This is a genomic window from Bradyrhizobium sp. USDA 336, from assembly GCF_044908355.1.
In the GTDB taxonomy this organism is placed as follows: domain Bacteria; phylum Pseudomonadota; class Alphaproteobacteria; order Rhizobiales; family Xanthobacteraceae; genus Bradyrhizobium; species Bradyrhizobium yuanmingense.
In genome coordinates this window covers 225,837-281,022 of sequence record NZ_JBIYDC010000002.1, presented here as the reverse complement: position 1 = coordinate 281,022, position 55,186 = coordinate 225,837, and the positions used below count along the sequence as shown (strand labels likewise).

General features: G+C 63.5%; 59 protein-coding genes and 1 pseudogene (1 of these 60 running past the window's edge). 24 read left to right on the top strand and 36 right to left on the bottom strand.

The window, feature by feature from the left end; all coding sequences use genetic code 11:
- The 3 genes from ABIA45_RS02115 to ABIA45_RS02105 form a co-directional block, all read right to left on the bottom strand.
- Positions 1-106, bottom strand: partial view of a TRAP transporter substrate-binding protein gene (locus ABIA45_RS02115; RefSeq protein ID WP_036043896.1) — the 5' portion only. Its footprint begins 866 nt before the window's first position; 106 of the gene's 972 nt are visible here — the first part of the coding sequence; it begins with the start codon at positions 104-106; its stop codon lies off the left edge, out of view.
- Between the two features lie 319 nt (positions 107-425).
- Positions 426-1,154, bottom strand: coding sequence for a Crp/Fnr family transcriptional regulator (locus tag ABIA45_RS02110; protein WP_271537244.1), 729 nt, complete (start codon positions 1,152-1,154; stop codon positions 426-428).
- Between the two features lie 531 nt (positions 1,155-1,685).
- Positions 1,686-2,399 (bottom strand): helix-turn-helix domain-containing protein, encoded by a 714-nt coding sequence (locus ABIA45_RS02105; protein ID WP_404650975.1) that lies wholly within the window; start codon positions 2,397-2,399, stop codon positions 1,686-1,688.
- Positions 2,400-2,550: 151 nt separating this feature from the next.
- Between ABIA45_RS02105 and ABIA45_RS02100 the strand changes: the two genes are divergently transcribed.
- Positions 2,551-2,868, top strand: coding sequence for a cytochrome c (locus tag ABIA45_RS02100; protein ID WP_271537239.1), 318 nt, complete (start codon positions 2,551-2,553; stop codon positions 2,866-2,868).
- Between the two features lie 7 nt (positions 2,869-2,875).
- On the opposite strand, the gene ABIA45_RS02095 is transcribed toward ABIA45_RS02100, so the two are convergent.
- From ABIA45_RS02095 to ABIA45_RS02085, 3 genes are read right to left on the bottom strand one after another with little or no spacing between them, the layout of a single operon-like run.
- A complete protein-coding gene (locus ABIA45_RS02095; protein WP_404650974.1) occupies positions 2,876-3,979 on the bottom strand; it encodes an ABC-type transport auxiliary lipoprotein family protein in 1,104 nt (367 codons plus the stop codon).
- 3 nt (positions 3,980-3,982) lie between these two features.
- Complete coding sequence (locus tag ABIA45_RS02090) at positions 3,983-4,750, bottom strand: ABC transporter ATP-binding protein (protein WP_271537235.1); 768 nt, start codon at positions 4,748-4,750, stop codon at positions 3,983-3,985.
- Positions 4,751-4,752: 2 nt separating this feature from the next.
- Positions 4,753-5,889, bottom strand: a complete 1,137-nt coding sequence (locus ABIA45_RS02085; RefSeq protein WP_404650973.1) for an ABC transporter permease — start codon at positions 5,887-5,889, stop codon at positions 4,753-4,755.
- Between the two features lie 169 nt (positions 5,890-6,058).
- Between ABIA45_RS02085 and ABIA45_RS02080 the strand changes: the two genes are divergently transcribed.
- Positions 6,059-6,334, top strand: a complete 276-nt coding sequence (locus ABIA45_RS02080; RefSeq protein WP_275500590.1) for a hypothetical protein — start codon at positions 6,059-6,061, stop codon at positions 6,332-6,334.
- A complete protein-coding gene (locus ABIA45_RS02075) occupies positions 6,335-6,823 on the top strand; it encodes a phage holin family protein (RefSeq protein ID WP_404650972.1) in 489 nt (162 codons plus the stop codon).
- A gap of 549 nt (positions 6,824-7,372) precedes the next feature.
- Here ABIA45_RS02075 and ABIA45_RS02070 read toward each other — a convergent pair.
- Complete coding sequence (locus ABIA45_RS02070; protein WP_404650971.1) at positions 7,373-10,066, bottom strand: GNAT family N-acetyltransferase; 2,694 nt, start codon at positions 10,064-10,066, stop codon at positions 7,373-7,375.
- A 449-nt stretch (positions 10,067-10,515) separates the two neighbouring features.
- On the opposite strand from ABIA45_RS02070, the gene ABIA45_RS02065 reads away from it, so the two are divergent.
- Complete coding sequence (locus ABIA45_RS02065) at positions 10,516-12,054, top strand: AAA family ATPase (RefSeq protein ID WP_404655603.1); 1,539 nt, start codon at positions 10,516-10,518, stop codon at positions 12,052-12,054.
- Positions 12,054-13,040, top strand: coding sequence for a CHAD domain-containing protein (locus tag ABIA45_RS02060; RefSeq protein ID WP_404650970.1), 987 nt, complete (start codon positions 12,054-12,056; stop codon positions 13,038-13,040). Before ABIA45_RS02065 ends, ABIA45_RS02060 begins: the two co-directional genes overlap by 1 nt.
- Here ABIA45_RS02060 and ABIA45_RS02055 read toward each other — a convergent pair.
- Positions 13,037-14,863: a PHA/PHB synthase family protein gene (locus ABIA45_RS02055; protein WP_404650969.1), complete on the bottom strand. Its 1,827-nt coding sequence runs from the start codon at positions 14,861-14,863 to the stop codon at positions 13,037-13,039. The genes ABIA45_RS02060 and ABIA45_RS02055 overlap by 4 nt on opposite strands.
- Before the next feature lie 220 nt (positions 14,864-15,083).
- On the opposite strand from ABIA45_RS02055, the gene ABIA45_RS02050 reads away from it, so the two are divergent.
- The gene (locus ABIA45_RS02050; RefSeq protein WP_404650968.1) at positions 15,084-15,812 is read left to right on the top strand and encodes a CBS domain-containing protein; all 729 of its coding nucleotides are present in this window, start codon (positions 15,084-15,086) and stop codon (positions 15,810-15,812) included.
- A 12-nt stretch (positions 15,813-15,824) separates the two neighbouring features.
- On the opposite strand, the gene ABIA45_RS02045 is transcribed toward ABIA45_RS02050, so the two are convergent.
- The 3 genes from ABIA45_RS02045 to ABIA45_RS02035 all read right to left on the bottom strand — a co-directional run bounded on the left by ABIA45_RS02045 (position 15,825) and on the right by ABIA45_RS02035 (position 18,659).
- A complete protein-coding gene (locus tag ABIA45_RS02045) occupies positions 15,825-16,283 on the bottom strand; it encodes a RidA family protein (RefSeq protein ID WP_404655602.1) in 459 nt (152 codons plus the stop codon).
- Positions 16,284-16,304: 21 nt separating this feature from the next.
- Positions 16,305-17,996 carry a benzoate-CoA ligase family protein gene (locus tag ABIA45_RS02040; RefSeq protein WP_404650967.1) on the bottom strand — a complete coding sequence of 564 codons (1,692 nt, stop codon included), beginning with the start codon at positions 17,994-17,996 and terminating at the stop codon, positions 16,305-16,307.
- A gap of 144 nt (positions 17,997-18,140) precedes the next feature.
- Positions 18,141-18,659 (bottom strand): MarR family winged helix-turn-helix transcriptional regulator, encoded by a 519-nt coding sequence (locus tag ABIA45_RS02035; RefSeq protein ID WP_271537214.1) that lies wholly within the window; start codon positions 18,657-18,659, stop codon positions 18,141-18,143.
- A 251-nt stretch (positions 18,660-18,910) separates the two neighbouring features.
- On the opposite strand from ABIA45_RS02035, the gene ABIA45_RS02030 reads away from it, so the two are divergent.
- Both ABIA45_RS02030 and ABIA45_RS02025 read left to right on the top strand, forming a co-directional pair.
- Positions 18,911-20,086, top strand: a complete 1,176-nt coding sequence (locus ABIA45_RS02030; RefSeq protein WP_404650966.1) for an ABC transporter substrate-binding protein — start codon at positions 18,911-18,913, stop codon at positions 20,084-20,086.
- A 30-nt stretch (positions 20,087-20,116) separates the two neighbouring features.
- A complete protein-coding gene (locus ABIA45_RS02025) occupies positions 20,117-20,572 on the top strand; it encodes a cupin domain-containing protein (protein ID WP_157285597.1) in 456 nt (151 codons plus the stop codon).
- A 9-nt stretch (positions 20,573-20,581) separates the two neighbouring features.
- Here ABIA45_RS02025 and ABIA45_RS02020 read toward each other — a convergent pair whose 3' ends face one another.
- The 3 genes from ABIA45_RS02020 to ABIA45_RS02010 form a co-directional block, all read right to left on the bottom strand.
- On the bottom strand, positions 20,582-21,832 hold the full coding sequence (locus ABIA45_RS02020; RefSeq protein ID WP_404539451.1) for a flavin-dependent oxidoreductase: 1,251 nt from the start codon (positions 21,830-21,832) through the stop codon (positions 20,582-20,584).
- 305 nt (positions 21,833-22,137) lie between these two features.
- Positions 22,138-22,974 (bottom strand): enoyl-CoA hydratase family protein, encoded by an 837-nt coding sequence (locus tag ABIA45_RS02015; RefSeq protein WP_404650965.1) that lies wholly within the window; start codon positions 22,972-22,974, stop codon positions 22,138-22,140.
- Positions 22,975-23,015: 41 nt separating this feature from the next.
- A complete protein-coding gene (locus ABIA45_RS02010; RefSeq protein WP_271537206.1) occupies positions 23,016-23,777 on the bottom strand; it encodes an SDR family NAD(P)-dependent oxidoreductase in 762 nt (253 codons plus the stop codon).
- 211 nt (positions 23,778-23,988) lie between these two features.
- Here ABIA45_RS02010 and ABIA45_RS02005 point away from each other — a divergent pair, with 211 nt between their 5' ends.
- Genes ABIA45_RS02005 through ABIA45_RS01985 form a run of 5 tightly spaced genes read left to right on the top strand, consistent with a single transcriptional unit; the run spans position 23,989 to position 29,722 of the window.
- Positions 23,989-24,786: an alpha/beta fold hydrolase gene (locus tag ABIA45_RS02005; protein WP_271537204.1), complete on the top strand. Its 798-nt coding sequence runs from the start codon at positions 23,989-23,991 to the stop codon at positions 24,784-24,786.
- 12 nt (positions 24,787-24,798) lie between these two features.
- A complete protein-coding gene (locus tag ABIA45_RS02000) occupies positions 24,799-26,088 on the top strand; it encodes an acyl-CoA dehydrogenase family protein (protein WP_404650964.1) in 1,290 nt (429 codons plus the stop codon).
- A 2-nt stretch (positions 26,089-26,090) separates the two neighbouring features.
- The gene (locus ABIA45_RS01995) at positions 26,091-27,626 is read left to right on the top strand and encodes a class I adenylate-forming enzyme family protein (protein WP_404650963.1); all 1,536 of its coding nucleotides are present in this window, start codon (positions 26,091-26,093) and stop codon (positions 27,624-27,626) included.
- Positions 27,623-28,711: an NAD/NADP octopine/nopaline dehydrogenase family protein gene (locus tag ABIA45_RS01990; protein WP_404650962.1), complete on the top strand. Its 1,089-nt coding sequence runs from the start codon at positions 27,623-27,625 to the stop codon at positions 28,709-28,711. The genes ABIA45_RS01995 and ABIA45_RS01990 overlap by 4 nt, the downstream gene beginning before the upstream one ends.
- 3 nt (positions 28,712-28,714) lie before the next feature.
- Positions 28,715-29,722 (top strand): 3-hydroxybutyryl-CoA dehydrogenase, encoded by a 1,008-nt coding sequence (locus ABIA45_RS01985; RefSeq protein WP_404650961.1) that lies wholly within the window; start codon positions 28,715-28,717, stop codon positions 29,720-29,722.
- Here the strand turns inward: ABIA45_RS01985 and ABIA45_RS01980 are convergent.
- The 6 genes from ABIA45_RS01980 to ABIA45_RS01955 form a co-directional block, all read right to left on the bottom strand.
- Positions 29,704-30,750, bottom strand: a complete 1,047-nt coding sequence (locus ABIA45_RS01980; RefSeq protein WP_404539433.1) for a peptidase M29 — start codon at positions 30,748-30,750, stop codon at positions 29,704-29,706. The genes ABIA45_RS01985 and ABIA45_RS01980 overlap by 19 nt on opposite strands.
- Positions 30,751-30,782: 32 nt before the next feature.
- Complete coding sequence (locus ABIA45_RS01975) at positions 30,783-31,550, bottom strand: ABC transporter permease (protein WP_404539430.1); 768 nt, start codon at positions 31,548-31,550, stop codon at positions 30,783-30,785.
- Positions 31,547-32,332 (bottom strand): ABC transporter permease, encoded by a 786-nt coding sequence (locus ABIA45_RS01970; protein ID WP_404650960.1) that lies wholly within the window; start codon positions 32,330-32,332, stop codon positions 31,547-31,549. The genes ABIA45_RS01975 and ABIA45_RS01970 overlap by 4 nt, the downstream gene beginning before the upstream one ends.
- The gene (locus ABIA45_RS01965; protein WP_404650959.1) at positions 32,329-33,174 is read right to left on the bottom strand and encodes an ABC transporter ATP-binding protein; all 846 of its coding nucleotides are present in this window, start codon (positions 33,172-33,174) and stop codon (positions 32,329-32,331) included. Before ABIA45_RS01965 ends, ABIA45_RS01970 begins: the two co-directional genes overlap by 4 nt.
- Before the next feature lie 94 nt (positions 33,175-33,268).
- A complete protein-coding gene (ilvD, locus tag ABIA45_RS01960) occupies positions 33,269-34,963 on the bottom strand; it encodes a dihydroxy-acid dehydratase (protein WP_271537472.1) in 1,695 nt (564 codons plus the stop codon).
- Between the two features lie 73 nt (positions 34,964-35,036).
- On the bottom strand, positions 35,037-36,020 hold the full coding sequence (locus ABIA45_RS01955) for an ABC transporter substrate-binding protein (protein WP_057028661.1): 984 nt from the start codon (positions 36,018-36,020) through the stop codon (positions 35,037-35,039).
- Between the two features lie 160 nt (positions 36,021-36,180).
- Between ABIA45_RS01955 and ABIA45_RS01950 the strand changes: the two genes are divergently transcribed.
- A complete protein-coding gene (locus ABIA45_RS01950) occupies positions 36,181-37,089 on the top strand; it encodes an NAD(P)-dependent oxidoreductase (protein WP_157285611.1) in 909 nt (302 codons plus the stop codon).
- 8 nt (positions 37,090-37,097) lie between these two features.
- Here the strand turns inward: ABIA45_RS01950 and ABIA45_RS01945 are convergent, their stop codons facing one another.
- The 7 genes and pseudogenes from ABIA45_RS01945 to ABIA45_RS01915 all read right to left on the bottom strand — a co-directional run bounded on the left by ABIA45_RS01945 (position 37,098) and on the right by ABIA45_RS01915 (position 42,760).
- The gene (locus ABIA45_RS01945) at positions 37,098-37,661 is read right to left on the bottom strand and encodes a flavin reductase family protein (protein WP_404650958.1); all 564 of its coding nucleotides are present in this window, start codon (positions 37,659-37,661) and stop codon (positions 37,098-37,100) included.
- 9 nt (positions 37,662-37,670) lie between these two features.
- Positions 37,671-38,876 carry an acyl-CoA dehydrogenase family protein gene (locus tag ABIA45_RS01940; protein WP_271537181.1) on the bottom strand — a complete coding sequence of 402 codons (1,206 nt, stop codon included), beginning with the start codon at positions 38,874-38,876 and terminating at the stop codon, positions 37,671-37,673.
- Positions 38,877-38,965: 89 nt separating this feature from the next.
- Positions 38,966-40,234 (bottom strand): CaiB/BaiF CoA transferase family protein, encoded by a 1,269-nt coding sequence (locus ABIA45_RS01935; protein WP_404650957.1) that lies wholly within the window; start codon positions 40,232-40,234, stop codon positions 38,966-38,968.
- Positions 40,235-40,447: 213 nt separating this feature from the next.
- Positions 40,448-40,876, bottom strand: coding sequence for a GNAT family N-acetyltransferase (locus ABIA45_RS01930; RefSeq protein ID WP_404546162.1), 429 nt, complete (start codon positions 40,874-40,876; stop codon positions 40,448-40,450).
- 64 nt (positions 40,877-40,940) lie between these two features.
- Positions 40,941-41,240 carry a hypothetical protein gene (locus ABIA45_RS01925; RefSeq protein WP_404655600.1) on the bottom strand — a complete coding sequence of 100 codons (300 nt, stop codon included), beginning with the start codon at positions 41,238-41,240 and terminating at the stop codon, positions 40,941-40,943.
- A 423-nt stretch (positions 41,241-41,663) separates the two neighbouring features.
- Positions 41,664-42,263 (bottom strand): annotated as a pseudogene (locus tag ABIA45_RS01920) (PBSX family phage terminase large subunit); the annotation flags it as partial.
- Between the two features lie 110 nt (positions 42,264-42,373).
- Positions 42,374-42,760 carry a hypothetical protein gene (locus ABIA45_RS01915; RefSeq protein WP_404650956.1) on the bottom strand — a complete coding sequence of 129 codons (387 nt, stop codon included), beginning with the start codon at positions 42,758-42,760 and terminating at the stop codon, positions 42,374-42,376.
- A 551-nt stretch (positions 42,761-43,311) separates the two neighbouring features.
- Here ABIA45_RS01915 and ABIA45_RS01910 point away from each other — a divergent pair.
- Both ABIA45_RS01910 and ABIA45_RS01905 read left to right on the top strand, forming a co-directional pair.
- A complete protein-coding gene (locus tag ABIA45_RS01910; protein WP_404650955.1) occupies positions 43,312-43,521 on the top strand; it encodes a hypothetical protein in 210 nt (69 codons plus the stop codon).
- A gap of 192 nt (positions 43,522-43,713) precedes the next feature.
- Entirely contained in the window at positions 43,714-45,237 is a 1,524-nt protein-coding gene (locus ABIA45_RS01905; protein ID WP_404650954.1) for an FAD-dependent monooxygenase, read from the top strand.
- A 137-nt stretch (positions 45,238-45,374) separates the two neighbouring features.
- Here ABIA45_RS01905 and ABIA45_RS01900 read toward each other — a convergent pair whose 3' ends face one another.
- The 3 genes from ABIA45_RS01900 to ABIA45_RS01890 form a co-directional block, all read right to left on the bottom strand.
- Positions 45,375-47,075, bottom strand: a complete 1,701-nt coding sequence (locus ABIA45_RS01900; protein WP_404650953.1) for an AHH domain-containing protein — start codon at positions 47,073-47,075, stop codon at positions 45,375-45,377.
- 316 nt (positions 47,076-47,391) lie between these two features.
- Positions 47,392-47,979 (bottom strand): imm11 family protein, encoded by a 588-nt coding sequence (locus ABIA45_RS01895; RefSeq protein ID WP_404650952.1) that lies wholly within the window; start codon positions 47,977-47,979, stop codon positions 47,392-47,394.
- A gap of 351 nt (positions 47,980-48,330) precedes the next feature.
- Entirely contained in the window at positions 48,331-49,068 is a 738-nt protein-coding gene (locus tag ABIA45_RS01890) for a DUF4261 domain-containing protein (RefSeq protein ID WP_275511451.1), read from the bottom strand.
- Between the two features lie 275 nt (positions 49,069-49,343).
- Here ABIA45_RS01890 and ABIA45_RS01885 point away from each other — a divergent pair, with 275 nt between their 5' ends.
- Positions 49,344-49,547, top strand: coding sequence for a hypothetical protein (locus ABIA45_RS01885; protein WP_275511452.1), 204 nt, complete (start codon positions 49,344-49,346; stop codon positions 49,545-49,547).
- On the opposite strand, the gene ABIA45_RS01880 is transcribed toward ABIA45_RS01885, so the two are convergent.
- On the bottom strand, positions 49,525-49,698 hold the full coding sequence (locus tag ABIA45_RS01880; RefSeq protein WP_275511453.1) for a hypothetical protein: 174 nt from the start codon (positions 49,696-49,698) through the stop codon (positions 49,525-49,527). The genes ABIA45_RS01885 and ABIA45_RS01880 overlap by 23 nt on opposite strands.
- 329 nt (positions 49,699-50,027) lie before the next feature.
- Between ABIA45_RS01880 and ABIA45_RS01875 the strand changes: the two genes are divergently transcribed.
- Both ABIA45_RS01875 and ABIA45_RS01870 read left to right on the top strand, forming a co-directional pair.
- Entirely contained in the window at positions 50,028-50,228 is a 201-nt protein-coding gene (locus ABIA45_RS01875) for a hypothetical protein (RefSeq protein WP_109142994.1), read from the top strand.
- Complete coding sequence (locus tag ABIA45_RS01870; protein ID WP_157283845.1) at positions 50,225-50,449, top strand: hypothetical protein; 225 nt, start codon at positions 50,225-50,227, stop codon at positions 50,447-50,449. Before ABIA45_RS01875 ends, ABIA45_RS01870 begins: the two co-directional genes overlap by 4 nt.
- Here ABIA45_RS01870 and ABIA45_RS01865 read toward each other — a convergent pair.
- The 3 genes from ABIA45_RS01865 to ABIA45_RS01855 form a co-directional block, all read right to left on the bottom strand.
- Positions 50,443-50,712, bottom strand: a complete 270-nt coding sequence (locus ABIA45_RS01865) for a DUF6894 family protein (RefSeq protein ID WP_225185418.1) — start codon at positions 50,710-50,712, stop codon at positions 50,443-50,445. The two genes, ABIA45_RS01870 and ABIA45_RS01865, sit on opposite strands and share 7 nt — an antisense overlap.
- A gap of 116 nt (positions 50,713-50,828) precedes the next feature.
- A complete protein-coding gene (locus ABIA45_RS01860) occupies positions 50,829-51,077 on the bottom strand; it encodes a hypothetical protein (RefSeq protein WP_404650951.1) in 249 nt (82 codons plus the stop codon).
- Positions 51,078-51,386: 309 nt separating this feature from the next.
- On the bottom strand, positions 51,387-51,578 hold the full coding sequence (locus ABIA45_RS01855) for a CsbD family protein (protein WP_404650950.1): 192 nt from the start codon (positions 51,576-51,578) through the stop codon (positions 51,387-51,389).
- A 357-nt stretch (positions 51,579-51,935) separates the two neighbouring features.
- Between ABIA45_RS01855 and ABIA45_RS01850 the strand changes: the two genes are divergently transcribed.
- A complete protein-coding gene (locus tag ABIA45_RS01850) occupies positions 51,936-52,280 on the top strand; it encodes a response regulator (protein WP_271544267.1) in 345 nt (114 codons plus the stop codon).
- 311 nt (positions 52,281-52,591) lie between these two features.
- Here the strand turns inward: ABIA45_RS01850 and ABIA45_RS01845 are convergent, their stop codons facing one another.
- Both ABIA45_RS01845 and ABIA45_RS01840 read right to left on the bottom strand, forming a co-directional pair.
- A complete protein-coding gene (locus ABIA45_RS01845) occupies positions 52,592-52,783 on the bottom strand; it encodes a Myb-like DNA-binding domain-containing protein (protein WP_271544265.1) in 192 nt (63 codons plus the stop codon).
- Between the two features lie 199 nt (positions 52,784-52,982).
- Complete coding sequence (locus ABIA45_RS01840) at positions 52,983-53,210, bottom strand: hypothetical protein (RefSeq protein ID WP_404650949.1); 228 nt, start codon at positions 53,208-53,210, stop codon at positions 52,983-52,985.
- Between the two features lie 129 nt (positions 53,211-53,339).
- On the opposite strand from ABIA45_RS01840, the gene ABIA45_RS01835 reads away from it, so the two are divergent.
- The 4 genes from ABIA45_RS01835 (at position 53,340) to ABIA45_RS01820 (ending at position 55,083) form a co-directional block, all read left to right on the top strand.
- Positions 53,340-53,534: a hypothetical protein gene (locus tag ABIA45_RS01835; RefSeq protein ID WP_404650948.1), complete on the top strand. Its 195-nt coding sequence runs from the start codon at positions 53,340-53,342 to the stop codon at positions 53,532-53,534.
- 150 nt (positions 53,535-53,684) lie between these two features.
- Positions 53,685-54,005, top strand: coding sequence for a hypothetical protein (locus ABIA45_RS01830; protein WP_225175191.1), 321 nt, complete (start codon positions 53,685-53,687; stop codon positions 54,003-54,005).
- Between the two features lie 37 nt (positions 54,006-54,042).
- Positions 54,043-54,675 carry a hypothetical protein gene (locus tag ABIA45_RS01825; RefSeq protein ID WP_271544258.1) on the top strand — a complete coding sequence of 211 codons (633 nt, stop codon included), beginning with the start codon at positions 54,043-54,045 and terminating at the stop codon, positions 54,673-54,675.
- A 222-nt stretch (positions 54,676-54,897) separates the two neighbouring features.
- Positions 54,898-55,083: a hypothetical protein gene (locus ABIA45_RS01820; protein WP_057028642.1), complete on the top strand. Its 186-nt coding sequence runs from the start codon at positions 54,898-54,900 to the stop codon at positions 55,081-55,083.
- Positions 55,084-55,186: the final 103 nt, after the last annotated feature.

Here is a 55,186-nt window from a genome sequence, read left to right as displayed (position 1 = left end):
GATAATCGGCGGGGTGAACGTCAGCCGAGCGGAAATCGCGTGCAGTGGCCAGGGGTGCTGAGACCGCCAGTGCAACGGCTGTGATGATACCGGTGAGCGTCTTCATGTGGGCTTCCTCCTGGGTTGATTGGATTGATTATATCGTTGTCGGACCGGCTGCAGGCCGCCTTGGGTCGCTCCGCTTCAGGTGTGAAGTCAAGCGCCAATGTCGTCCCTAGGGCGGGCGGCATTCTCTGTCCAAGCCTAATCCGGCATCGATCGATGCAAGACTTGCATCGATCGATTTCTGGCGCAATTCGCACTATGGTGGGTATGGCGGGCTGGCTCGACGTCGCTGGCCCGTGATGTGACGCCTCCAAAGATCGAGCGGGCCTCCGCGGGCTGGACCTGCGCGGTCGCCCTCATCGACGATTAGGCCGACGGCGTCACTCGCCGCCGAGGCCGCTCTCGGCGAGCTCGCGCAGCGCGTCCGTATCGAGCACGACGATGGCGCCGTGCTCGAGGCGGACCCAGTTGCGGCCGGCCCAGGCGCGCAATTGCTTGTTGATGCTCTCGCGCGTCATCCCGACCATCTCGCTGATCTCCTGCTGCGTGATGGCGAGCGTGCCGCTGCCGGAAGCCAGCTTGCGCTCTTCGGTGAGACCGAGCAGCGCACTGGCAAGCCGGCCCGGCAAATTCTGCAGGATCACCTGCTCGACCTGCTGACTGGTCCAGCGCAGGCGCGCGCACAGCAGCTCGATGAACTTCATCGCCAGCGCCGGCTGGCTCTTCACGAACGGCAGGAAGTCCCGGCGATCGATGACGTAGAGCTCGCAATTGGTGTTGGCGGTCGCATCCGCCGACCTGGGCGCGCCGTCGAGCACGGCGATCTCGCCGAAGATTTCTCCCGGGCCGATGAGATTGAGAATGGCGTTCCGCCCATCAGGCGATGAGGAGGAAATCTTGACTGTTCCCGCGATCACCGCGAAGAGATTGTTGCCGGGATCGCCCTTGGCCGCGATCGTCGCCCCACGCTTGACGGTGGTGTGCTTGGCGTAGCGGCAGAGTTGATCGAGCGCTTCCGGCTCCAGATCCGCGAAGATCGGGTGCTTGCGCAGGACCGATAGTTTGTTGCCCGCCGGTTGTCGGGGATCGCCGGTCTTGTCCTGAGGCACGCCGCGGGGCTCCTAAGACTACGAGGCACTGGGTTCCTGCGTAGTCAACGTTACCAGGCATTTCAACCGGAAAGCACGCGCGCGATTTGAGGCAAATGCCACGAAAAGGCCGGTAACGGGGAAGTCAGCAGCCAAAAGCTGCGGCGATGCGTCTTCTTCGACGCAGAGTTGCGGATTACGCAAACCGCGATTGCGTCGAGACGCTGCCGAGGGCCAGCGCCCGCCTGGGCGAACATCGACCCTGGCGCGCCGGACTCGGACCTAAACCTGGACTTGGACTTGGACTTGAACCTGGACCTGCAGAAGGCTTCAATGCCTGGAATCCGGATCGAGCCGGGCCGCCCTGGTTTGCCGGTCAGCCCAGGCCAGAACTGCGGCGAACACGACAAAGATCGCGACGACGACAACGATCACCAGCAACGCGTCAGCAGGGCATCATCCCCTCCCGGATTTCTCTCCGGCGTTATTTTGCGGGGCATGGCCGCCGTCATTGATCGGGATCAAATTGCCGAGAGAGTCCCGGAGATGAGGTCAGGCTGCGGCCATAGCCGCGACACGGGCCGGATCGAGCAGGCTGATGCCGCCGTGAATGATCTCGATCACGCCGTGACGCTCAAGCTTGGTAAAGGTGCGGCTGACGGTCTCGATGGTCAGGCCGAGATAATCGGCGATGTCCTGACGGCTCATCGGAAGCGCGACCATGTCGGATGGACCGTTGAGCGCGACCAGCCGCTCGCGCCAGCCGAGCAGAAAGGTCGCGACCTTCTCGTCGGCCGAGCGGCGGCCGAGCAGAACCATGTGGTCGCGCGCCTGGCTCAACTCGCGAATGGCCAGTTCGTTGATGCGCCTGAGCAATTGCGGCCGGTCTTCGATGAAACGGCCGAAAGGCCCTTTAGGGAATTGGCACACTTTCACCACGCCGATCGCATCGGCCGAAAAATTGTGCCGGCCGGACAGATTCATCCCGAGGAAGTCACCGGGCAAGGCAAAGCCGACGATCTGCCGCCGGCCGTCAGGCAGCAGCTTGTACAGCCGCATGACGCCTTCGAGGACGTTGTAGAACGAGGTCGTGATGTCCTCCTCGGAAAACACGGTCTCGCCCGAATCGAAATGGACGCGGCGGCCGAGATGCTCGAACTCCCGGAGTTCGGCTGCATCGAGCGACGAGCAGACCGCCGCTCCACGCACGGCACAATCGTCGCAATAATGTCCGTTCGGCTCACTCGTGACCACGGAAGGCTTCATCCATCGCTCCCCACGCCGGCCGCTCCCGACGTCGGGCCGAGTCCACCGCGCGGCTGCATTTTACTGCACCGTGCCGCAGCCGATTGACCCAGATCAAATTTGGCTGGCATCCCGCTCTTATTCTGCGTCCACGGTTCGACGGGATGATTCCATGCTGCAAAGCGCACTGCGTCACGGCCTGATTGGGCTGCTTCTGATCACGCCTGCGCTCGCGGCCCCGGCCGCCGAACAACGCGGCAAGGCTTTCGCCCGAGCAAATTGCGCACGCTGTCACGCGATCGACCGCGCCTCCAAGAGCCGACTGGAGATCGCGCCTCCGCTACGCAACCTGCATCGGCGCTATCCGGTCAACAGCCTTGGCGAGGCGCTGGCCGAGGGGATCTCCACCGGACATGCCGACATGCCAGCCTTCGCGCTCAGCCCGGACCAGATCCACGACCTGCTGTCCTATCTGAAGACGCTGGAATAGTCGCCGCTCACACCGCCTGCACGGTCCATCCGATCAGCTCCTTGGCGATGCGCGCGAAGGCGGCATCGAAGGCGGCGACAGAAGCGGCCGGTTCGACCTTGTCGAGCTTTTCGCTGGCCTCGATGAGCCGCGATGCGATCACCTTGCCATTCTTGTCGACGATCCGAGCCGACAGTCCGATCTCGGCCCGAGCCTCCCCATCCGTCGCGATCCGAAAGCGCCGGATGTCGAGCAGGAGCTGGTAGTCCGCCGGCCCGAGATCCGTCGTGCGCAGCGGGGCGTGGGCGATGTCGTAGTTCTCGAAACTGTCGATCAGGCGCGCCTGCACCAGTTTCGGAATGCTGTCAGCCCAGAGGAAGTCCGCAAAGCCCGGCCTGTCGCCGCCAGGCGCGAACAGCATGCGCTGGGTCTGCAGCATTGCCACTGCCGTCGGCTCTGGGATGGCCAGCGACGCCGACAGCGTCTTGCCGGCCGGCCCGGGATTTTGCGGCGTCCGCAGGTCGTAGGTGACCTTCGGCGCGGGCGTGCCGCCGCCGGTCATCTTCTCGAGGCCCGCCAGGATGCCGTCGATCTTGCCGGTGTTGCGCGCGAGCCCGTCGGAGAAGGTCTTGAAATTGGCAATGGTATCCTTCAGCGGGCCGGAATTGTCCTGAAGCACCGTGTCGACCCGCCGCAGCGCATCGCGCGCCGCCTGCGTCATGCTCTGGCCTGCGCCGGCCTCCGCGATCAAAGTCGGCAGCTCGCCGGACTTGGCGACGATCACGCCCCCCTCCAATGTCACCACGGGAACGCCGGTCAGGCCCTGGAATTCGAGGCCGACCTTGGTGTCGGCACGCACCGGCGTCGCCGTGGCAACCGAGATCGTCGCATTGACAAAGCGCGGATTATCAGGCGCGAGCCCGAGCTGGGTCACCTCTCCGACGCGAATGCCGTTGAACAGCACGCCCGCGCCGACGAGGAGGCCGGGCACCGGTCCCTGGAATTGCACGTGATAGTTCGTGCGCGGCCCAATGCCGCCGGTGTTGTTCAGCCAATAGACGAAGCCGAACACCGCGACGATCGCGGCCAGCACGAAACTGCCGATCAGCACATAGGGGGCGCGGGTTTCCATCTCTCATCTCATCTCGTGTTGCAGCATCTGCGAGCGCTTGCCGTGGAAATAGGCGCGCACCCAGGGATGCTCGGATTGCAGCAATTCGCGCATCGGGCCGATCGCCACGATCTTGCCGTCGGCGAGCGCGGCGACGCGGTCGCAGACCGTGGTCAGGCTCGCAAGGTCGTGGGTCACCATGAACACCGTGAGCTCCAGGGTCCTTTGCAGCGTCTTGATCAACGCGTCGAACTCGCCGGCGGCGATCGGGTCGAGGCCCGAGGTCGGCTCGTCCAGGAACAGGATCGGCGGATCGAGCGCGAGCGCGCGCGCCAGCGCCACCCGCTTGGTCATGCCGCCGGACAGCTCCGCCGGATATTTGTCGGCGTCCTCGGCACGCAGGCCGACCATTTCGAGCTTGGCGATCGCGATCTCGTCCATCAGCTCCTGCGACAGGACGAGATTTTCGCGCAAGGGAAACTGGACGTTCTGGCGCACCGTCAGCGAGGAGAACAGCGCGCCCTGCTGGAACAGGATGCCCCAGGCCATCGCTGCGCCGCGGCCGTGGCCGCCGGCGGGTTGTCCCATGACCTCGATGGTCCCGCTCCGGCGCGGGATGAGGCCGATGATGGTCCGCATCAAGACCGATTTGCCGCCGCCGGAGGCACCCACCAGCCCGAGGATCTCGCCGCGGCGGACGTCGAGCGACAGATGGTCGAGCACGGTCTGGCGACCGAAGCCGACCACGAGATCGCGGACGCGGATCGCGAACTGATCTTGCGATTCTTCCATCGTCACATTCCGATCGAAGCAAAGAAGATCGCGAACAGGCCGTCGAGCACGATCACCAGGAAGATCGATTTCACCACTGACGTCGTGGTCTGCCGCCCCAGCGACTCCGCGCTGCCCTTGACGCGCAATCCCTCGCTGCAGGCCACGATCCCGATCACCAGCGCCATGAACGGCGCCTTCAGGATGCCGACCTCGAAATGGGTGACAGAAATGGCCTCGTGCAGGCGTGCGATGTAGATCGCCGGCCCCATGTCGCCGTAGAACTGCGCGACGAGCCCGCCGCCGTAGAGCGCGGCGATCGATCCGATGAAAGTGAGGATGGGCAGCGCAATGACCAAGGCCGCAACGCGCGGCAGGATCAGGACGTCGACCGGATCGAGCCCCATGGTGGAAAGCGCGTCGATCTCCTCGCGCATCTTCATCGAGCCGAGCTCGGCGGTGTAGGCGCTTCCCGACCGCCCTGCGACCATGATGGCGACGATCAGCACGCCGAGCTCGCGCAGCACCAGGATGCCGACCATGTCGACCGTATACGATTCCGCGCCGAACCTGCGGAAGTGGAAAAAGCCCTGCTGTGCGATGATGGCGCCGATCAAAAACGTAATCAGCGTGACGATGGGGATCGCCTGCCATCCGATGCGGTAGAGCTGATATACCAGCGAGGTCAGCCGCAGCGAACGCGGCCGGCGCAACACGCCGATGACGGCCATGAACAGGGCGCCGAGCATCTGGAGAAAGACCGTGACGTCCTCGCGCGCCCCGACCGTGGACTTGCCGAGATCGCCCAGCCGCGCCAGGACCGGATTGGGCGCGGCCGCCGGAGCCGGCGTGCGGCGGTTGACCTGGCGCACCTCGTCCATCAGCCCGGTGAAATGATCGGCGACGCCGACGAACTCGGCTGGCCTACCTGACGACGACACCCTGCGCGACAACTTCTCCAGGACCCAGGCGCCGAGCGTATCGAGCGCGCTGATGCCCGACATGTCCAGGGTTACGGCGCTCGAACGATCGACGTCGGCCCCGACCGAGCGGGACAAAGTCTCGAGCCTCACCACGTTCGCGGCGGTCCATGGCCCCTCGGGGCGCAATTTCAGCACGTCGCCGGACGGCGTCGCGCGCAGCAGCGGTTCGTGGTCCACGCTTTCCACCTCATCGGGACAATCGGTCCCCATCCAGCCGGTACTTCTAGGCCAGCATGTGGCGGCCGGCTTGACCTGTCTCAAGACACCCCCGCCTCTTGACGCAAATCAAGCGCGATCGCTGCGCGGGGTCTTAGGCTCGTTTCAATTCAATGAGGGTGCCAGATCCATGTTCGACGCCAACAGGATGAGCGAAGAGTTGCGAACGCTGAAGGTCGACGTCGCGCGCTTGTTGAGCACCGCCGGCGAGGAGGTGTTCGAGAGCTCGAAAGATCGCGCCGAGGCGCTCGCCGATCAGATCAGGGCCGCGCTCGCCGAGCTCGGCGAAACCGTCGAACAGGAGCAGGAGCAGCTCCAGAGCCTGATTGCGGAGCGCCCGATTACCTCGCTCGCCTCCGCCTTCGCGCTGGGCGTGGTCGTCGGCTTCATGCTGAGGAGACACTAGGTGAACACCGAGAACGTCGTCAAACATCTGCGCGTGCTGTGGCGCACCGACAGGATCATCGCCGACATCAGGCTGCGCCATCTGCTGATCGGCCTCGGCCTGCGCGCCTTCGCGGCGCTGATCGCCGCGTTCGGACTGCTGATGCTGGAGCTGTCGGCCTATTTCGCGCTGGTGCAGATCTGGAGCGCGATCGCCGCGGCGGCCATCCTCGGCGCCGTCAATTTCGCCATCGCGGCCGCTCTCTTCCTGATCGCCGGCTGGCCTCCGTCGGGCCGCGATATCGAGCTCGCCAACGAAATTCATGACGCGTCCATCGAAGCGCTCCAGCTCGAGGCACGTGCGCTCCAGGCCCAGGTGTCGGGCGCGGTGCATCATCCGCTGAGCACGATCGTGCCGACGCTGCTGCCGCTGATCGCAATCGTCGTGAAGAACTTGCGAACGGCGGCCAAGACGGCGCCCGATGCAGATTCGGCCAAGGCGCGCTCCTAGAGGAACGGCTTCGGCTCGAATCGGATGCCGCGGCGACTTGTTCAACTCTCGCGGCAGAGCAATCGCATGGAGCGATTTCTGCAATGGCCATCCTTCGAGACGCCCGCCGTCGGCGGGCCTCAGGATGAGGATCGAGGGCGCTACGCCAGACGCTGCCTCCCAGCAAAAATGCGAAAACAACCCCATGCACAGTAGACCGCCCCTGTCAGAACAAGGACTTGCGGATTTGCGAAATAAATTCTGGCACGTCGGGCAAAACAGTGGCATACTGGCACCATCGCAACAGTCGCGAGCGTCAGGGCTTGCAAGGCTGCGCCCATCCCGACGCTGTTGCGCATAAACCCTTCATCCACATTTCGAAATTCGCATTCGCGCGCAGCGCGCCTGCGCCGCCCAGGAGGACACGGCACGTGACCACAGCTCTCTCGCATCCCATCACATCGCCGCTCGCGGCAAACGATCGCGGCGCCCCCGCCGCGAACCCGCACGTCAAGCTCACCAGCGCCGCATCGCGGTCAGGCGTCCCGACCCGCAGGCCGGCGAACGGCATCAAAGCTTCAGCCTGACGTCGCAGATGTCTGGCTCGGCCGGGTCCGGCTTGACCTCAAAACCGAGCTGCCGGCACATCTCGAGCATCACGGTGTTCTCCTGCAGCACGTCGCCCGAGATTGTCTTCAGCCCTTCGGACCGCGCGTAGTCGATGATCAACTCCATGAGGGCCCAACCGAGCCCCCTGCCCTTGAGGTCGGACCGCAGCAGGATCGCGTATTCGCCGGTCTCGTAGATCGAGTCGGAATGGAGCCGGACCACGCCGACCATTTCGCCGGTGGCCTCGTCGAATGCGATGAAGGCCATCGCGCGCGCATAGTCGAGCTGGGTCAGGCGTGCGATGAATTCGTGGGTGAACTCCTTCATCGGGGCGAAGAAGCGCAGGCGAAGGTCGTGTGCCGTGACGTGGCGCAGGAATTCGTGGATGGTCGGCTCGTCCTCGGGGCGCATGGGCCGCACGAAGATGCGCCAGTCCTCCTTGAGCTTGAGGCGGCGCTCCCATTGCGACGGATAGGCGCGAACGGCGAAATTGGCCGGGCCGGAGCCGGCGAACTTCCGCTGCGGCGGTGCGATTGCGACGCGGGCATCCACCGCCGTCACGCCGGTTTCGTCGGCCAGCAGCGGATTGATGTCGAATTCGCGGATCTCGGGAATGTCGGCCGCCATCTGCGCCAGCTTGACCAGCACCATGGCGACGACGTCGTGCTTCACCGCCGGCACGTCCCGATAGGCCTTCAGCAGCCGCGACACGCGCGTGCGGTCGATCAGATCGCGGGCCAATTGCAGGTCGAGCGGCGGCAGCGCCAGCGCCTTGTCGTTGATGATCTCCACCGCCGTGCCGCCGCGGCCGAAAACCACCACCGTGCCGAAGGTCGGATCGTCGGCAAGGCCGAGGATCAGCTCGCGCGCCTTTGCCTTGACGACCATGGCCTGGACGATGACGCCGCCGATACGCGCCTCGGGCCGCAGCTTTCGCGCTCGCGCAAGTATGTCCGTCGCCGCTGCACGCACGGCCTCCGGCGTCGTCAGGTTGAGCACGACGCCGCCGACGTCGGATTTGTGGGTGATGTCCCGCGACATGATCTTCAGCACGACGGTGCCGCCTTGGGCGAAGATGTCCTTTGCATAGGTCACCGCCTGCTCGACATCGGCTGCCGCAAAGGTCGGCACCATCGCGATATTGTAGGCTTCGAGCAGGTGCTTGATCTCGACAGGTTCGAGCCACTGGCGGCCGTCCGCGATCGCGGCTGTGACGATCTCTCTCGCCCCCCTGACATCCGGAACGAACGTATCGGGCATCGCGGGAGGCACCTGGGTCAGCTCCTCCACGACTTCCCGGTGCCGGACCAGATGCATGAAGCCGCGCACGGCGTCGTCCTCGGTCGGATAGTTCGGCACGCCGGCGCTGGAGAGTGCCTGGATGATGTGCTGATCGGCGCCGACCCAGGCCGCCAGCACGGGCTTTGCCCATCGCCGGTGCTGCTCCCGATACTTGGCCACGAGCTCCGTCACGGTCTTGGCGATCTCGACGGCCGATGCGATCGCGGTCTGCACGTTGAGGACGAGGACTGCGTCGTTGTCGCGATCGGCCAGCAGCTCCTCCAGCGCCGCTGCGTAACGCGCAGCGTCGGCGTCGCCCACGATGTCGACGGGGTTTGCACCGGACCAGGTCGGCGGCAGCGCCGCATCGAGCTTCCTGCGCGCATCAGTCGAGATGGTTGCCGGAATACCTCCGAGCTCGACCAATCGATCGACGGCGAGGACGCCGATGCCGCCACCGTTGGTGAGGATGGCGAGACGCTTTCCCGTCGGCGATTCCACGCGGCCGAGTGTCTCGGCACAGTCGAACAGCTCGCGCAGGTCGGACACCCGCAGCACGCCCGCGCGGCGGAACGCCGCGTCATAGACGGCGTCGGCACCGGCGAGCGCCCCGGTATGCGTGGCAGCGGCCTTCGCACCCTGCGCCATGCGGCCGGACTTCACCACGACGACGGGCTTCACGCGCGCGGCGGCCCGCGCCGCCGACATGAACTTGCGCGCGTCCTTGATCGCCTCGATGTAGAGCAGGATCGCGCGGGTCTTGTGATCCATCGCGAAATGGTCGAGCAGATCGGCAATGTCGACGTCGATCTGATCCCCGATCGAGACGATGCCGGAGAAGCCGACGCCGCGCTGCGCGGCCCAATCCACCATGCCGGCGGCAATGGCGCCCGATTGCGAGATCAGCGCGAGGTTGCCGGCCCCCGGCATGTGGGCGGCGAAACTGGCATTCAGGCTGACGCCGGGCATCATGATGCCGAGGCAGTTCGGCCCGATCAGCCGCATGCCGTGTTTGCGGGCGGCAGCGCTGGTCGCCTCGTGCAGCGATCCCGGTCCCTGGCCGAGCCCGGCTGAGACGATCAGCGCACCCGCAGATCCGCGACGGCCGGCCTGCTCGACGATGCCTGGAATCTCGCCCGCGGGCGCGGTGACGACGACGAGCTCGGGCACGAAGTCCAGCCTGTCCAGGCTCTTCACCGCCGCGAGGCCGCCGATCTCGGCGTGGCGCGGATTGACGAGGCCAAACCGCCCCTTGAATCCCGCTTTCCGAATGTTTTCCAGGACCGCGCGTCCAACGGACGCCGGACGCGCGCTCGCGCCGACGAGCGCGACCGAGCGCGGCGATAGCAGGTTGTTTAGGCGATAGATGGACATGAAAGCAAATGCGCTGGGTCAGCGGCGGTTCCGATGATTGACGATGCGGCCGAAGCAAGGAGCCTGGTACGAGATCATAACCCAGCACGGTGGCTGGCCAATGACGGCCATTGTCACATTGTCGATGCCATGGAAGTTCGAAAGACGTACCCGACGGGCATTGGAAGCTCCTCAGCCTTCAACATAGGCAAGCGCTTCATCGAAATACTTGATCCTCGTCAAGCCGGGGAACTCGGTACTGGTCACCCGGGACGGGCGTTGACTGAGTCAAGGACTGGCCACTCGGTCGTTCTATGAGATAGTTCAGTCGGAGCGGTTCGCCCGGAGACAGACATGCGTGCGATAGTGTTGCCGGCCCCACGTGCGCGGCTCCAGATGGAAGAGCGGCCCGACCCGATCCTCGGCGCGGCCGTGCTGACGCCCTGATGGTGCTTGCCATGTCCGCTTCGATGAAGGATGACACGGCGGCTCAGGAGCGCATCTTTCGGATGCTGACCGACCATCCCGGCGTGATGCGCATCGACACGCATGCCGCCTCGGTGTTCCTGGACGCAAAGCGCGCGCTGAAGATCAAGCGCGCCGTCCGGTTTCCCTTTCTCGACTATTCGACGCTCGAAAAGCGCAAGGCGGCCTGCGAGGAGGAGATCCGGATCAACCGGCCCTTGGCGCCGCAGATCTATCATGGCGTTGTGGCGATCACGGAAGAGCCGGGTGGATCGGTGAAGGTCGAGGGCGCCGGCCGGCCGATCGAATATGCGGTCGACATGTCGCGCTTCGACGAAAGCAGGACGTTGGATCATCTGGCCGAGGCGGGCCCGCTCGACGCGAAGCTTGCCTCGGCCGCCGCCGACGCCATTGCGGCTTCGCACCTGGCGGCGACACGCGCCGACGGAGAAGCATGGGTCTCCTCCATCCCGGGCCTGATCGACGGCAACACGAATGGTCTGCAGCCCGGCGGCCATTTCAGCGCAGAGGCGATCGAGCAACTCGGCAAGGCTTCGCACGCGGCCTACTCGCGTATTCGTCCCCTGCTCGCAGAGCGCAACCAGCGGGGATTCGTGCGCCGCTGCCATGGCGATCTGCATCTGGCAAACATCGTCATGATCGATGATCGCCCCGTGCTGTTCGACGCGATCGAGTTCGACGTGCAGATGGCGACGGTCGACGTGCTCTACGATCTCGCATTCACGCTGATGGACCTGCTGCAGCATCATCAGCCGGGCGCGGCGAACATGGTCCTGAACCGCTATCTCGCCGCGACGCCGGCCGACAATCTCGACGGGCTCTCGACCCTGCCGCTGTTCATGTCGATCCGGGCGGCGATCCGCGCCCAAGTGACCTTGGCGCGACTCAAGCGGCCGCATTCCGACGGTCCCGGCATTCTCAACCTGGCACGACGTTACTTCGACCTCGCCGGCACGCTGATCCGTCCTCCCGCTCCGCGCCTGATTGCGGTCGGCGGGCTGTCCGGCACCGGAAAGACCGCCCTGGCGCACGCGCTCGCGCCGGTCGTGGCACCGGAGCCAGGCGCCGTCGTGCTGCGCAGCGATCTCGTGCGCAAGCAGATGTTCGGTATCGAGGATACCCATCGCCTGCCGCCTTCGGCCTATACGCCGGAGGTCACGGCCCGCGTCTACGACACGCTGGTGCGGCTGGCCCGGCGGGTGCTGGCGCAGGGCCATTCGGCGATCGTCGACGGCGTATTCGCGCGCGAGGACGAACGCGATGCGATCGCGGCGCTGGCGCGCGAGTGCAACGTGACGTTGAACGGGCTGTTCCTGGTCGCAGACCTTGCAACCCGGCAAGCGCGCATCGGCAGCCGCCGGGGAGACGCATCGGACGCCACGCCGGAGGTTGCCGCGCTGCAAGAGCACTATAATATCGGCCATGTCGGCTGGGCGACCATCGATGCATCCGGGACACAAGAGCAGACGCTTCAGAACTGCCGGAACGTCATCGCTGAGGGGCAAACAAGGCAATCAGACTGATGAGGGCAAGGAAGTCGCGACCCACCACGCGCTCGACGGCAAATACGCATGCCAAGCCGGCAACGCGGCGCAATGTCCTGCCCGCCCGCCTCAGCCCCGGCATGGCCTGCGACACGGCCTTCCGCATCATCGCCCGCCGACACCTCGGCGCGGTGATCGCTCAGCACGACGGCACCTGCCGCGGCGATCCGGATGCGCTGCACCAGATCCGGATCGCACTCACCCATCTGCGGACTGCAATCCGCTTCTTCTCGCCCATGGTCGACGATGCCGTGCGACCGGAAGTCTGGGCCGAACTGAAATGGCTGAACAGCCAGCTCGGCATGGTGCGGGACCTCGACGTGGCCATCGAGCGGATCGTCGCAGAGAGTAGCGACGAGCTCGCCGTGGTCGCCGAGCTTCAGCGCTGGGACGAGAAACGCGCGGAGAGCCATCGGCTGCTGGCGCGTGCGCTGCAATCGGCGCGGTATCGCCGCCTGGTCGAGCAAACCTCAACGTGGATCGAAAGCGGCCCCTGGTCGACCCGCCGCAGCAAGGAAGCGATCCGGTTGCGCCGCTGCACCCTCGCCGACCATGCGACGGAGCGGCTGACCGAGTGGGAGACGACGCTGCTCAAGAAGGCCCGTAAGCTGAAGAAGCTCGATGTCGAGAAACGTCACAAGCTGCGGCTGCTCAACAAGCGGATGACCTACTCGGTCGAGTCGCTTGCGGATCTGTTCGCCGATGGGGTGGCGACGAAACAGAAGTCCATCCTCAAGCAATTGCGCAAGGCACAACGCTCGCTCGGTCAATTGAACGACGATGCGCGCGGACAGGCACTGGCGGCCTCGTTGAATGGCGCCGGAATCGATGCCAGCAATCGCTTCCTCAACCGCAAACGCGAGAAGAAGTTGTTGCGGAAGGCGTCAACAGCCTATCGCAAATTGGACAAGGCGAAGCCCTTCCGCTCCTCGGATCTCGCGCCGAGATCGGAGCCGGAGGCTTAGGTGTGCACGTAGTCCCCCGGCGCATCCGGCAGGCCGAGGGCGTCGCCAAGTCCGATCTGCGGGGGAGCGCAGGGCGCGCCGGAACGTGCCGCCAGCCAATTGGTCCATTCCGGCCACCACGAGCCTTCAAAGCGCGGAGCCAGCTTCAGCCATTCGTCGGCACCGACATAGGGCGCATCGGCAGCCTTGGTCAGCACCTGATAAAAGTGGCCCTCCTCTAGCGGAGGCGCCACGACGCCGGCATTGTGACCGCCGCTGGTCAACAGGAACGTCACATCGGCATCGACCTGATAATGGATCTTGTAGACGGATCGCCAGGGCGCCACGTGATCGGCGAGCGTGCCGACCACGAACATCGGGGTATGAATGTCGGACAGCGAGACGTTTCGGCATTCGACGCGGTAGCGACCTTCCGCCAGATCGTCGTTGAGGAACAGCTTGCGCAGGTACTCCGAGTGCATGCGATAGGGTAGCCGCGTGGCGTCGGCATTCCAGGCCATCAGGTCGCTCGGTGGCGAGCCGTCGCCCATCAGATAGTCACGCGAGAGCCGCGACCAGATCAGCTCGTTGGAGCGCAGCAGCTGGAACGCGCCCGCCATTTGTGTGGTGTCGAGATAGCCGCGCTGCCACATCATGTCTTCGAGGAAGGCAACCTGGCTCTCGTTGATGAAGAGCGTCAATTCGCCGGCCTCGGTGAAATCGGTTTGTGCGGCGAGAAGCGTGACGGTGCCGAGACGGCTATCGCAGTCCCGCGCCATGGCCGCCGCAGCTATCGACAGCAACGTCCCGCCAAGACAATAGCCGAGCGCATGGATCTTCCGGCCCGGCACGATCTGGCCGATCATGTCCAGTGCCGTCATGACGCCCAGCTTGCGGTAGTCGTCGAAGGCAACATCCCGATCGTTCGCATCCGGATTGCGCCAGGAAATCGCGAAGACGGTGAAGCCCTGAGCGGTCAGGTATCTGACCAGGGAATTCTGCGGCGACAGATCGAGGATGTAGTACTTCATGATCCAGGCCGGCACGATCAGAATCGGCTCCGGGCGCACCTGCGCAGTCGTCGGATGGTACTGGATCAGCTCGATTAGGCTGTTGCGGTAGACGACCTTGCCAGGCGAAACCGCCATCGTCTTGCCGACCACGAACTGCGCATCGTCCGTCAACTTCGAGCCGGAGAGCAGACGCATCAGGTCGCTGCACCAGTTCTGCCAGCCAAAGACGAAATTCTCCCCGCCGCTCTGGAACGCTTTTTCCAGCACCTGCGGATTGGTGACCGCGAAGTTCGAGGGCGCCAGCATGTCGAGCATCTGGCGCATCGAGAACTCGACGATGGCTTCATTAGCGTGCGACACGCCGCGTATGCCGGTCGTGGCATCGTGCCACCAGCGCTCGGTGAGCAGAAACGCCTGCGCAAGCAGATTGAACGGCGCGGCTTCCCATTGCCGGTCCTTGAAGCGGCGATCCCGCCCCTGCGGTCGAATGACGGACCATGGTTCCTTGGATGTCGCGTGAGCGGCAGCTTCCAGGAAGCGGCCTGAGTCGCGGAAGATATTGCGGGAGAGCTCCATCTGATGCTGAGGCGCAGCCGCCAGATGCGCGCCCCAATCGAGCCAGGCGAGCGACAAGGCCACAGGCGAGATTCCGCCCGTGAACCGCGCCAGCATGGCATGAAATGCACGATCGAGCGGATACGAATCCGTTGTTTGCGGGCAAGTGCAATCAGCCGGCGTGCCTGCGACCCTTTCAGGAATCTCGGCAGCCGGCCTGGTAGCGGGAGCTTGCAGCGGTGCTTCGGCCCGTGGGAAGATCTTCACGACGCTCATGGCTCATTGTTCCTGCGGGCTTCTGTTCTACGCCTGCGGCAGGATATGGCGACGCTTCCGCCGCGCGTTGAGCTGCATCAAATCGCGGCACGGATCAAAATCGGTCAATCAAGGTAAGCTTTGTCCACTTGAGCTTTGTCGCTTGACCTGGGTCAAACCACACCCCGACGGATTCACTACGCTTCATCCATTGAAGTTGACGTGCCAGCGGAGTTTGTCCATGCGCGCCCACCAGATCATGACCCGGTCGGTCATCTCGGTCACCCCCGACACCAGCATCGTCGAGGCGGCCAATATCATGCTGAAGCGACATGTGAGCGGCCTTACGGTGGTCGACGCTACCGGCAAGCTGGTGGGCGTGGTGTCGGAAGGAGATTTCATCCGCCGCAGCGAGATCGGCACCGGGCGCAAGCGCGGGCGCTGGCTGCGGTTCATCCTCGGTCCGGGCAAATCCGCCAGCGACTTCGTCCATGAGCACGGCCGCAAGGTCTCCGAAGTGATGACCGACTCGCCCGTGACCATCACCGAGGATACGGCGCTTGCGGAGATCGTCGATCTCATGGAGCGAAACAACGTCAAGCGGCTGCCGGTGGTGCGCGACGAAAAGGTTGTCGGGATCGTGTCCCGCGCCAACCTGTTACAGGCCGTGGCCGGGCTCGCCCGCGAAGTGCCGGATCCAACCGCCGATGACGACCACATTCGCAGCCGCATCATCGACACCATGGAGAAGAACGACTGGTGCCCGTTCGGGCTGAACGTCATCGTGCGCGACGGTATCGTTCATCTCAGCGGCGTCATCACCGAAGAGCGGGCACGGCAGGCCGCGATCGTCGCCGCGGAGAACGTCGAGGGCGTGAAGAAGGTGCACGATCATCTCTGCTGGGTCGACACCATATCCGGCGTCTATCTCAACTCGCCTGAAGACGACGAGCTCGCCAAAGCGAGCTGATCGCCGCGGAGTTCAGCTCGGAATGACGGCGGTGGCTTCGATCTCGACGCGCGCCGCCTTCTCGACGAGGCGGACGACCTGAACCAGGGCCATCGCTGGATAGTGCGTTCCGAAGACGTCGCGGTAGATCTTGCCGAGCTGCTTCAGATTGGCCAGGTACTCGTCCATGTCGACGACATACCAGGTCAGGCGCACGAGGTGCTCGGGCCGGGCACCGGCCTCGGCCAGGATCGCTGCGATGTTGTCCAGGGTCTGGCGCACCTGCGCAACGAAGCCATCGGCGAGACGCTCCTCGGCGTCCCAGCCGATCACCCCGCCGGTGACGACGATACGTCCTTCGGCAGCCATGCCGTTGGCATAACCCTTCGGCAGCGGCCAGCCTGACGGCTGCAGGATCTGCGCCCTTGTGCGCGTTCCATCTTCGGCTGCGGTCGGCAGCACCGCGAGTTGCGGGCTTTTCGGCGTCGTCACAGACAATTCTCTATCCTTCTCTCATTCCGCGGCGACGCCTGAGGACGTCACTGCAGCCTGCGCCAACTGCCGCAGGGCAAAGCGCTTCAGCTTGCCGGTCTCGGTCTTCGGCAATTGCGCGACGAACTCGATGGCGCGCGGATATTTGTACGGCGCGATCTCGCGTTTGACGTGCTCCTGCAACTCGGCCACCAGCTGAGCGTCAGGGGTCACGCCGGGCGCGGCAACAACATAAGCCTTGACGATCATGCCCCGCGCCTCGTCGGGCGCACCGACCACACCGCACTCGGCGACCGCCGGATGCGTGAGCAGCGCCGCTTCGACGTCAGTTCCTGCGATGTTGTAGCCCGCCGACACGATCATGTCGTCGGAGCGCGACTGGTACCAGAAATAGCCGTCGTTATCCATCAAATAGGTGTCGCCGGTGATGTTCCAGCCGTTCTGGACGTATTTCCGCTGCCGCTCGTCGGCCAGGTAGCGGCAGCCGGTCGGCCCGCGCACGGCCAGACGGCCCATCGTTCCCGGCGGCACGTCCCGGCCTTCATCATCGACGATCTTGGCTTCGTAGCCCGGCACGGGCTTGCCGGTGGCGCCGGGGCGGATCTCGTCCTCGGTCGCGCTGATGAAGATATGCAGCATCTCGGTCGAGCCGATGCCGTCCATCAGCTTGATCCCGGTCGCCTTGAGCCAGGCATCGAATGTCGGCTTGGGCAGAGTCTCGCCCGCAGAGACGCACTTGCGGAGCGAAGAAATGTCGCGGCCTGCGAGCTTGCCAAGCATGGCGCGGTATGCGGTCGGCGCCGTGAAGCAGACCGTGGTCTTGTACTGCTCGATCGCATTCAGAATGTCGTCCGGTGTCGTCTTCTCCAGCACGACGAAGGAGGCGCCGATATGCATCGGAAACAGCACGCCGCCGAAGCCGAAGGTGAAGGCGAGCGGCGCCGAGCCGATGAAGCGATCGTTGTGCTCGGCGCGCAGAATGTTGCGCGCATAGCCGTCACAGACCGCGAGCATGTCGCGATGGAAATGCATGGTGCCCTTGGGATCGCCGGTCGTGCCCGAGGTGAACGCGATCAGGCAGATGTCGTCGGCGGCGGTATCGACCGCCTCGAACTCCGGACTGGCATCGGCGGTCAGCGCTTCGAGCGAATCCGCCGCGCCATTGCCCCAATAGATGACCCGATCGAGGCCCGGTGCCGCAGCCTTCGCCTTCTCCATCTCCTCGGCGAGCTTTCCATCGCATAGCGCCAGCGTGATCTCGGCCTTCTGGATCGGATAGGACAGCTCCTTGGCGCGCAGCAGCGGCATCGTCGCCACGCAGATTGCGCCGGCCTTGATCACCGCGAGATAGGTCGCAACCATCATCGGATTGTTGGCCGAGCGCAGCAGCACACGCCCGCCGGTGACGAGGCCGAGCTTGCCAACCAGCACATTGGCGATGCGGTTTACCAGCGCCTGCAGCTCGCGATAGGTGTAGCTGACGCCTGGGCTGACGACGCAAGGAGCATCGCCGTGGCCCTGCTCGACCCAGCGATCGAGGAAATAGCTGACGCAATTCAGTCGCGGCGGATAGTTCAGCTCCGGCCGCGTGAAGATGAATTCGGGCCAGAGCTCGCGCGGCGGCAGATGTTGCCGCGCGAACGTATCGACATGGGCCGTCGCAGCATTGCCGTCACACGAGCCCGACACTTGAATCTTGGCGGCGTTGGCCATCGCACGCTCCTTTCAGCATGGATTGCACCCGGCAGCACGATCTGGAAAACATTTTAGGCTTAAAACAATTCGGCGCAATAGGGGATTTTGGGCATCCCGTGCTTTTTCATGCGGCAAAGGGTGTCGGGCTGTCGCGCCCGCAGGCTACGGCCGGCGGCGGGCGGCCGATTTCTGCGCGGACGCCTTGGTCTTGGCGAGGAGGCGCATCAATTCGCGCACGTCCTTCGGGGAGAGATCGGCGAACAGATCGGCGATCCAGGTCTCGTGCTCGGCGGCCATCCTGCGGAACTCGGCACGCCCAAGCTTTGTCAGCCGGATCACCTGGACGCGGCGATCGGTGTCCGAGGTCCGCCGGTCGAGATGGCCTGATTCCACCAGACGCTCCACGAGCCCGGTCACATTGCCGTTCGAGACCATCATGCGCTTGGAGACATCTGACAGGGTCATGCCGTCAGGCGCCTTGTCGAGCTGTGCCATCAGGTCGAAACGCGGCAACGTGACGTCGAACCGCTGCCGCAGCCGACCGCGCACCTCGCCCTCGATCAGCGTCGTGCAGGTCAAGAGCCGCAACCACAGCCGCAGCTCTTCGGCGTGGTCCTCCGGTGTTTCGACAACCTTGGTCTCGGAATCGAGCATGTCGATGCAGTCACTCACGGCCGGCATTGGCGCGGGCACGGATTCCCCAACGTTTTGAGCTTCAAATAAATCCGCGCCGGCCGCAAGTCCAAAGCTGCAACAATCGACCGCACGCCAGTTTCTTTAGGCTTCAAATAATTGGCGCGCAGCTTGCATGCACAACTGCCCGCAGGATGCGACGCATCGCGCTCGGCTTGCCGGGCCCGCCGTCATCGGCATAAGCTTTGGATTGGAGTACGTGGCTTGCAGCGCAAGCCAATCGTCACGAGGGACAGATCATGAAGACGCAAATGACCTTGGCTGCAGCTGCGATGCTACTCGGCACCGTGGTGACCCCTGCCCTCGCCCAGGAAAAGATCAAGATGGGTGTGATCGTGACCCTGTCGGGGCCCGCCGCAGCGCTGGGCCAGCAGGTTCGCGACGGCTTCGCGCTCGCCGTGAAGGATCTCGGCAGCAAGATGGGTGGCCGCGATGTCGAGGTCGTCGTCGTCGACGACGAGCTGAAGCCGGATGCTGCGGTGACCAAGGTGAAGGGCCTTCTGGAGCGTGAGAAAGTCGACTTCGTGGTCGGGCCGATATTCTCCAACATCCTTCAGGCCATCCACCGGCCGATCACGGAGTCGAAAACCTTCCTGATCAGCCCCAATGCCGGTCCGTCGACCTTCGCTGGCAAGGATTGCAACCCGTTCTTCTATGTGACCTCGTATCAGAACGATCAGGTGCACGAGATCCTCGGCAAGGTCGCGCAGGATCGCGGCTACAAGCGGATGTACCTGATGGTGCCGAACTATCAGGCAGGAAAAGACTCGGTGGCGGGATTCAAGCTCGACTACAAGGGCGAGATCGTCGAAGAGTCCTACATGCCGCTGAACACGCTGGATTTCCAGCCGGAGCTGTCCAAGATCTCCTCGCAGAAGCCCGATGCAGTGTTCACGTTCATGCCGGGCGGCCTCGGCGTCAATCTCGTCAAGCAATACCGCCAGGCGGGGCTCGCCGACACCATTCCGGTGCTCTCGGCCTTCACGGTCGATGAATCGACCCTGCCGGCGCAGCAGGATGCGGCGGTCGGCATGTTCGGCGGCGCGAACTGGGCGCCCAACCTCGACAATCCTCAGAACAAGAAGTTCGTTGCCGCCTACGAGGCCGCCTACAACAGCGTTCCCGGCACCTACGCCTTCCAGGCTTACGATGCCGCGATGCTGATCGACAGCGCGCTCAAGGCCGTGAAGGGCAATCTCTCCAACAAGGACGCCGTTGGCGCCGCCTTGAAGAAGGCCGACTTCACCTCGTTGCGCGGGGCTTTCAAGTTCAACAACAACAATTATCCGATCCAGGATTTCTACCTGACCAAGGTCGCCAAGCGTCCGGACGGCAAGTTCCAGACCGAGATCGTGCAGAAGGTCTTCGAGAATTACGGCGACCGCTATGCCAAGGACTGCAAGGCGGCGAACTAAGGCCGTGTATTGCGTTACGGGAGGACTGCAATGAAGAGCGAAATCACCGGCATCACGCGGGCCAATGAGGGAATCCAGGGCATTTCCTGGAACATCCTCGGCCAGACCTACGTGCCGAAGAGCTACGCCGAGAACAGCTTCTCCTGGCACGCGACGCTGCCGCCGGGCACCTTCGTGCCGCCGCACATTCACCCCGACCAGGATGAGTATCTCTACATGCTGGAGGGCAAGCTCGATTTCATGCTGGGCAATTCGGAGGCGCAGGCAAGTGCAGGCGACCTGATCCGCCTCGGCATGGGCGTGCCGCACGGCATCTTCAACAAGTCGGAGCAGACCGCCAAGGTGCTGTTTTGGGTCTCGCCGAGCCGCAGGCTGTTCGACCTGTTCTGGGGGCTTCACAACATGAAGGAGCAGAAGCCTGAGGACGTCGTGGCGATGGCTGCCGAGTTCAACATCCACTTCCTACCACCGCCGCCCGGCGGCTAGCAGCCTGTCTTAAGCGCGGACCGCCGCGAGTCCCGGCACCGCGGCGAAGCCTGCCTTGGTGGCATAGCCGCGCACGATGGCCTCGCGCTGGGAATAGCTCAGGACGTTGTCGACATTGTCGAAACCGTCGGGCGCGAGCTGCTCGACCGCGTCAATGACGCCCTCCGGCCCGCCGCGCCGGTTGGAGCGAACGATCTCGGCCGTCATCGGCAGACGCTTCTTCTCGTATTCGAGCAAGGCCTGACGCGGGTGCTCGGCGCGCACCAGCACATCCGCAAGACAGCGCGCGTCGAGAATGGCCTGCGAGGCGCCGTTCGACCCCACCGGATACATCGGATGCGCGGCATCGCCGAGCAGCGTGACCCTGCCCGATGACCAATAGGGCAAGGGATCGCGATCGCAGGTCGGATATTCGTAGAATTCGGGCGTTGCCGAGATCAGGCTCTTCACGTCGATATAGGGCACCGAGAAGCGCGCCACGTGCGGCATCAGCTCCTCGCGGCGGCCCGGCCGCGACCAGTCTTCCTTCCGCGGCGGCGGCGCGTTGCCCTCGCCCACCTTCACCAGCACCGCCCAATTGGTCAGGCGGCTCGCCGGGCTCGATCCTTCCGCGATCGGATAGATCACCACCTTGGCATTGAGACCGCCGGCCACGATCATCGATTTGCCGGTGAGAAACAGCGGCCAGTCACGCGCACCGCGCCACAGCATGAGGCCGTTCCAGCACGGCGGCCCTTCGTTCGGAAACAGCGTCTCGCGGACGCGCGAGTGAATGCCGTCGGCGCCGATCAGGATATCGCCGCGCGCGGTGTGGACATGGGCGCCGGCGCGATCGAAGAAGTAAGCGGTGACGCCGCCCTCGTCCTGCGAGAAGGCGCCGAGCCGGCAGCCGGTGTGAATCGCCTCACGGCCCAACCGCTCCTCTACGGCACGGTGGATGACGCCTTGAAGGCGGCCGCGATGGATCGAGAATTGCGGCACGTCGTGGCCGGCGTCGATGCCGCGAGCTTCGCGCCAGACCTCCTGGCCATGGCGGTTGAGATAGTAGAGCTGATCGGTGCGGATCGCGATCTCGTCGAGATTCTGCAACAGGCCGAGGCCGGCCAGCTCGCGCATGGCATGCGGCAGCGTGTTGATGCCGACGCCGAGCTCGCGAATGGTGTCGGCCTGCTCGAAGATCTCGCAATCCAGGCCGCGCGAGCGGAACATCAAAGCCGTCGTGAGACCACCGATACCGCCACCGACGATAATCGCCTTCATCGCCCTAACTCCACTCGAACCGCAGGCAATGGGTTAACGTCGCACGGGCGGTCACTCCGCCGCAAGCGGCTTTGTCGCCTCCGCCTTGAGCTCGGCCCGGGTCTTGGGCTTAGCCTTAATTCTCAGCTCCTCAAGATCCTGCCGGTCGCGCACGCTGTTGCGGAACCCGAATACATGCGCATCGGCGACATCACCGCGCGATTGGCGAGCTTCATCTCACGCAGGCGGCAATGAAATTAGTTTAAGCCTAAAATAATGTCCCGCAAGTCCCCTCACTGGATTGGCTGCAGATGATTGCGACCGGCTCAGTCGCCCCTGAAGACCGGTTTGACCTTGTTGGCGAAAGCGTCGAAGGCGCGCTCGAAATCCGCCGTTGTCATGCACAGGGCTTGAGCCACGGCCTCTGCCTCGATCGCCTCCTCCACCGACATCGCCCATTCCATCGCCAGCATCCGCTTGGTCATGGTGTTGGCGAAGGTCGGGCCTTCCGCGACCTGCTTGGCCAGAACCTGCGCCTGGGGCAGCACCTGCTCCGGCGTGACGATACGGCTGAAGAAGCCCCAGCGCTCGCCCTCTTCCGCCGTCATGAACCGGCCGGTGTAGAGCAGCTCGGAGGCGCGGGACTGCCCGATGATGCGCGGCAGGATGGCGCAAGCACCCATGTCGCAACCGGCCAACCCCACCTTGTTGAACAGGAACGCCACCTTGGCCCCGCTCGCCGCAAGGCGCATGTCGGATGCCATGGCGATGATCGCCCCGGCGCCGGCGCAGATACCTTCGACCGCGGCCACGATCGGCTGCGGGCAGGCCCGCATCGCCTTGACGAGGTCGCCGGTCATGCGCGTGAATGCGGTCAGACCCTTGGTGTCCATCTTCACCAGCGGGCCGATGATCTCGAACACGTCGCCGCCGGACGAGAAATTGCCGCCGGCACCCGTGACGACGATGGACTTGACCGCGTCGTCGAAGGCGCAGGCGCGGAAGAAGTCGGTCAGTTCCCGATAGCTCTCGAACGTCAGCGGATTCTTTCGTTCGGGACGGTTGAGCGTGACCGTCGCAACGCCGTCGACCACGGCGAGCAGGAAGTGCTGCGGTGAGTAATCCGCAAGCGGCACGGTAACGGGATTGGCTGGTCTGCTCATGGGATCTCCTTGGCTTTCTTTTTCCGCACCTGCCAGGCAGGCTAGACTTCGCCACCGGCCACTGCGATCGCCTGTCCGGTGATCGCGCTCGCGCCCTCCCCGCACAGCCAGAGAACCGCGTCTGCGACCTCCTGAGGCGTGACCAGCCGTCCTTGCGGATTGTGCTTCGCGAGTTCGGCAATTGCCTGCTCGCGGGTCCGGCCCGTCTTCTTCATGATGTTGTCGATGCTCCCGGCGACGAGGTCGGTGTCGGTGAAGCCTGGGCACACCGCATTCACGGTGACGTTGCTTCCGGCCATCTCGAGAGCAAGCGAACGCACGAGGCCGATCACGGCGTGCTTGGCCGCTGCATACGCGCTGACATAGGCATAGCCCTTGAGCCCTGCGGTGGACGCCACCGCGACGATGCGGCCGTAGGGACGATCCTTCATGCCCGGCAGCACGGCCTGGACAGCATGTACGACGCCCATGAAATTGACATCCATCATCCGGCTGAAGAGCGCGCTGTCCGATTTCGCAAACGGCGCCGATTCAGCGCTACCCGCGTTGGCAACCAGGATGTCGATCGGCTTGCGCGCACTTGCCCCGGCGATGGCAGCTTTCAAAGACGCTTCGTTCGAGACGTCAGCGACAGCCGCAAAGTGCGCGGTGCCTGCATTAACCGCCTCGTCTAGAACCGCCGCGCTCCGGCCAAGCACGGTCACGGTCGCACCGGCGCCGACGAGAGCGGACGCGATCGCTCGGCCGATGCCGCGCCCACCACCGGTGACCAGCGCGTGCGGCGAATGCGGCAATCCGGACATACGCTGGCTCCCTCGGCTCTCGTGATCGCGCCTCCGATATATTTTAACCTTCAAGTTTTTGCAACGAAAGCGGCGCTCGATCGGCGAGCACGCCGCGCGGGAGACGGCCCGAAAATTGCTTTAAGTATAAAATTATCGCTTTCCATCCCCCACAGGCCTGTTAGCATCGAAGGGCCCAGCAGAAGGATGTCGCGTGTCGCAGCCTGTGCCAATGATAACAAAGGACGAACGCTTCGCCTACGAAGCGGCGGGTGATCCGGACGCAATACCGCTGATCTTCCTGCACGGCATCGGCGGCGCGGCGCGGGCCTGGCGGCGGGAGCTTGCGACATTTGGCGACCGCTTCCGCGCGATCGCATGGGACATGCCCGGTTATGGCAGATCGGCGCCGCTTGCCAGCGTCAGTATCGCTGCCCTGGCGGAGGCGCTGCAGCAATTCATCGCGCAACTCGGCGTCAGCAGGCCTGTTCTGGTCGGCCATTCCATCGGCGGCATGATTGTTCAGAAGTGGCTGGTTCAGTTCCCCAACCTGGCACGCGCAGTCGTGCTCGCGCAGACCAGCCCTGCCTTCGGGAAGGCGGACGGCGACTGGCAGAAATCGTTCATCGCGGCGCGGCTCGGGCCGCTTGATCGCGGCGAGACGATGAAGTCGCTGGCCCCCTCCCTGGTGAAGGAGCTCGTCGGCGACGATCCCGATCCGAACGGGATGGAGATCGCCCGCGAATGCATGGGGAGCGTGCCCGAAGCGAGCTATCGCGCCATGATGCTGGCTCTCATCGGCTTCGATCAACGCAGCACGCTCGGAAATATCTCCGTTCCGACGCTGTTGCTGTCCGGCTCAAAGGACAACAACGCGCCCGCGCCGATGATGGCAAGGACGGCGACCTATATCCCGGGGGCCGAATATGTCGAGCTGCCTGGCGTCGGCCATCTCGCCAATCTCGAACGCCCCGAGGCTTTCGACGAAGCTCTCGGCCGGTTCCTGAACTCTCTCGCGACCAAAGCCTAAGGTAACTGCGCGATGACCATGCAAGTCAGCAAGACGATTGGCGCGACCAACAGGGTCGCGCTGGATGCGCCGATCTTCGATCCCACTGCATTCCGCTTGAACGACGAGCAGGCCGGCATCATCACCCGCGCGAGAGAGATTGGCCAGACCGTGTTTGCCGGTCGCGCCGCCACTTACGATCGTGAGGCGACTTTCCCGACTGAAAATTACCGCGATTTGCATCGCATCGGTCTACTCGGTATCGCCGTGCCCAAGAAGCACGGCGGCCTCGGCGCGAATTACCAGACCTATGCCTTGGCGGCGGCCGAGATCGGCCGCTATTGCGGCGCCACAGCGCTGACCTGGAACATGCATGTCTGCTCGACGCTGTGGTCGGGTCCCCTCGTCGACGATCTGGACATGGATGCGGAGACGCGCGCCGAGCACGAGCGGCGGCGCGCGATCCATTACAAGCGCATCGTCGAGGATGGAGCGATCTACTCGCAGCCCTTCTCCGAAGGTGGAGCTGCCGCTGCCGGCGGGGTCGCATTCGGCACTGAAGCAAGGCCGGTCGCAGGCGGTTGGATCGTCAACGGCAAGAAGATCTTTGCATCGCTCTCGGGCCACGCCGACTATTACGGCGTGCTTTGCACCGAGATCGAGCAAGGCAAGAAGGCGTCGCGCCGCAACACGCTCTACCTGGCGATATCAGCCAAATCAGAAGGCGTCTCGGTCGTCGGCGACTGGGATCCGCTGGGCATGCGCGGCACGGTTTCGCGAACGCTGCTGTTCAAGGATGTGTTCGTTCCGGAAGATTCGGCGCTGATGCCGCGCGGCGTCTATTTCCAGGCAGCTCAGCGCTGGCCGCACATGTTCCTGACGCTGTCGCCGACCTATATGGGCCTGGCGCAAGCCGCCTACGACTTCACCGTGCGTTACCTGCGCGGCGAGGTCCCTGGCATGCCGCCGGTCAAGCGGCGGATGTATCCGACCAAGCAGATCGCGGTGGCGCAGATGCAGATCAAGCTGGAGCAGATCAAGGCAATCTGGTTCCAGGCCGTGACCGAGGCGCGCGCCAATCCGAGCAAGGAGCAAGTGCTGCGCGCCTATGCCGCGCAATATTCCGTGATGGAGGGCGCCAATGAGCTCGCCGCGCTCGCGATCCGCACCTGCGGCGGCCAGGCCATGCTTCGCTCGCTGCCGCTGGAGCGGATCTATCGGGACAGCCGCTGCGGCTCGCTGATGCTGCCCTGGACCGCCGAGCTCTGCCTCGACCGGATCGGGCGCGAAGCGCTCTACGAGGCCGGTGAAACGGACGACTGACCGTGGACCTCTGTAGCCTGATCGACCGCAACGCGGCGTTCGCGCCAGACAAGACGGCCATTGCCTTCGAAGGCAAGCGGCTGAGTTACGCGGCATTCGCCGCACGGATCGAACGGACCGCGACTGCCTTGAAGGGGGAGCTCGGCGTCGGCCGCGGCGATCGCGTCGCGATTCTAAGCCTGAACCGGCCAGATTATCTGGTTCTGCTTTACGCCTGTGCGCGGCTCGGCGCGCTGCTGGTGCCGCTGAACTGGCGACTGGCCGTCGCCGAGCAGCTGTTCATTCTCGGCGATGCCGGCGCCAAGGTCCTGGTGCTCGAGCAGGCGTTTTCCGGAGTGCTTGCCGAGCTGGGGCAGACCGCGGTGGGGACATCCGTCGTCGGCCTCGACTTCACGCCGCCTCGCGGCACGGTATTCGAAGATTTGCTGGCCCGCGGTGACGGCACGAGCCGAAATCCACACACCGACCTCTCCAGCCCGCTGCTCATCGTCTACACGTCGGGCACGACGGGGCGACCAAAGGGCGCGGTGCTGCGCCAGGAGGCGCTGTTCTGGAACGGCGTCATGAGCCAGCACATGCACAACATGACGTCCGACGACCACGTGCTGACCGTGCTGCCGTTCTTTCACGTCGGTGGCCTCAACATCCAGACTACGCCCGCGCTCCAATTGGGCGCGACGGTCACGGTGCATGCGCGCTTCACGCCGGACGCCGCGCTTGCGGCTATCGAACGGGAACGGCCAACACTCACGGTGATGGTTCCTGCGATCCTTCAGGCGGTGAGCGAGCATGCTGCCTGGGCGACCGCTGATCTCTCATCCCTCAGGGCCGTCGCTACCGGGTCGACCATCGTGCCGCCGCACCTGATCGAGCGCTTCGTCGCGCGCGACGTCCCGGTGCTTCAGGTCTATGGTTCGACCGAAACCTGCCCGATCGCGGTCTACACGCGGCTTGGCGGTGATCTTTCGCGCGCGGGATCGACCGGCCTTGCCGGCCTGTGTTGCGAGGCAAAGGTGATCGACCAGGCCGGCGAAGAACTGCCCGCGGGCACGCCGGGCGAAATCGCGGTGCGCGGTCCCAACGTGTTCTTCGAATATTGGGGCAACGACGCCGCAACGCGCGAGGCGCTGCAGGACGGCTGGTATCGCACCGGCGATATCGGCCTGCGCGATGCCGACGGCTATTTCTGGGTCCGCGACCGAAAGAAGAACATGATCATTTCAGGCGGGGAAAACGTCTACCCGGCCGAGGTCGAGCGCGTCCTGCTCGAACATCCTGATGTCAGCGAATGCGCCGTGATCGGCCGGCCGGACCCGCGCTGGGACGAGGTACCGATCGCCTATGTCATTGCGAGATCCGGCTGCCGGCTCGAGGCGGACGAATTGAGAGCGCATCTTCAGGCGCAACTCGCGCGCTACAAAATTCCGCGCGAGATCGTCTTCGTCACCGACCTGCCGCGCACGGCGCTGGGCAAGGTCCAGCATTTCCTGCTGAAGCAGCTTGATGCGCAGTCGCGGGCGCAAGGAGAAGCATCTTGAAGATCGCAGTTCTGGGTGGGGGAAACGGCTCTTTCGCGGCCGCGGGCGATTTTGCGCTGTCGGGGCACGAGGTGCGGCTCTGGCGCCGCGATGCCGATCAGGTCGCAGCGCATCGCGCCGCCGGCTCGCGCATTCTGGTCAAGGATCACAACGGCCGTCATGACGTGAAGCTGGCGCTGGTCACGACCGACATCGCGGACGCCGTCGAAGGCACGGAGCTGATCCTGTGCCCCGCGCCCGCCTTCGCGCAAGCAGATATCGCTCGCCTGCTCGCGCCGCATCTGCGCGACGGTCACGTCGTCTTTCTGCCGCCGGCGACATTCGGCTCGATGATCTTCGCGCAAGTCGCGCGAGATGCCGGCAACCATGCGAAGGCCAGCTTTGCCGAGACTGGCACGCTACCCTGGCTGACCCGCAAGCACGGACCCTTCGAGGTCGCGATCACCATTCGCGCCAAGCGGCTCCCGGTCGGCGTGTTCCCGCTCGATCAGGCGCCGCATGCGCTCGAAGTCATCGGACGCGCTTTCCCGGACGTCATCGAACCCTGCGGAGATGCCCTATCGGGCGCCCTGATGAACGCAGGTCCGATCATTCACCCGCCGTTGATCGTGATGAACGCAGGGCCGATCGAACATTTCGAGCGCTGGGACATTCACAAGGAAGGTACGCAAGCCGCGATCCGCCGGGTCACTGACGCGCTCGACGCAGAACGCATGGCGGTGCGCGAGGCACTCGGCTACGGCGCGCCACATTTCCCGCTCGCTCACCATTACGCGAGGGAAGGCGAGATCTGGATGTATGGCCGCGGCTCGCACGACCGGCTGACCGATTCCGGCGATTGGCGCGAGCGGATCGTGCTGACAGAGCACCGTTACATGCGCGAAGATCTGCGGCTTGGGCTGTCGCTGCTGGTGTCCGTCGCCGGGTCGGCCGGCGTCGCGACGCCGCTGGCCGAAGCGTTCCTGTCGATCGGCGGCGCGATCTGCGGCGAAGATTTTGCCCGAGGTGGCCGAACGCTCGAGACGCTCGGGCTCGGCGATCTCAGCAAGGCTGAATTGCAGACGCTGCTCCGCAATGGATTCTGATCAATGACCAGTCGCATCAATATCGCCTGTCTCGGCGCTGGCCGCATGGGCCGGGGCATTGCCGTTGCCTTCGCGTATGCAGGGCACAGGGTCACGATGATCGATATCAAGGCGCGTTCCGCGGAGGACTTCACCAAGCTGGAAACGGACGCGCTTGGCGAAGTCAGGAAAACCTTCGCCAGCCTGTCGAAGCTGGGGCTCTTGGCCGAAGCGGATGTCGATCCACTTAGCGCGCGCGTCTCGGTGGTGGCGGCCGGCGGAAGCGCTGCAGCTCTGTCCGAGGCCGGCATCGTCTTCGAGGGCGTTCCTGAGGTGGTCGAGCTCAAGCGCGAAGTATTGGCGGCGGCGTCAAAGCGGGTCGGCCCTGAAACGATCATCGCGTCAACGACCTCGACCATCCTCGTCGACGATCTCTCGGGCGCAATCGTGAACCCGCGCCGCTTTCTAAACGTGCACTGGCTCAACCCGGCCTATCTCATCCCGCTGGTCGAGGTTTCGCCCGGCAAGGCGACAGACCCGGCCGTCATCGACGAGGTCAAGACGCTGCTCGAAGGCATCGGGAAGGTGCCGGTGGTCTGCGCCGCTACACCGGGTTTCATCGTCCCGCGCATCCAGGCGCTGGCAATGAACGAGGCCGCGCGCATGGTCGAGGAAGGCGTCGCCAGCGCCGAAGAGATCGACAAGGCGATCCGTTACGGCTTCGGCTTCCGCTATGCCGTACTCGGGCTGCTCGAATTCATCGATTGGGGCGGCGGCGATATCCTGTACTACGCCAGCCGTTACCTCGAAGGCGCGCTTGGTAGCGACCGCTATCGCGCGCCGGAGGTCATTTCCCGCAACATGCATGAAGGCCGCATCGGCCTGCGCACGGGCGCCGGCTTCCTGGATTACTCCGGGATGGACGTCGATGCTTATCGCGTGAAGCGGTTGCAGGCCATGGTCGACCTGCTCCGGCACTTCGACCTCGCCCGGCCGCCCGTGCTCGATCGCGGCTACCCGAAGACGTCCTGAAGCACGCCTTCGCGGACGACCGCAACGCCGTCGAGCTCGATCGTCGTTCCCATCATCGGCAGGTCGAAATGTCCGGCCGTGTAGCGCCCTGCAAATTCATTCGCGCCGGTCGAGAACAGGAAATTGCCGGAAACGGCCCGAATCTCGGTGCCGTTGGTGTCGCGCTGGTCATACATGGATAGCGCCTCATAGCGCGCACCGGGATTCATGCCGAAGCCGACATGCGACACGGCATAGGCTTCGCGATCGCTCCAGGCGGCCAGATAAGCGCGCATCATCGCGGCATCCGTGCCCTCGCCTTCGAGTTCCACGACATAGTCGTCCTTCAGAGTCATCTTCACCGGCGAGGTCAGGTAGCGCTTGAAGGTCAGGTTGATGTCGCCGGGCGCCATCACCAGAGTGCCGTTGATGGTCCCGCTCTTGGGAAAGCTGACGACGATGCCGCCGGGCCAATGCGCGAGCGTGCCGGGCTTGTCGGTCCAGCCCCACACACCGACCGTCGACGCGCCGACCATATCGACATCGAGCGCCGTGCCGGCCTTCGAGGAGACACGCATGCGCTTCGTTCCGCGCAGCATTTTGGCTGCCGCACGAACACGCTTTTCGAGCGCGGAATCCGGCACCATGCGCTCCAGCGCTTCGGGATGCTCGTTAGAGATCACCAGGATCCGCGCGCCGGCTTTGAGAATCTCCGGCGTCTCCACCGCATGCATCAGTCCTTCGATGGTGCAATCCACGACGAAGCCGGCCTGCTGAAGCGCCGTGATCACTGGACCAAGCTTTTGGATCGCCTCGCTCGCCCCGGTGGAGCGGACCGGAACGATATGCCGGTTACGCCGCGTCGGCATCACCACATGAAACGGCCGCGCGCCCATCCGCAGCAGGGCCAGCTCCGCGAGATGGACGTTCAACGCGCGTGACTGGGTCTCCGACAGGATCGCCGCGGTATCGCCGGCCTTGACGGCGCATCGCTCAAAGATCTCGCAAAACGCATCGATCCATTTTGCCTCGATACGATCAGCCAGCATGGTTCTCTCCCGGTCTTCAGGATTCTTGTTAGTTACGCTTCGGGGAAGCCCCGGAGCAAGTACGAGCGCACGGCTCCCAGCAGGCCGTTCAAGATCAAGCCCAGCAGCGAGATCGTGATCAGCGGCACGAACATGTCCACGGCCTGGAAGGTTCTGGCCGCAGTCACGAGGGCGTGCCCCAGTCCGTCCGTCGACGTGATCATTTCGGCCAGAAACACCACGATGCAGGAAATGACAAGGCCAATCCGGCACCCGGTCAGGATCGACGGCATCGCTGCCGGCAGCACTACCTTGAAGAGGATTTCGTAGCGTGACGATCCCGCAGCCATAGCCGACCAGATCAGCTTCTGCTCGACGGTCGAGGCACCGTAATAGGTCGACAGCAGGATCGGGAAAAGAGCGTCGGCAGCCACTAATGTGATCTTCGATCCGTGGCCAAATCCGAGCAGCAGCAGCAAGGCCGGATAGAGCGCGACCTTGGGCAAAGGCGCCAATACGCGCACGATGGGCCGAACCACGGCGTTAATCGTCGGATTGGCGGCGGCGGCAATGCCGATGCTGACACCGAGCACGACAGCAATCGCGAAGCCGGCAAACAGCCTGATCAGGGTCGCCGCGATCTCGTGCTGGAACGTCGAGGTTACGAGTTGCTGGAGCAGCCTGCCGAAGACGAAGCCCGGCGGCGGCAGCAGAACTGCCGGCGCGAAGCCGAAAGACACCAAGCCTTGCCACAGCGCGATCACCAGTGCGATCGGAGCAATCCCAAGAACGAAATTAGGGGAGAGAAGCCGCGACATCATGAGAAGCTCAGCGGCATGTCGAACTGTGGCTCGGACCAGCGCACGAGCCTGGCACGAACCCTTTCAAAAATCGCGTCGAGGCAGATTCCCATCGCTCCCACGATGATGATCATCGCAAAGACGGTTTCGTATTGGCCCATGTCGAGCGCGTTGAACAGGATGTTTCCGGCACCGGACTGACGGGCAATCATCTCGCTGGTGATCATCGTGATCAGCGCCAGCACCAACCCCGTACGACACCCCGTCAGAATTTCAGGCAGGGCCGCCGGTAGCACGATCCGCACCAGACGCTGCACCGGCGAGAGCCCCATCGCAGCACCCGACCACAGCATCTTCTCTTCGACCGCCTTGGCGCCTTCGAAGCTGTGATAAATCACGGGCAGGCTGACGCCGAGGAAGATCACGAGCGTTTTCGTGATGTCGCCGACGCCGAGCCACAGCATGATGATCGGCATCAAGGCCGCCTTCGGCACGGGATAGATCACCATCAGGAGCGGATTGAAGAAGGCCGCAACTGCGGCGCTACGTCCCATCAAGAGGCCAAGCGGAATCGACACGAGCACGGCCGCGCCAAATCCCATCGCCATGCGCCGGAGCGAGGCCAGAACATTGATCAGGGATTCCTTGTCGCCAAGGATGTCCGGAATCGCTTTCATCGCTCCGATCGCGGTCGGAAAGCTGTCATTCTTCAGCGCCAGTGACGCGACCTGCCACACCACCAGCAATCCGATGCAGGCGAGCACCGGGGCAGCGCGCTTGGTCATGCCGGCCGCCGACATCATGCGGGCGCTCCGGCTTCGTCGCTCTCGTCGAACATGCGCTCGATATCGACGACGTACTTCTGGTAACGCGGATCGAGCAACAGCTCGTTGCGGCGGCGCGGCCGCGGCAGGTCGATGTCGATGACCTGCCGGATTCGCCCGGGCGATTTCGACATCATGACGACCTTGTCCGAGAGGAAGACGGCTTCGTCGACCGAATGGGTGACGAAAAGCACCGTCTTGCGGTCACGCTCCCAGATATTCAGAAGATCGTTCTGCAGGCGCGTCCTCGTGTGCGCGTCAAGCGCCCCGAACGGCTCGTCCATCAGCAGCACTTCGGGATGGTAGGCAAGTGTCCGCGCCAGCGCCACGCGCTGCTTCATGCCGCCCGACAGCTCCTTGGGATAGAAATTCTCGTAGCCCTTGAGGCCGACCATCTCGATCAGCGCCCGGCTCTGCGCTTCGGCCTGGGCGATGCGAATTCCTTGCTGACGCGGCCCATACATCACGTTGCCGAGCACGGTCTTCCAGGGAAATAGCGCAAACTCCTGGAACACCGGTCCGCGATCCGGACCGGGCCCCGTGATCGCCTGCCCCTTCATCTTCGCCGCGCCGCTGGTTGGACTGACGAAGCCGCCGACAATGTAGAGCAGTGTCGACTTGCCGCAGCCGGACGGACCAAGGATGGAGACGAAAGCTCCCTCCTCGATCCTCAGCGAGATATCCGACAGCGCAACATGATCCTTGCGTGCCGAGGTCTGAAAAACCTGCGAGACGCGGTCGATCTCGATGATTGCGGAAGCCGGGTCTTGGTGCGTCACCGGTCTCACCCGTTCGCTCGATCTCGCAGACACTACCGTCATCCCGCCTTCCGTCCTACTCGCACGAAGCTTCAGCGGCACGAGCTTAGCAAGAAGCCTGCCAGACGGGCTGTCATTTTCGCACCCGTGCGGTGCGTCATTCGAACCACGGCCATTCTGCCGGGCCTTCATGCGTCACGGCTCCGCCTGGCGCCTGCCCAACCAGCCGCGCATATTTTGCCAGCGCACCTGCACGGTGGCGTGGCGGGCGCGGCTTCCAATCGCGTCGCCGCGCAGCGAGCTCCTGTTCTTCGAGCAGGACATCCATCCGCCGATTTGCCGCATCGATCCGGATCCTGTCACCATTCCGGACGAGCGCCAGCGGACCGCCAACGAATGCCTCGGGGGACACGTAGCCGATGCACATCCCGCGGGTCGCGCCGGAGAACCGGCCATCGGTGATCAGCGCCACTTTTTCACCCATGCCCTGCCCGTAGATCAGTGCGGTGACGCCAAGCATCTCACGCATGCCAGGTCCGCCGACTGGCCCTTCATTGCGGATCACGAGAACCTCGCCCGCCTTGTAACTGCGGTCACGAACGGCTGCGACGCAGGCTTCTTCATCCTCGAAAACACGCGCGACGCCTTCGAAGAATTGGCTCTTCAAGCCCGCCACCTTGATCACCGCCCCATCGGGACAGAGGTTACCCTTCAGCACCGCGACGCCACCGTCAGGCATGATCGGCGCACGAGCCGTGTGCACAACCTCTCCGTCGGGCGCGTTGGCCACACCGTACTCTTCGGCAAGTGTGCGGCCGGTGATCGACAAGCAGCCGCCATCGATATGACCGCTCTGGATCAGCTCGCGAATGATGACCGCAGCGCCGCCGATATCGTAGACATCCTTCGCCGTATACTTGCCTCCGGGGCGCAGATTGCCGATCAACGGCGTCCTGGCAAAGACCTCCCCCACATCATCGATGCTGAATGCAATTCCGGCCTCATTCGCGATCGCCGGCAGGTGCAGCGCGGCGTTGGTCGAGCCGCCCGTCGCTGCCACGATCGCCGCTCCGTTCTCCAGGGATTTCCGCGTCACGATGTCGCGCGGCAGCGGCCCGCCGCGGTCCAGCATCTCCATGATCAGTCGGCCGGCGCGTCGCGAAATCTGCGCACGCTCGGAATAGACACCGGGCACCATCGAGACGTTGGGAATGGTCAGCCCCATCGCCTCCGATACCATGCCCATGGTGTTCGCGGTGAACTGGCCGGCGCACGCACCGATCGTCGGCAGGCAGGCGCGCTCGATCCGCTCGAGCGTGGCGCCGTCGATCTCGCCAGTCATGAAGCTGCCGACAGCCTCATAGGAATCGAGCACCGTCAGTGTACGTCCATCCATGCGCCCGGGCAGCGAGCTGCCGCCATAGATGAAGATGGATGGCACGTTGCAGCGGACCATTCCCATCATCACGCCAGGAAGGGTCTTGTCGCACCCGCCGTATCCGATCAGCGCATCGTAGGCCAACCCATGGACCACGGCTTCGATCGAGTCGGCGATCAGCTCACGCGAGAACAGGGAGAACTTCATCCCCTCATGATTCATGCTGATGCCGTCGGACACCGAAACAGTCGAGAACTCACGCGGTGTACCGCCGGCCTCCTCGATCCCGGTCTTGGCTGCAGCTACCTGGAAGTCGTGGGTCATGTTGCAGGGCGTCTGCTCACCCTTCATGCTGACGATGCCCACCATCGGCTTCGCAATCGCAGCGTCGTCGAGCCCCATGGCGCGCATGAATGCACGATGCGGCGCTCGGTCGAGGCCGTCTGTGGTGACTCGGGATCGCAACTTCTTCATATATGCATCTTCTTCGTGCAGCGTCCCGGATGATCCGGAACGCCACGATGTTGGTTCGGCAATTCGCCCGCTTCTATTGCAGCGGCGCGACGATCGACGGATGCTTGAACTGTGCGACATCCAGCTTCGGCAGCATTCCTGTCTCTGCATAGATATCCAGCATCTTCTGGATCGCCGGGAAGTTCGGCGCAGCACCCGGATCGCGGCCGAAATCATTGTCCTTGAGCAGGTAGGTCTCAAGCACCGGGATGGGGGCTTTCAGCACTTCATTGACGACCTTGAGAGTCTCCTCGCGGTTCGCGAGTGCCTTCTTCATGCCCGAGGTAATATCGCGGACATAGGCCTTGACCAACTCAGGGTTCTTGTCGACGAAATCGGCACGGCAGGCTTCCAGGATGTGCACGATGTTCGGCATGGCCTGGGAGAGCGAGAACAGCTTCCTTGTGCCGCCCTTTGCCTCCGCGCGCGCAGCAAACGGCTGGTTCATATTGACCGCGTCGACGCGGCCTTGGCGCAGCGCGTCCTCGGAGACGGCAAAGCCGACCTCGACCAGCTTGATGTCCTTGGCCGGATCGACGCCATTCTGCTTCAAGAGCAGATTGAACGGCCCTTGCGTACCGCCACCGATCACGGAAATGCCGACGGTCTTGCCCTTGAGATCCGCGATTGACTTGATGGGCGAGTCATCCTTGACGGCCCAGTAAACCGAGAAGCCGCCGGGCATCTCGAAAACATGCTGCGCGACGATATAGGCCTTGAGATTGCCGCCGACGACCCCATTGGAGAGGGAGAGCGGCGCCTGCGTCGCGCAGTCCAGCGCACCTGCCGCCAGGGCCTGCGTCATCGGCGCGGTGCCCTGGAATTGGGTCCATTCGATGTTGTAGGTCTTGCCGAGATTGGGAAACTCTGCCGGCCTGCGCATCATCCAGTACTTGGACTCCTCCGCAGGGATGGTCCAGCCGACGCGGATCGTCTGCTGCCCCCATGACGGGCTTGCGCCCGCGCTCACGGCGGCTGCCGCCCCCAAAGCCAGGATCCACTTCGAAACGGTTCGCATCGTGCCACTCCGCTGCTCCGGCGCCGACTGGCGCCGCCAACCCGACCGCCTCAAATGTTTCATGGTTCAAACAATCAGGCAAGCCATGCGAGGTGGGCGATCTTGCCGGCAGGTAGGCTATGTATGGTAAAGCGGCGTCTGCGACAGAAGGAGGCAACCTATGGCTGACGACAGCAAGAACCGCACCGAGAAGCTCGGCTATCTCGGCCTCGGACTCATGGGAACGCCGATGACCCGACGCCTGCTGAAGGCCGGCTATCAGGTCGCTGTCTGGAATCGCTCGGAGGGCAAGGTGGCGCCGCTCGTCGAGGCTGGTGCCAAGCACGTGGTTACGCCCCGAGATCTGCTGGCGAGCTCGGATATCGTCTTCATGTGCGTGACGGATGCGGCGGCGGTGGAGGAGGTGATCTTCGGGCCCGAAGGTCTGGCAGCAGCCCTTGGCGCGGGCAAGCTTGTGGTCGACTTCTCGTCTATCCATCCCGACGCGGCGCGCGATCTCGCAACGCGATTGAAAGACGCGAACGGGACGGGCTGGATCGATGCGCCGGTGTCCGGGGGCACGAAGGGCGCCGAGGAAGGCACGCTCGCCATCATGGCGGGGGGAGAAGCTGGCGACATCGAGAGGGTGCGGCCCTATGTGCTGGCCATGGCGCGCAGGTTCACGCACATGGGCCCGGTCGGCGCCGGCCAGACCACAAAGCTGTGCAACCAGGTGATCGTCGGATGCGCGATGGCCGTGCTCGCGGAAGCAACCCGCCTTGCCGTGAACGCCGGAATTGACGCCAACCGATTGCCCGAAGCGCTCGCCGGCGGATTTGCGGATTCAATCCCGCTCCAGCTGTTCGTGCCACGAATGGTCAACGGCATTCACAGCCCGCCGCTCGGCCACATCGCCACGATGCTCAAGGATCTCGATACGGTCGCCGATGTTGCACAGGCAACCTCGACGCCGGTGCCGATGGCCGCGCTTGCCGGACAGCTTTTCAGGCTGGCGAAGGCCGCGCGAGGTGCGGACGCGGACGCGCTGGAGATCTACAAGCTTTCGGCGGCAGAGCGCAAAGCAGTATAGGGGGCGCGTTACGGCACGTTCTTGCGCTCATCGTCGGCTATGAAACGACCGAACGCCCCTCGCGCAAAGAGCAGCGGCTCCTTCGCATTGTAGGTATATGCCTCGACCGCGCCGAGAAAGATCACGTGGTCACCGCCATAATAGCGATTCACGGAGCGGCATTGAAAGTTGGCGACGCTCTCGGCTAGCACTGGCGCGTTGCCGAGGCCAGGGGTCCAGTCAACGCCTGTGAACTTGTCGTCCGACGATCTTGCGAATTTGTTTGCGAGCGCCTGCTGCGAAGCGCCGAGAACGTTGACGCTGAAATGGCTGGCGTTCTGGAAGACGGTCAGGCTCGAGGAATAGACGACGAGGCTCCACAGAACCAGCGGGGGATTCAGCGAGACCGAGGCGAAGGAATTGCATGTCAGCCCGTACGGCCTGCCGTCGGCCGCTGCCGCCGCGATGATCGTCACGCCCGTTGCATACGTCCCGAGCGCGTTGCGAAAGTCGCGAGGATCAATCTGCGAGCTGTCGCTCGCGAGCTCGTTGGCAGGATCCGGAGCGCGAGGCTGCTTCGGCAAGTCATTCATCGGCCGACCTCACAGCGTGAGATTCTCGGAGGGCAGGCCGAGGGCCACCCGTCCGTAGTTGGTCCCGGCCGCATCGAAGTTGAATGCGAGATGTGAGTTGATCGCGTGCGCATCGCGGAACTGCCGCTGTAACACGCCGCTCGTGAACAGCCCGCGCGCGCCGCTGGCCGCAAACAGCATCGAGACTGCGTCCGTGCACAAGTTCACGGAAAAGGATCCGTCGCGGCGGTATCTGGTCTTGGTCGCCATATCGGGAATATGGCCGCGCCGCGCGTCCTCCATGGCATCGAGACAAGCCGATCGCATGATCAGGCGCGCAGCGTCGATCTTGGCCGAGGCCTCGGCGATCTTGATCTGCGTGCTTTGAAAATCGCTCAGCTTGGCACGGTTGTAGGTCGAAATACGATGACGCGCGACCTCCGTGTAGTCGTCAAGGCACGCCTGTGCATTCCCCAGCGCGACACCGGAAAGGACGTAAGGAAATAGTGAGAAGACAGGCAGCGCATATAGAGGATTCGGATTGACCGTGCTTCCCGGCGTCGGGCCACCCGAGAGGTCCCCTACGGCGACGGTCATATGGTCAGGAACGAAAGCGTCGCTGACCTCCACATCGCACGACCCCGTCCCGCGCAATCCCGCGACATTCCAGGTGTCCAGTACCTTGTAGTCGCCGCTCGGTAGCAGGAAGATCCGATACTCGATACCGTCCGCCTCATCGTCGGAATAGACCACGCTTGCCAGCATGTTCCATTCGCAGGAGGCAACACCCGAGGAGAACGGCCAGCTGCCGCGCAACTGGTATCCGCCCTCGACTTTCGTCGCGCGCCCGGCCGGAAAAATGAACGAGGATGCAATCAGCGTATCCGGATCGCGGCCCCAGACCAGATCCTGCGCCCGTCGTTCGAACATGCCGAGCATCCAATGATGGCTCGCCAGATTGGCGAGATTCCAGGCGACCGACGCATCCGCCTGCCCGAGCAGTTCAGCGCAATCGACGAGAGCGACATAGTCGAGCTCAGCGCCACCAATCCGGGCCGGCTGGAGCATCCGGAACAAGCCGGCCTCATGAAGATCCGTCTCTGTTTCCGAAGGCAGATGCCGCAGCTCCTCCGTCCGTGCCGCCCGCTCCCGTAGTCGCGGAAGGAGGCTCCGGGCCTTCGCGATCATGGCCGCATAAACCTCACCGCCGGCTTGCAGACCTGCGGGCTGGGTCATGCTCGGCTCCTGGCCAGGCGCCATTCGTGTCCCTCGCTTTCACACATTTATGCGGCGGGACCTTCGCCAAATCAAGCCGAGCCAGTGCCTCAAGTCGACCTCGGAGGCTTGACCAACCCAAAAGCGCCCTTCTCGCCAAAATCCGCGATCCGACGTTCGTCGTAGCCGAGCATATCTTGCAGGATCTGCTGGGTGTGCTCGCCCAAAAGAGGTGCCGCGACGGGGTCGACCGCGCCTGTCAGGCTCATCGTAATCGGCGGCTCGATGTTGGGCACCCACTCGGCTGTCGGATGCGGAATCCGGTTCAAGCGATGGCGCTCGCGAGCCTCGGGGGCATTGAAGCCCTCCTCGACCGTCCGGAGATAGCCGACCGGGATATTGGCCAGCTTCATCTTCGCCATCCAGTTCTCGAGCGTATCGCTGGCGAAGACTTCGGCAATGGCTGCCCGCAGCAGCTCCTTGTTCTCCGAACGGGCTTTGCGCGTCGCAAACTGCGGATCGGTGATGAGATCGGGCCGATTCAGCACCTCGACCACAAGCCGGCGGTAGAGCCGGTCGTTGGCGCAGGCCATGTAGAGCGGCCCATCTGAGGCCTCGTAGACGCCGACGGTGGGAGACCCGCTCGGCGAATTGCCGAACCGGCCGGGATTTTCGCCGTTGATGAGATAGGCCATGCCGTAGAAACCGGTCATCCCCATCGCAACGTCGAACAGGGCAACTTCGACATGCTGCCCCCGGCCGAGCCGCTCCCGCGCCAGCAGCGCCAGCAGGATGGCATTGCAGGCGGACATCCCCGTCGCCATGTCGACAATGGGCGGGCCGGTGCGAACCGCCGGGCCGTCGGCAAATCCATTGAGCGACATGAAGCCGCTTTCCGCCTGGGTGATCGGATCGAAACCTGGCCGGGAAGCAAACGGTCCACTGCGTCCGTAGGCGGAGATTGAGCAATAGACCAGCCGCGGGTTGAACGGCGCGACCGATTCATAGTCGAGCCCGAACTTCTTCATGACCCCGCTCGAAAAATTCTCCACGACCACATCTGCCTTGCGGATCAGGTCCAGCGCGATCTCGCGCGCCTCCGGCACGGCAAGATCGAGCGCGATGCCGCGCTTGTTGCGGTTCAGGCTGAGAAAGGCGGCGCTCTCACCTCCAATCTCCGCGTGCTCATAGGCGCGCGTGTCGTCGCCGCCATCGGGATTCTCGATCTTGATGACGTGCGCACCGTAGTCGGCGAGTGTCTGGGTGCAGGCCGGGCCAGCGACCACACGCGTGAAATCGACGACCAATAGACCATCGAGCGCGGTCGGCCCTCCCGTCCCTTGCGAGGCACGTAACGGCAATTGAGGTTTGGTGGGCATCGGTCGCGCTCTCCCTTACATCGGCTTATGGCCGCCGAATTTCCTGCAAGAGCAAGCTTAAAGCCCGGCGCTGCCGACTTCGCAAGTCCCACGCCGGCATCGCTTCAGAACGCAAAAAGGACCCGGCAGCCCTCAGGCTGCCGGGTCCTCGGACGTTCCAGGCGCGTACTGGCCATTAGATAAACGGCACGTTCCGTGCGGCGGCAAACCTGCTCAGTGCAGCCATTTTCGCCAATAGAGCGTATGTGCCCAGGCCCAAGGGGTCTCGGGCTCGAACAGCCGATAACCCGCCTGAATGAAGTTGTTCGCTGATACCGGGTTGTCCGTTGTATCGGAGACAATGCTGTCCCATCCGATACGCCGCGCCCTCGCTTCCACCGCACGCATCAATCTGCGCTGAAGGCCACGTCCCCAATGCCGCTGCAACACGCCAACTCTGGAGAAATAGCCGGCGCTTCGAACGTGGGTCGAGGGCACAATTCCGGCGAACGCGACTGCGTCCGCGTCGTGATAAGCCATCCACCACGCGCCGAGGTCGAACGTGGGCATCGCCGCGGCATCGAAAAACGTGAGTCGATGCAGATCGGCTAAGGTTTCAGCAACGTCATCATCGGACGCATCGACGATACGAATTCTGTACATGAGCCACTCATTGGGCAGCAGATCCTGATCGGGCACGGAGCGACGTCAACGGCGCCATGAAGGCTCATTTACCCAGTACCACCTTGACGCCAAGCCAGACGGCACCCATCAGGCCAGTGGCAATCACTGTGATCACTGCCTTGAAGGTGTAGCTCTGGGCCTGCTCCACGCTCTTTCGCCACCTCCGCAGGTGCTGAAGATCGGCTCGCAGCTCCTTTCGATCGTCATCCTCGATGCCAAAAGAGGCCAGCACCGACGCGACCGCCTTCAACATGATCGCATCGATGCTCTCCTGCTGGAGCCTTTGCTGCTCGGCCAGCGTCTCGGCCACAATGGCCCTGATCTCGTCGTTTTGCATCCTCATCGCTTGATGATCCTTGCGACATTCTCGAAGCCACGCTTGGCGAAATAGAATGAGACCACAAGATTGGCGGTGACCGCCGCAAATCCCGCCAGGGCGTCCGTCGAGCCCAATCCGAGAACCTTGTCCCAGACCAGGAGCTTTGCGAAATAGAGCGCGACGCAATAGCCCATCAGCTTGTCGGGTTCGTACCAGTGCCCGATCTCGGCGATCGCTGCCGACCCACTGAACGACCCAGATCGTGAAGGCATCTGCGGCGGCGCCGGCGCCGCCGATGTCGATGAAGGCACGGAGCGGCAGCAGCGGATCTGCGGCAACTTTGCCGATCCGCCCCTGCGCGCGCGCTTCCGAGAGCAGCGAGGCGAAATAAGCACCCTCGAAGGCGCGTGCATAGTCTCCCTCCCAGATGTGATCGTAGCGCTCCGGATAGAGCTTCTGGTCGAGCACCCGCTCCTCCTCGAGCACATCCGGAAACCAGGGATTGTCGCGCCAGTTCGCCTTCACGACCACGGCGCCGTCCGGCTGCCGCCCACGCAGAAAATCGTCGATCGCATCGCTCTTGCGACGCGGATTCCAGCTCGACCAGAGCTCGGAGTCCTTGGCGCGGATCGTCGGCCGCAGCAGCGCGAGGCTGCGTGCGCTCAAGGATTGCGCCTCGTCGATCCAGGCGATGCGAAACCCCTCCAGGGATTTGATCGAGTCGGCGGTGTGATCCTGAAGCCCGCGGAAGATAATGAGTCCGTCGCCGGGCGTCTCGATCTTGTCGCTGAATAACTTGAAGCCGTGCCCGAGCCCGAGGCTTGCGATCTTGCCTTCGATCAAGCGCTTCGACGATTGCGCCAGCGTGCGCTGCGCCTCGCGGATGCAGACCGCGAGCGTGCCGCGCTCGGCCTGGCAGGTCTCGACCAGGAGCTCGCCGAAGAAATGCGACTTGCCCGAGCCGCGTCCGCCATAAACGCCCTTGTAGCGCGCAGGTTTCAGCAGCGGCTCGAAGATTCTTGCGGTCGGAATTTTCAGGATGGACACCAGATGCCCTCGTTTGCGGAGGCATCAAAAAACCCGCGCCGGACTGCGTCCGCGCGGGCAACACCAACTTCTGTCGATGATGCCATTCTGCCAGTGTTTTGCCCGACGGGTCAACGCTCAATCGAGACGCGGTTGCAGATCGGGAGCTCCGCCGTCTCGAGCGTCGTGACGGCGTCACCGCTGTTCGAGCTCGGCGGATGCACGATGATGCGTTCGATCCGGTGGATCAATTTCAGCACGCCGTCCTCGCCGTTCTCGACTGGCTGTGCGGCCTTGCCCCAGCCGCGATCGAGGATGGCGTTGGCCGCCGAGACGCGCGCCGCGGGCGTTGCATCCTCGCTGCGCATGACGCCGACGAGCACCCTGATGGCGGTTCGGGTGTGGCTGCGCGCGAGCGAGCGGATCTCGGTCAGATTACGCGCCCGCGACGTCCTCGCTCGCGGGGGTAAGCGGACCGGTGCGCGCTCGGGTTCACCTTCGACGATGTCCTCGCTCACGCAAACGTCTCCCACAGCACGATGGCAACGAGGCCCGCGACGGCAAGCGATATCAGGTAGGCGGTCATCATCTCTCCTTGTCAAGAAAATGCGCGGCAGATCGCGCGAAGAGCGCGATCGTTTCGGGCGCGAACCCTATCTCCGGTCCCGGAGACCGCAGCGGCGCGGGCACGCGGCCCTGCGCCGCGGGCCGGCACGTTCGCGCGTGCACGGCCAGCAATGGTTCGGACGACGGCGCGCCGATCGGCGCTCTCTCAACGCGTTATCAAGCGAGTGCGTGGCCGCAATGCGCCGCCGCCGTCCGATTGCGACATCGAGAACGAAAAAACCCGCGGCGGATTGTTCCGCGCGGGTGAACCAAGCTCGTCTCGATGATGGCATTATGCCGGTGTTTTGCCCGACGTGTCAAAACTTCCGCTGAATTGAAAATTGCGTCCCGCGCGGGCCAAAACAAACTCGTTTCGATGATGCCATTCTGCCAGTGTTTTGCCCGACGTGTCAAACGAACGAATTCGCGCAAGCCGCGTTGGACAAATCAGGAGCGACCGGCCATGACGATGAAGATGACCTCACCCGGCACATCGCAAGACGACACGTCGCGAGATCGTCCGCCCTCAAAGCCGCGCATCGACAAGGAACACTCCACGCAGATCGTCGAAGACGCCGGCGCGACGGCGGATGACGGCCGCGATCTCTCGCATGGCGAGGGCGGCAGCATCGATCTGCCCACAAAACCCGGCGATATGTCGAAGGACGATTGAGCCGCGCCACGAGCGGCGCGCATCTCGATGATGCCATTTACGAAGGTGTTTTGCCCGACGTGTCAATTGACAGTGCGAAAACACGGGAAGCCCCTCCTCCCAACTCAATATGTGGTGCGCAAGGGGCTTGCTTCAAGCCCCCGGTGATCGCGTAAGACCCCTCGGCCTGAACAACCAGTCGAGGGGTCACGCATGCCTGTATCGCTTCCGACGTCCCGGCCGCGCGGCCGAACGCCTGCAGAACGCGCAAGCGCCGCCGGCCATGAGGTCATCATCGCCGGCGCCGGCCCGACCGGCCTGATGCTGGCCGCCGAGCTCGCGCTGGCTCAAATCGACGTCGCAATCGTCGAGCGGCGCGCGAGCCAGGACATCGCCGAGACGCGCGCCGGCGGACTGCACGCGCGCAGCATCGAGATCCTCGATCAGCGCGGCGTCGCCGAGCGCTTCCTGCGCGAAGGGCAGATCACCCAGCTCGCCGGCTTCGCCTGGACCAGGCTCGATATCGGCGATCTCCCCACCCGTCATCCTTACGGCCTCGCGCTGCGGCAGAACCAGATCGAGCGCCTGCTCGCCGAATGGGTCGCCGAGCTCGCGGTGCCGATCTATCGCAGCCGCGAGGTGACGGGGTTTGCGGAAGACGACACCGGCCTCGACGTCACGCTGTCCAGCGGGATGCGCTTGCGCGCACTTTATCTCGTCGGCTGCGACGGCGGCCGCAGCGCGGTGCGCAAGAGCGCCGGCATCGACTTCCCCGGCTCAGAACCGACGCTGAGCAACCTCATGGCCGAGGTCGAGATGCGCGAAGAGCCCCAATTCGGCCTGCGCCACGACGCGCTCGGCTTCCACGGCCTCAGCAAGACCGAGAGCGGGCGCGTGCTGGTCGTCGTGACGGAAGCCGAGCTTGCGCGCAGCGGCGAGCCGAGCTTGCGCGATCTCAGCGCGGCGCTCGAAGCCGTCTACGGCACCGATTTCGGCGTGCACAACCCCGCCTGGATCTCCCGCTTCACCGATGCGGCGCGGCAGGCCGCATCCTATCGCAAAGGCCGCGTGCTGCTCGCCGGCGATGCCGCGCACATTCATCATTCCGTCGGCGGCCAGGGCCTCAACCTCGGTGTGCAGGACGCGGTCAATCTCGGCTGGAAGCTGGCGCAGGTGGTCCATCGCACCTCGCCCGAGAGCCTGCTCGACACCTATCACGGCGAGCGCCATCCCGTGGCCGCGCGCGTGCTGAAGACCACCATGGCGCAGATCGCCCTGCTCCGCCGCGGCGACGACGGCCGCAAGGCCGCGCGCGAGGTGATCGCCGAGCTGCTCGCCATGGACGAGCCGCGCCGGCGCCTTGGCGCGATGATGAGCGGGCTCGACATCGCTTACGATCTCGGCGAAGGCCACGCGCTGCTCGGCCGCCGCATGCCCGATCTCGATCTCGTGGTCGACGGGCGGAAGCTGCGATTGTTCACGCTGCTGCACGGCGCGCGCGGCGTGCTGCTCAATTTCGGCAAGCGCGGCGGCATCGACATCGCGCCCTGGGCGGATCGCCTGGAGTTCGTCGATGCCGATTACGACGGCGCCTGGCAGCTTCCGGCCATCGGACCGGTGGCTGCGCCGAGCGCGGTGCTGGTGCGGCCCGATGGCCATGTGGCCTGGGTGGGCGACGAGAGTGGCTGCGGACTTGTGGAGGCGTTGACGCGGTGGTTCGGGCCGGGTGGCGCGTAACGCACGAACGTCTCTGCGCCGACAAAACAAACAAGCCCGCGGCAGATCCGCGAGCTTGTTCCGAATTTTTCGATGATGCTATTCTGCCAGTGTTTTGCCCGACGTGTCAAATGACGGCTCTCGCTTCACCACAGATGTCATTCGGACCGAAGCAAAGGTCGTATCCAGCGCGAGAACCATTCCTCACTATCGGTCTGCGGATTGACGGGCCCATCCACTCCAAAGATGGGTGGAGGAATGAGGTAGCTCGGCTCGTCTGCAAACACGCCGATCGGCTTGCTCGGTTGCGGCTGCTGGCCGCCAGCGGTCGGGACGGTCCAACTGCCAAACCGCCCATCGAATTCGGTGAATGGTAGATGCGGGACGGGCGCACTGCCCGTCGTGAACACGTTGCCCGCATTCGTCTCATTCACACGGGCGAGACGCCGGACATCTTCGGGCGCGACTGATCCTGCGGCAGATGTGGGCGCGACTGGGGGATCATTCGCGGGCACGGTGCCAGCCGGGGTGGTGGTCCATTCCCCGAAGCGATCTGCAAAAGTGCCAGCGGGCGCCTCCGGATCAAACGAGGAAGCACCGCCAAGCTGCTGCCTGAGGTTCAACGGCGCCAAGACGCCCCTGGCGCCGGCCGTGTTGTCAGCGTTGAGTCCATTGTTCGACGTGTTGTACACAGGCGCTCCTGTCGAGAACACTCCTCCGCCAGGAGCGGCAGCCCCAATCGTCGCGCCGGAACGACTTTCCTCCGCGTTGGCAGCGCGCGTAAACGCCAAAATGCCTCCAATGCCGAGCAGCCAGGGAAGGATAGAGGGAGCTAGGGCGGCGGTGGCGGTCCCTCCAGCCGTCAAAGCAAGTGCATTGATTGCATTACGCACCACAGGCGTGCCGCCTGCCAACGGATTGTCGTAATATTGATACGTCACTCCTGAGTGCGGATCGGATTGGAGCACCAGCGGATCTGCCGGAGCGGCCGTTGTCGGAGGCAACTGACCGAACCGTTTTTCATCGGGGCCCGGTGCCGGAAAGGGTGGAAGCGCGCCTGTGAAGCGCGGATCACTTCGCGTGAACCCTTCCGACTCGTTCAGCCACTGGAGGGAAGGAGGAACGAGAGGTGGAGGCGAAGGAAGGTCGGCCGGGTTGGCTGAGGTCGTCGGTGGGATCTGAAAAACATCGTCGACAGGTGCAAATCGGGAGTACGGCGTTCCGCGCAGATGTTTATTCTCCGACGTGATATTGACGTTTGGATTCCGCTCAATTGCCTCGCTGAGCAACTTCTCTCTTTGAGCATCGCCTAATATTGCAGACCAAAGCTGTAGATGGTCTTGTCCGGCCTGCAAATTCCTCCGTTCACTCTCCCGAAGATCTTGATGCAGGTCGGCATAGCGCTCAACATACGACTCGTTCTTCTTGATGACTTTATTGATACCCTGCTCAACCTCTTCCAGAGTTTTGCCGTTGGGCAAGTTTGTGTAGAGATCACCGTTGGCGAAGCCAATGCGCATTGCATCCATGAGTGTTCTTATCTTCACCGCGCGAATTTCCGGCTTGGGCTCCTCGGCGATTCGATCGAGGACGCATTTGATGGCGCCGTAATAAAGCGGCGTATGCCCACCCGGATGGGGCGATATGTTCATACCGGCGGCGAGCTGATAATCCACCGGCAGATAGATCCCATTCGCGGGGGAGTAAACTCCCAGTGTTTTCTGATCGATTCCACGAAATGCAATATGATCGTTGAACCTTTGCGAGATCATGTGGTGATAGGCTAAAATCGACATGCTGCCCCGATGCGAATTGCTTGTGTGATTTGCGCTTGATCGGATTGCTCGAAGCCTGATCAAGTCTCAGATGCGGTTCAGCCACCGCATGCGACGCGCAGGCGCCGGCTGCGCTCGCCGCTTCGGCGCCGTTAGGAGGCTGAATGAAATGCTTGTGAGGGTCTCGGCGACCTTCGCCGCCGTTTGGCCGCGCTTGGACGGCATCGAGCGCGGATCGGCACAGGCCGACCAGCGTCTGGAGCAACGCAGCGCCATCGAGGACGAACGACGGCGGATTGCTAAATCTCAGTCGAAGGCTGCGTTTGACTTATACGTCGCGGGTGCTTTCTTCCTCGAAAGGCATCCTGGCTCGGCAAGCGACGATCTGCAGAGAGCGCTCCTAAGATCTTCGGCGCGGGATCAGCGGGAGATCGGAGGCGTCTTCGAACAACATGCCCCTGAGGCCCGCCGACCTCCAGACATCCTTCAGAGCTTGATCACATATGAAACATCGTAAGGTGTACGCCATTCGGAATATGTGCGCATTGCCAACCAGTTCGTCCTTGAAAACGAGTTCGACATCATCGCAAAAATCGTAGACTTTTTGACCAAAAAGTAGAGAGCCTGGATCGTCGCGAATCCCGATGCTCAACCGCGATCGCTCCTCATCCAATGCATCGAGAGAACGGCGGACGTCGCAGAACCAGTAGCGAGGTCCGTCCCAGACCCCGCCAGGAACCTGGACCTCGCAAGCAAGAAAGGAAAACGCCTCGGGATCTATGGCCTCGAACACGGTCTTGGCCCGATCAGAGATGAGCCAGAACCAATACCAGGGCTCACAATCCCAAGGCCGACGCCGTCGCGAATTGAATGTGGCTCGTGGCGTCGGCCCCACGAAATCGGACAAGTGCCCGGGCTTGAGCAGAGAGGGACCGTCCTCCTCAGTGATCTCGAGACCACTCGGGTTGCCTTTTCGATAGAGCTTCATTCTGTAGAATCTGCGTTTCCGCGCCGAGAAACGTTTGTCCTGGTTTGCCCGTTCGTGGCTCATCTGAATGGCCCTTTATTCGGGGTCTGGGCGGAGATAAAATCTCGGCTCTGTCTTCCAAACAATAGCGTGGCGTGTTGCCACAGGAGGTCCAAACCCTTTTCGCGTGGACCAGCAGCACGCCTCCGGAAGCGAGGGCATACAGAATCTAAAAACAAAAGCCCGCAGAACCGCCGCGGGCCTCATTTGAATCCATCTTCATGATGCCATTCTGTCAGTGTTTTGCCCGACGTGTCAAAGCGATTTCCAGCGCTCCAACTACTGTTCGACACGCGCAAGAAGCTTTGCAGACTAGTGCTCGAATTCATCCGTACAATAAAACACGGGAAGACCTCCAAAGACGTCGGAGTTCTTGTAGCGAACCGCAATCCGCTCACTCGCACTTGCTCCGATCGTATCGCCGTCCTTCACCACATTTCCGTTTTCGATCAGATACACCGAAAGTCCTGCCACCTTGTCGAACAACGCCGGAAGCGCGAGCTTACCGGTCACGAATTCGATCTCGCGGCCGACAAACGCGGACAAGCCCATCGTAATCGCTCCGATCTTCGCACCTGACCGGAACGGAAGAATGTCGACCCATAGTCTGAAGGGATAGTCCGGATACGGTGCGAGCGACCAGCGAGACGCATCGAGCCATAGATCGGCCGGCTGTGCCACCCGGCCCGCCCACACCACGCCGCAACATTCCGGCACGGTGGCAATCAATGCACCGATGACTGCAGTCGTAAGGCGGGCGGCGACCAGCGGCTGCTCAGATTTTCCGAGCAGCGAGACGATGATGTGGCCTTGATGGTTCGTTGCCACAGCCTCGCTTTCCGGCCAAGTTCGCGCAGCGCGCGCCCAAAGCCCCGGATCCTGCGGGATGGGCGCCGGCATCGACATGACCGCAACAAGCTCGTTGCCACAGCGGATGAGCGGCGAATTCGCTTGAGCCGGTTGCAGCTCGTCATCGTCCGGCGCCTCTGCTGCCAATTCCGGATGGCGGGCGTGAAGAACTTTGGCGACTGCTGACATGTCAGGCGTCATCGGTCTGCTCAACAGGACAAAAGAGAGAAGGGAGCTACTCATCAACGACCCCGCAGAAATTCCAGTGTGAGTCAAACTTCGGCTGTTCGCCCAGAGGTTGAAACAGAAACCCTCTTTAGAACAAATAGGGAACAATGTCAATCGGCGTTGTCCGCCCGGGTGAGCGCAAGATAGAGGGGTTCACGCAACAACAAGAAATACCGCGCGCTGTCGCCAGAGTCACACCCGGGGAGCACCACCAGGAACAACCGGCAACACACCGCGTTGCACCGCCCATGCCCGGATCAACCGACGATCCCTTGTTGGCGCGCGCCGATGCCGCCCTCCGCGAGGCCGAACAGCTTCGCCTCGCCCTGATACGTCAGCGCGCGATCGCCCGGGCGATCTGTGACGGCGCGGAGCAAACCCGCACCCTGCAGGCCGGCCTGTTGCCGGCGATCGCGATCGCGCTGACGGTCAACGCTCCTCGTTCGGCGTAGCGTCGCCGTCGCCCTGGAAAGGCTCGTGCGTCTTGCGTCCCAGAAACGTATCGGGTGGCGATTGCTTCAACAGCTCGCGGCATTCGCGCACGAATTGGCGCATGTATTCGGCCAACTCACGGTCGGCTGGCAAGGGCCGATAGACGGTCATCGCGGTGCTCCCTTGCTTTGCAGGCGGGAGCGCGCTCGGTCTCTCAGCCACCGACGCCTACGGACGAAGCCTTTGGCCGGTGATGCAACATCAACTAACACAGGTCGCCTTTGCTCAATATTGAACTTTAGGACTCGCCGGGCACAAGATGAGTAAGCCACTCAACACGCTCAAATTTCGCCCGAAAATAAATCGGCGCGTCATATCAAATGATGTGACTCGCCACTGCAGAAGGCATAAGGTTGATCCATCATCGCAAGGCCCGTGGCAGAGATCGGTGATGAGAACGCCCATCGCGCTCCCGCCCTTCTCTAACGAGGGAGAACGCCATGCAAAAGCGGCGTCGTTTCAAACAGACCACCACCTTGCGCGAGAGACTCGCGGACGAAGCGGAGCGCTGCCGCGAGGAAGCGCGCAAGTTGACCCCTGGCCCCCGCCGCGACATGCTGCTGCGCCAGGCGCGCCGGGACGAAACCGCCATGCAGATCGATTCCTGGCTGCGCTCGCCCGGCCTGAGGGCGCCGACATGATGCAATATCGCGCTTATCTCGTCGGCGAGAACGGCGTCTTCCGCTCCGCCGAAGCGTTCGAAGCCCCGTCCGATTCCAGCGCGGTGGTCATCGCCAAAAAGTTCACGCGGCTCGGCAAGGTCGAGGTCTGGCAGCTCGGCCGAAAGATCGCCGTGCTGGAGTCGGAGCAATTGCGCCCGCCCCTGCCCGAGCCGTCCCGCCCGACGCTGACGCGTCAATGACCGCGTGAGCGCGGCCGCGACTTCAGGTCTTCAATCTGGAAGCAGAACTTCACCTGCATGACGGGACCGCTGGCATCGCGCACGTCGATCGCCAGCTCCTGCCGGTCGCCGGTGAGCGGCGCGGAGAGCAGCGCATCGCGCGCGAGGTCAGCGACCGACTTGGCCGCCTCGGCCTGAACGGCACGCGGGCTCGACAATTCCAGCCCCTCCTCGTCCAGCGCAATTCCCTTGTCGTCGCGAAGGTCGAAGTAATATCTGGGCATGTCCGTAATCCTTTGCCCTATAGGCCGAAGCACGGACAAAGGTTTCCGGCGGGACTAAAAAATCTCTTGGGATCCAAGGGGTTCCGGGAACAGGGGCCGATCTGCGACCGGCCTACCTATTCCTCCGCAAGCTTGCGCTCGATGTAGGCGTCCACCGTCTCGGCGAACGAGCGCTGCACGCCGACCGCGACATCGTGCTGGTCGAGCGCATCGCGTTGGAGCACGCGCAGGCCCCGCCCGCGCATGCTTAACGGTGCGGTGTTCAGGTACTGGTCGATGGCGCCCTTGGCAAGCGGGATGGCCTTGGGATCGCCCCTGGCGATCAGGAGCCTGAGCAGGCTCTGGCATTCGGCCAAGCCGGGCATGGCGTCTGTCACCTCGCTTGCGATTTCGGCTTCGGCCGCTGCGCCGGCTGGGTATGCGTTCCAAACAGCGCCAGCAGCAGCGCGACTTCTTCCTTCGAACCGATCTGGATCATGATTGTCTCTCCGTTTCGCTTGGTTGGTCGGCCCCGGCGGGCGCCGAGTTCAGGACGATCTGGTTTCAGTACTGTTTCAGGCGTGTTTCGTCCGTGGGCAGGACTTCCGAGCTGGAGCGCTCCTAAGCTTGCCGTGGGCTTGGCAGAAAAGGAAAGGCCGCCCTGAGGCGGCCAGTTTCAGACTTTTCTTGCTTGGTTATTTCTTGAGGGCGTCAGAGGCGTCTCGCGCTGCGTCCTTCACGTCTCCCGCAACGTTGTGGGCGGAACCCTTGGCCTTATCCATCTTGCCTTCCGCCTGGAGGTCCTTGTCTCCGGTAAGCTTGCCGGCCCCTTCTTTGATCGCGCCTTTTGCCTTGTCGGCGGCGCCCTTCACATGTTCACGGTCCATGATCGTTATCCCTTTCTTGGGTAGAAGACGAGCCAACGAAGCCGGTGCGCCATCGTTCCGCGAAACGCGCGCCGCTCTTCCACAGCAGGACTTTGCCTCTTGCGGCGCCCGTAAAGGATTGTCCCAGGGGATGCGGAGCTGTTTACATAGCTGGCCCTGGTTTCGCTCTGCGGGTGTCCAAAAGTGCACAGACAGGGGCCGCGAAGATTGGCTTAGCTCCTGCCATTGGACTTATAATTCTTTACTGGCGATCAGCCCGGACGCTCACGCGCCGGGTTTTTTCGTTCGGATCCGCCTTCAGGATCTCTGCGGAACGTACCGGATTTACCTAAGTTAACGGGCAAGGAGTTCTTGCCCATGAGTCACACGGTCTTGCTTGTAGATGATGATCCCAACGTGCGCGACGTGCTCGCAAGCATGTTGGAGGACCTCGGCTGCAAGGTCGTTTGCGCCCAGAGCGGCGGCGAAGCGCTCGACGCCTTGCGGGACAATGAAAGCATTTCCATCCTGATAACGGACATCAACATGCCGGGCATGGATGGTCATGAATTGGCCGAACGCGCTCGACGCCTGCGTCCGGCCGTGAAGGTGCTGCAGGTATCCGGCCGGGAGCCGCGACGAGGCGGCCTTCCCTTGCTCCGCAAGCCCTTCACCGAAGATGACCTGGCGCGCGTGATGCAACAAACGACCGGTCTTTGCTAGGGCAAGAGTTCGTGCAAGCAGCGCTCCCTCGCGAGTGGGGTTTCGTGCCTACGCGGGAACCGTCCGTCACTTACCGAGTTTTCCTGCCATGAAACTCCTCACTGAATATCTGGAACGCGCAGTTCAACTCGAAAGGCTTGCCGCGGACGAGACGGATGGGGAGTTTCGAAACCAACTGCTGACGCAGGCCCAGTCGTATCGAAAGCTTGCCGCTAAGCGGGCAGAAGATTACGGCTTGCCCATGCCCAGCCCGCCAAATTACCCCACTTCGTTTCCATAGACGGCCGTCGATCAGTTGCGCCCCGCCGTCGCTACTTGCCGCGCTTTTGCGTGACGGTGCGCAGCGCGATGCCGTGCTGCCAGGCCCGCACCCGCACGGCGGCTTCGCTCCGATTGAGCTCTGCGGCAATCTCGTCGGGACGGCGTCCGGCTTCGGCCAGCGCTTTCAGCCGCTCATGCTCTTCCGCCGTCCACCTCTTCAGCAAGGGATAGCGTGATTGCATGGTTGGAGCGGCTCACCCGTCGTTCAAAGCGCTGGCGACAATCGGCCGGAGCGGACCCAAAGTTCCTATCTCGCCTGCGCGTGGCGGACGGCATAGCACGGGCTGCGCGACGCGAAGTTAGCAAAAGTTAAGCCCGCGGCGGATCGCTCCGCGCGGGCTTGTTTCGAGCGTAGGCTCGACAAGAGCTTCGCTCAGTGCATCAGTTCGAGGTGCACACCTTGACGGACTTCATGCCGGCCTCGGCTTCAGACCGGGTCTTGTACACGGTGTCGCCGCTGACGACCGTCGTCTCCGTGGTCGTCGGCTTCGACTCGGTGATGGTGCACTTCTTGGTCTTGACGTCCTGCACCACGTAGAACGCTTGCGCAAAGGCGGGAGCCGCAAACGACGTCAGCACGGCGGCGGCAATGATCGTTTTGATCTTCATCGTGTGTCCTCCTCCAGCAGCCCGGTGATCCAGGCGTGTCTTCTACAAACCCGATAAATTGCCACTTGTTCCCGAGTTCCTCCGAACCAATTGCGCCGGGCTGCGTTAGTGCGCAAACAGGAGGCTTCGATGCTCATGCGGCTCGTGACGACTTCCCTGGCGGTGCTGGTCGCACTGATGAGCGTAGCGCTGGCCGAGCCCGTCAAGGATCAGGCTGCTCCTGTGGTGCAAAGCGCCACCGAAGCCCGCCCCATCCGCGTGATCCTTCCGGCGCCGTGGGAGCCCACCAAGGGCCAGGCCGAGTCCGTGCAATCTTCAAAGTAGCAAAGCACGGACAATCGACGACCGCACCTCTCGACTTTGTCGCGACCAAATCACCGCGGCCAAAGAGCCGCAGCGAACTCCTCAAACAATAGCAACCATTTCGGATCTCACCTGTTGTCGCCGGCACAATCACTTGCAGGAGACAACAACATGAAACGTCTGACAGTCCTGGCCGCAACCTTGGTGCTGCTCGGTTCGGTGCCCGCAGGCGCCCAGTCGCAGCCGGCGCAAAGCGGGCCGGGCAACAACGCGGTCAACAGCTCCGACCAGAACAACTCCAACGCACCAGTCGCGGGCCGCAACAGCTTCACCGAAGGACAGGCGAAATCGCGGATCGAGGGCGCGGGCTATTCCAACGTCTCCGGCCTGCAGAAGGACGACAACGGCGTCTGGCGCGGCAAGGCCGACAAGGCCGGCACCAAGACCGACGTCAGCGTCGACTTCCAGGGCAACGTCAACCCCGCCAAGTAACTCGCGCAAGAAATTCGCGAAATCAGGAGATCCAGACATGACGACGACCATCTCTCGCCTGTACGACAATTACGCCGATGCCGAGCGCGCCGTGACCCGGCTCGAAAGCGCCGGCGTGCCGCATTCCGACATCAGCCTCGTCGCCAACAATTCGGACAATTGGTACGGCTCACGCTCCGGCAAGGTCGCCGGCAAGGTCGATCGTGACCGCGACGGCACCGACGATCGCGCCGAAGGCGCCGGCACGGGTGCCGGCATCGGCGCGGGGCTCGGCGGCGCCGCCGGCCTGCTCGCAGGTCTCGGCCTCCTCGCCATCCCCGGTCTCGGCCCGGTCGTCGCGGCCGGATGGCTCGCCTCGACCGCGGCGGGCGCAGCTGCCGGCGCGGCCACCGGCGGAATCATCGGCGCCCTGACCGAAGCCGGCGTCTCCAAGGAAGACGCATCGCGTTATGCCGAGGGCGTCCGCCGCGGCGGCACGCTGGTGTCCGCGAGGGTGCCGGACCAGGACCGCGCGCGCCTCGATGCGCTTCTGCACGAACGATCGGTCAACCTTCAGGAGCGCAGCGCCGCCTGGCAGAAGTCCGGCTGGAGCGACTTCGACGCCGCAAGCCCGCCATTGTCGCCGGAGGATATCGTCCGCGAGCGCGAGCTCTATGGAATGCGGCGATAGGCAACAGAGCCCCGACACGACAAAGGCCCCGCGATGCGGGGCCTTTTTGATGTCGACGACCAGCCATCACGCCGGCACGGTCGATGGTGCCATCTTGCCAGTGTTTTGCCCGACGGGTCAAACTTTATCTCAAATGCCGCAAAGCGGATTGGCCGAAGTGAAATCTCTTCGCCTCATGCTGGGACATGTCGAATGGACGGGGGCAAGCCGGAGAGACCTTCGATGTATTACGTCGCCGCTGCATTGCTGGTGCTGTCGGGACTGTTCTATTCCGCGAGCCGTCATGAGCTCGGCCAATTCGGCGCGGACGTGTGCAGCTACGGCGGCACGTTCTGCGACAACCCGGTGGTTCTCTTCACCGGCGCGGCGCTGGCCGCCGCCTGGGGCATGTTCGTCAGCATCAGGTAGGCCGATGATGGCAATATAGCCCTGTTTTGCCCGACGGAGCAAACTCGACTTAGCATTTTCGGAAATCAGCCGCGCGCTTCGGCAGCGGGAACTTATGGTATTC

Coding starts and splice junctions, on each gene's coding strand:
- ABIA45_RS02105 (WP_404650975.1), bottom strand. CDS start 2,399: ATGAAGCCTTCCGTGGTCACGAGTGAGCCGAACGGACATTATTGCGAC.
- ABIA45_RS02100 (WP_271537239.1), top strand. CDS start 2,551: ATGCTGCAAAGCGCACTGCGTCACGGCCTGATTGGGCTGCTTCTGATC.
- ABIA45_RS02095 (WP_404650974.1), bottom strand. CDS start 3,979: ATGGAAACCCGCGCCCCCTATGTGCTGATCGGCAGTTTCGTGCTGGCC.
- ABIA45_RS02090 (WP_271537235.1), bottom strand. CDS start 4,750: ATGGAAGAATCGCAAGATCAGTTCGCGATCCGCGTCCGCGATCTCGTG.
- ABIA45_RS02080 (WP_275500590.1), top strand. CDS start 6,059: ATGTTCGACGCCAACAGGATGAGCGAAGAGTTGCGAACGCTGAAGGTC.
- ABIA45_RS02070 (WP_404650971.1), bottom strand. CDS start 10,066: ATGTCCATCTATCGCCTAAACAACCTGCTATCGCCGCGCTCGGTCGCG.
- ABIA45_RS02065 (WP_404655603.1), top strand. CDS start 10,516: ATGAAGGATGACACGGCGGCTCAGGAGCGCATCTTTCGGATGCTGACC.
- ABIA45_RS02060 (WP_404650970.1), top strand. CDS start 12,054: ATGAGGGCAAGGAAGTCGCGACCCACCACGCGCTCGACGGCAAATACG.
- ABIA45_RS02055 (WP_404650969.1), bottom strand. CDS start 14,863: ATGAGCGTCGTGAAGATCTTCCCACGGGCCGAAGCACCGCTGCAAGCT.
- ABIA45_RS02050 (WP_404650968.1), top strand. CDS start 15,084: ATGCGCGCCCACCAGATCATGACCCGGTCGGTCATCTCGGTCACCCCC.
- ABIA45_RS02040 (WP_404650967.1), bottom strand. CDS start 17,996: ATGGCCAACGCCGCCAAGATTCAAGTGTCGGGCTCGTGTGACGGCAAT.
- ABIA45_RS02035 (WP_271537214.1), bottom strand. CDS start 18,659: ATGCCGGCCGTGAGTGACTGCATCGACATGCTCGATTCCGAGACCAAG.
- ABIA45_RS02030 (WP_404650966.1), top strand. CDS start 18,911: ATGAAGACGCAAATGACCTTGGCTGCAGCTGCGATGCTACTCGGCACC.
- ABIA45_RS02025 (WP_157285597.1), top strand. CDS start 20,117: ATGAAGAGCGAAATCACCGGCATCACGCGGGCCAATGAGGGAATCCAG.
- ABIA45_RS02020 (WP_404539451.1), bottom strand. CDS start 21,832: ATGAAGGCGATTATCGTCGGTGGCGGTATCGGTGGTCTCACGACGGCT.
- ABIA45_RS02015 (WP_404650965.1), bottom strand. CDS start 22,974: ATGAGCAGACCAGCCAATCCCGTTACCGTGCCGCTTGCGGATTACTCA.
- ABIA45_RS02010 (WP_271537206.1), bottom strand. CDS start 23,777: ATGTCCGGATTGCCGCATTCGCCGCACGCGCTGGTCACCGGTGGTGGG.
- ABIA45_RS02005 (WP_271537204.1), top strand. CDS start 23,989: ATGATAACAAAGGACGAACGCTTCGCCTACGAAGCGGCGGGTGATCCG.
- ABIA45_RS02000 (WP_404650964.1), top strand. CDS start 24,799: ATGACCATGCAAGTCAGCAAGACGATTGGCGCGACCAACAGGGTCGCG.
- ABIA45_RS01985 (WP_404650961.1), top strand. CDS start 28,715: ATGACCAGTCGCATCAATATCGCCTGTCTCGGCGCTGGCCGCATGGGC.
- ABIA45_RS01980 (WP_404539433.1), bottom strand. CDS start 30,750: ATGCTGGCTGATCGTATCGAGGCAAAATGGATCGATGCGTTTTGCGAG.
- ABIA45_RS01975 (WP_404539430.1), bottom strand. CDS start 31,550: ATGATGTCGCGGCTTCTCTCCCCTAATTTCGTTCTTGGGATTGCTCCG.
- ABIA45_RS01970 (WP_404650960.1), bottom strand. CDS start 32,332: ATGATGTCGGCGGCCGGCATGACCAAGCGCGCTGCCCCGGTGCTCGCC.
- ABIA45_RS01965 (WP_404650959.1), bottom strand. CDS start 33,174: ATGACGGTAGTGTCTGCGAGATCGAGCGAACGGGTGAGACCGGTGACG.
- ilvD (WP_271537472.1), bottom strand. CDS start 34,963: ATGAAGAAGTTGCGATCCCGAGTCACCACAGACGGCCTCGACCGAGCG.
- ABIA45_RS01955 (WP_057028661.1), bottom strand. CDS start 36,020: ATGCGAACCGTTTCGAAGTGGATCCTGGCTTTGGGGGCGGCAGCCGCC.
- ABIA45_RS01950 (WP_157285611.1), top strand. CDS start 36,181: ATGGCTGACGACAGCAAGAACCGCACCGAGAAGCTCGGCTATCTCGGC.
- ABIA45_RS01945 (WP_404650958.1), bottom strand. CDS start 37,661: ATGAATGACTTGCCGAAGCAGCCTCGCGCTCCGGATCCTGCCAACGAG.
- ABIA45_RS01940 (WP_271537181.1), bottom strand. CDS start 38,876: ATGACCCAGCCCGCAGGTCTGCAAGCCGGCGGTGAGGTTTATGCGGCC.
- ABIA45_RS01935 (WP_404650957.1), bottom strand. CDS start 40,234: ATGCCCACCAAACCTCAATTGCCGTTACGTGCCTCGCAAGGGACGGGA.
- ABIA45_RS01930 (WP_404546162.1), bottom strand. CDS start 40,876: ATGTACAGAATTCGTATCGTCGATGCGTCCGATGATGACGTTGCTGAA.
- ABIA45_RS01925 (WP_404655600.1), bottom strand. CDS start 41,240: ATGAGGATGCAAAACGACGAGATCAGGGCCATTGTGGCCGAGACGCTG.
- ABIA45_RS01910 (WP_404650955.1), top strand. CDS start 43,312: ATGACGATGAAGATGACCTCACCCGGCACATCGCAAGACGACACGTCG.
- ABIA45_RS01905 (WP_404650954.1), top strand. CDS start 43,714: ATGCCTGTATCGCTTCCGACGTCCCGGCCGCGCGGCCGAACGCCTGCA.
- ABIA45_RS01895 (WP_404650952.1), bottom strand. CDS start 47,979: ATGAAGCTCTATCGAAAAGGCAACCCGAGTGGTCTCGAGATCACTGAG.
- ABIA45_RS01890 (WP_275511451.1), bottom strand. CDS start 49,068: ATGACGCCTGACATGTCAGCAGTCGCCAAAGTTCTTCACGCCCGCCAT.
- ABIA45_RS01885 (WP_275511452.1), top strand. CDS start 49,344: ATGCCCGGATCAACCGACGATCCCTTGTTGGCGCGCGCCGATGCCGCC.
- ABIA45_RS01880 (WP_275511453.1), bottom strand. CDS start 49,698: ATGACCGTCTATCGGCCCTTGCCAGCCGACCGTGAGTTGGCCGAATAC.
- ABIA45_RS01875 (WP_109142994.1), top strand. CDS start 50,028: ATGCAAAAGCGGCGTCGTTTCAAACAGACCACCACCTTGCGCGAGAGA.
- ABIA45_RS01870 (WP_157283845.1), top strand. CDS start 50,225: ATGATGCAATATCGCGCTTATCTCGTCGGCGAGAACGGCGTCTTCCGC.
- ABIA45_RS01865 (WP_225185418.1), bottom strand. CDS start 50,712: ATGCCCAGATATTACTTCGACCTTCGCGACGACAAGGGAATTGCGCTG.
- ABIA45_RS01860 (WP_404650951.1), bottom strand. CDS start 51,077: ATGCCCGGCTTGGCCGAATGCCAGAGCCTGCTCAGGCTCCTGATCGCC.
- ABIA45_RS01855 (WP_404650950.1), bottom strand. CDS start 51,578: ATGGACCGTGAACATGTGAAGGGCGCCGCCGACAAGGCAAAAGGCGCG.
- ABIA45_RS01850 (WP_271544267.1), top strand. CDS start 51,936: ATGAGTCACACGGTCTTGCTTGTAGATGATGATCCCAACGTGCGCGAC.
- ABIA45_RS01845 (WP_271544265.1), bottom strand. CDS start 52,783: ATGCAATCACGCTATCCCTTGCTGAAGAGGTGGACGGCGGAAGAGCAT.
- ABIA45_RS01840 (WP_404650949.1), bottom strand. CDS start 53,210: ATGAAGATCAAAACGATCATTGCCGCCGCCGTGCTGACGTCGTTTGCG.
- ABIA45_RS01835 (WP_404650948.1), top strand. CDS start 53,340: ATGCTCATGCGGCTCGTGACGACTTCCCTGGCGGTGCTGGTCGCACTG.
- ABIA45_RS01830 (WP_225175191.1), top strand. CDS start 53,685: ATGAAACGTCTGACAGTCCTGGCCGCAACCTTGGTGCTGCTCGGTTCG.
- ABIA45_RS01825 (WP_271544258.1), top strand. CDS start 54,043: ATGACGACGACCATCTCTCGCCTGTACGACAATTACGCCGATGCCGAG.
- ABIA45_RS01820 (WP_057028642.1), top strand. CDS start 54,898: ATGTATTACGTCGCCGCTGCATTGCTGGTGCTGTCGGGACTGTTCTAT.